At 41.7% G+C, this 57,671-nt stretch carries 53 protein-coding genes and 1 pseudogene (1 of these 54 running past the window's edge); 30 read left to right on the top strand and 24 right to left on the bottom strand.

Features of this window, described 5'->3' with window-relative positions; genetic code table 11:
- Positions 1-441, bottom strand: partial view of a DegT/DnrJ/EryC1/StrS family aminotransferase gene (locus EO132_RS02675; RefSeq protein ID WP_127136471.1) — the 5' portion only. The gene continues 714 nt to the left of window position 1, outside the view; the window shows 441 of its 1,155 coding nt (coding positions 1-441); the start codon lies at positions 439-441; its stop codon lies off the left edge, out of view.
- Positions 442-560: 119 nt separating this feature from the next.
- Here EO132_RS02675 and EO132_RS02670 point away from each other — a divergent pair, with 119 nt between their 5' ends.
- The 3 genes from EO132_RS02670 to EO132_RS19145 all read left to right on the top strand — a co-directional run bounded on the left by EO132_RS02670 (position 561) and on the right by EO132_RS19145 (position 3,444).
- The gene (locus EO132_RS02670) at positions 561-1,766 is read left to right on the top strand and encodes a 3-deoxy-D-manno-octulosonic acid transferase (RefSeq protein WP_235856362.1); all 1,206 of its coding nucleotides are present in this window, start codon (positions 561-563) and stop codon (positions 1,764-1,766) included.
- Positions 1,767-1,798: 32 nt separating this feature from the next.
- Entirely contained in the window at positions 1,799-3,190 is a 1,392-nt protein-coding gene (locus EO132_RS02665) for a sugar porter family MFS transporter (protein ID WP_127136469.1), read from the top strand.
- Between the two features lie 104 nt (positions 3,191-3,294).
- Positions 3,295-3,444 (top strand): hypothetical protein, encoded by a 150-nt coding sequence (locus EO132_RS19145; protein ID WP_164732264.1) that lies wholly within the window; start codon positions 3,295-3,297, stop codon positions 3,442-3,444.
- Here the strand turns inward: EO132_RS19145 and EO132_RS02660 are convergent.
- The 6 genes from EO132_RS02660 to EO132_RS02635 all read right to left on the bottom strand — a co-directional run bounded on the left by EO132_RS02660 (position 3,437) and on the right by EO132_RS02635 (position 10,102).
- The gene (locus EO132_RS02660; protein WP_127136468.1) at positions 3,437-4,066 is read right to left on the bottom strand and encodes a hypothetical protein; all 630 of its coding nucleotides are present in this window, start codon (positions 4,064-4,066) and stop codon (positions 3,437-3,439) included. The two genes, EO132_RS19145 and EO132_RS02660, sit on opposite strands and share 8 nt — an antisense overlap.
- 42 nt (positions 4,067-4,108) lie before the next feature.
- Positions 4,109-4,408, bottom strand: a complete 300-nt coding sequence (locus EO132_RS02655) for an HPF/RaiA family ribosome-associated protein (protein ID WP_127136467.1) — start codon at positions 4,406-4,408, stop codon at positions 4,109-4,111.
- An 80-nt stretch (positions 4,409-4,488) separates the two neighbouring features.
- The gene (locus EO132_RS02650) at positions 4,489-5,808 is read right to left on the bottom strand and encodes an ATP-dependent 6-phosphofructokinase (RefSeq protein ID WP_127136466.1); all 1,320 of its coding nucleotides are present in this window, start codon (positions 5,806-5,808) and stop codon (positions 4,489-4,491) included.
- 12 nt (positions 5,809-5,820) lie between these two features.
- A complete protein-coding gene (gene pckA / locus EO132_RS02645) occupies positions 5,821-7,437 on the bottom strand; it encodes a phosphoenolpyruvate carboxykinase (ATP) (protein WP_127136465.1) in 1,617 nt (538 codons plus the stop codon).
- A gap of 18 nt (positions 7,438-7,455) precedes the next feature.
- Entirely contained in the window at positions 7,456-9,291 is a 1,836-nt protein-coding gene (locus EO132_RS02640; RefSeq protein WP_127136464.1) for an SLC13 family permease, read from the bottom strand.
- A 19-nt stretch (positions 9,292-9,310) separates the two neighbouring features.
- Complete coding sequence (locus tag EO132_RS02635) at positions 9,311-10,102, bottom strand: universal stress protein (protein ID WP_127136463.1); 792 nt, start codon at positions 10,100-10,102, stop codon at positions 9,311-9,313.
- Between the two features lie 197 nt (positions 10,103-10,299).
- Here EO132_RS02635 and EO132_RS02630 point away from each other — a divergent pair, with 197 nt between their 5' ends.
- The 3 genes from EO132_RS02630 (at position 10,300) to EO132_RS02620 (ending at position 12,926) form a co-directional block, all read left to right on the top strand.
- The gene (locus tag EO132_RS02630) at positions 10,300-11,262 is read left to right on the top strand and encodes an ROK family protein (RefSeq protein WP_127136462.1); all 963 of its coding nucleotides are present in this window, start codon (positions 10,300-10,302) and stop codon (positions 11,260-11,262) included.
- Positions 11,263-11,372: 110 nt separating this feature from the next.
- The gene (locus tag EO132_RS02625) at positions 11,373-12,089 is read left to right on the top strand and encodes a DUF2490 domain-containing protein (protein WP_127136461.1); all 717 of its coding nucleotides are present in this window, start codon (positions 11,373-11,375) and stop codon (positions 12,087-12,089) included.
- Between the two features lie 108 nt (positions 12,090-12,197).
- Positions 12,198-12,926 (top strand): energy transducer TonB, encoded by a 729-nt coding sequence (locus tag EO132_RS02620; RefSeq protein WP_127136460.1) that lies wholly within the window; start codon positions 12,198-12,200, stop codon positions 12,924-12,926.
- Between the two features lie 53 nt (positions 12,927-12,979).
- Here the strand turns inward: EO132_RS02620 and EO132_RS02615 are convergent, their stop codons facing one another.
- Both EO132_RS02615 and EO132_RS02610 read right to left on the bottom strand, forming a co-directional pair.
- Positions 12,980-14,182 (bottom strand): succinylglutamate desuccinylase/aspartoacylase family protein, encoded by a 1,203-nt coding sequence (locus EO132_RS02615; RefSeq protein ID WP_127136459.1) that lies wholly within the window; start codon positions 14,180-14,182, stop codon positions 12,980-12,982.
- A 2-nt stretch (positions 14,183-14,184) separates the two neighbouring features.
- Positions 14,185-16,029 (bottom strand): CBS domain-containing protein, encoded by a 1,845-nt coding sequence (locus tag EO132_RS02610; RefSeq protein ID WP_127136458.1) that lies wholly within the window; start codon positions 16,027-16,029, stop codon positions 14,185-14,187.
- Between the two features lie 183 nt (positions 16,030-16,212).
- Between EO132_RS02610 and hemN the strand changes: the two genes are divergently transcribed.
- Entirely contained in the window at positions 16,213-17,571 is a 1,359-nt protein-coding gene (gene hemN, locus EO132_RS02605) for an oxygen-independent coproporphyrinogen III oxidase (RefSeq protein WP_127136457.1), read from the top strand.
- A 17-nt stretch (positions 17,572-17,588) separates the two neighbouring features.
- The gene (locus tag EO132_RS02600; RefSeq protein ID WP_127136456.1) at positions 17,589-18,413 is read left to right on the top strand and encodes a universal stress protein; all 825 of its coding nucleotides are present in this window, start codon (positions 17,589-17,591) and stop codon (positions 18,411-18,413) included.
- Between the two features lie 90 nt (positions 18,414-18,503).
- Here the strand turns inward: EO132_RS02600 and EO132_RS02595 are convergent, their stop codons facing one another.
- From EO132_RS02595 to EO132_RS02555, 9 genes are read right to left on the bottom strand one after another with little or no spacing between them, the layout of a single operon-like run.
- Entirely contained in the window at positions 18,504-19,772 is a 1,269-nt protein-coding gene (locus tag EO132_RS02595) for an acetyl-CoA hydrolase/transferase family protein (RefSeq protein WP_127136455.1), read from the bottom strand.
- 15 nt (positions 19,773-19,787) lie between these two features.
- A complete protein-coding gene (locus EO132_RS02590; protein ID WP_127136454.1) occupies positions 19,788-20,498 on the bottom strand; it encodes a sulfite exporter TauE/SafE family protein in 711 nt (236 codons plus the stop codon).
- A gap of 2 nt (positions 20,499-20,500) precedes the next feature.
- Positions 20,501-20,947 carry a FixH family protein gene (locus tag EO132_RS02585; protein WP_127136453.1) on the bottom strand — a complete coding sequence of 149 codons (447 nt, stop codon included), beginning with the start codon at positions 20,945-20,947 and terminating at the stop codon, positions 20,501-20,503.
- Between the two features lie 11 nt (positions 20,948-20,958).
- Entirely contained in the window at positions 20,959-22,368 is a 1,410-nt protein-coding gene (gene ccoG / locus EO132_RS02580) for a cytochrome c oxidase accessory protein CcoG (protein ID WP_127136452.1), read from the bottom strand.
- Positions 22,369-22,419: 51 nt separating this feature from the next.
- Entirely contained in the window at positions 22,420-23,394 is a 975-nt protein-coding gene (locus EO132_RS02575) for a cbb3-type cytochrome c oxidase N-terminal domain-containing protein (RefSeq protein ID WP_127136451.1), read from the bottom strand.
- A gap of 4 nt (positions 23,395-23,398) precedes the next feature.
- A complete protein-coding gene (locus tag EO132_RS02570; protein ID WP_119607564.1) occupies positions 23,399-23,587 on the bottom strand; it encodes a CcoQ/FixQ family Cbb3-type cytochrome c oxidase assembly chaperone in 189 nt (62 codons plus the stop codon).
- 2 nt (positions 23,588-23,589) lie between these two features.
- Entirely contained in the window at positions 23,590-25,791 is a 2,202-nt protein-coding gene (ccoN, locus tag EO132_RS02565; RefSeq protein ID WP_127136450.1) for a cytochrome-c oxidase, cbb3-type subunit I, read from the bottom strand.
- A gap of 2 nt (positions 25,792-25,793) precedes the next feature.
- The gene (gene ccoS, locus EO132_RS02560) at positions 25,794-26,003 is read right to left on the bottom strand and encodes a cbb3-type cytochrome oxidase assembly protein CcoS (protein ID WP_127136449.1); all 210 of its coding nucleotides are present in this window, start codon (positions 26,001-26,003) and stop codon (positions 25,794-25,796) included.
- A 59-nt stretch (positions 26,004-26,062) separates the two neighbouring features.
- Positions 26,063-28,447: a heavy metal translocating P-type ATPase gene (locus EO132_RS02555; protein ID WP_127136448.1), complete on the bottom strand. Its 2,385-nt coding sequence runs from the start codon at positions 28,445-28,447 to the stop codon at positions 26,063-26,065.
- Positions 28,448-28,620: 173 nt separating this feature from the next.
- Here EO132_RS02555 and EO132_RS02550 point away from each other — a divergent pair, with 173 nt between their 5' ends.
- The 3 genes from EO132_RS02550 (at position 28,621) to EO132_RS02540 (ending at position 31,241) form a co-directional block, all read left to right on the top strand.
- Positions 28,621-29,256 (top strand): Crp/Fnr family transcriptional regulator, encoded by a 636-nt coding sequence (locus EO132_RS02550; protein WP_235856361.1) that lies wholly within the window; start codon positions 28,621-28,623, stop codon positions 29,254-29,256.
- 81 nt (positions 29,257-29,337) lie between these two features.
- Entirely contained in the window at positions 29,338-30,246 is a 909-nt protein-coding gene (locus tag EO132_RS02545; RefSeq protein WP_127136446.1) for a universal stress protein, read from the top strand.
- 59 nt (positions 30,247-30,305) lie between these two features.
- Positions 30,306-31,241, top strand: coding sequence for a threonine ammonia-lyase (locus tag EO132_RS02540; RefSeq protein WP_127136445.1), 936 nt, complete (start codon positions 30,306-30,308; stop codon positions 31,239-31,241).
- 2 nt (positions 31,242-31,243) lie between these two features.
- Here EO132_RS02540 and EO132_RS02535 read toward each other — a convergent pair whose 3' ends face one another.
- Complete coding sequence (locus EO132_RS02535; RefSeq protein WP_127136444.1) at positions 31,244-32,698, bottom strand: sensor histidine kinase; 1,455 nt, start codon at positions 32,696-32,698, stop codon at positions 31,244-31,246.
- Positions 32,699-32,780: 82 nt separating this feature from the next.
- The gene (locus EO132_RS02530; protein ID WP_127136443.1) at positions 32,781-33,170 is read right to left on the bottom strand and encodes a response regulator; all 390 of its coding nucleotides are present in this window, start codon (positions 33,168-33,170) and stop codon (positions 32,781-32,783) included.
- Between the two features lie 683 nt (positions 33,171-33,853).
- Here EO132_RS02530 and EO132_RS02525 point away from each other — a divergent pair.
- The 9 genes from EO132_RS02525 to EO132_RS02485 all read left to right on the top strand — a co-directional run bounded on the left by EO132_RS02525 (position 33,854) and on the right by EO132_RS02485 (position 43,178).
- Entirely contained in the window at positions 33,854-35,068 is a 1,215-nt protein-coding gene (locus tag EO132_RS02525) for a site-specific integrase (protein ID WP_121847549.1), read from the top strand.
- A 69-nt stretch (positions 35,069-35,137) separates the two neighbouring features.
- Positions 35,138-35,626 carry an asparaginase domain-containing protein gene (locus EO132_RS02520; RefSeq protein ID WP_121847548.1) on the top strand — a complete coding sequence of 163 codons (489 nt, stop codon included), beginning with the start codon at positions 35,138-35,140 and terminating at the stop codon, positions 35,624-35,626.
- A 68-nt stretch (positions 35,627-35,694) separates the two neighbouring features.
- On the top strand, positions 35,695-36,546 hold the full coding sequence (locus tag EO132_RS02515; protein ID WP_235856360.1) for a helix-turn-helix domain-containing protein: 852 nt from the start codon (positions 35,695-35,697) through the stop codon (positions 36,544-36,546).
- A gap of 275 nt (positions 36,547-36,821) precedes the next feature.
- The gene (locus EO132_RS02510; RefSeq protein ID WP_121847546.1) at positions 36,822-37,658 is read left to right on the top strand and encodes an RteC domain-containing protein; all 837 of its coding nucleotides are present in this window, start codon (positions 36,822-36,824) and stop codon (positions 37,656-37,658) included.
- 320 nt (positions 37,659-37,978) lie between these two features.
- Positions 37,979-38,263 carry a helix-turn-helix domain-containing protein gene (locus EO132_RS02505; protein WP_121847545.1) on the top strand — a complete coding sequence of 95 codons (285 nt, stop codon included), beginning with the start codon at positions 37,979-37,981 and terminating at the stop codon, positions 38,261-38,263.
- Between the two features lie 3 nt (positions 38,264-38,266).
- A complete protein-coding gene (locus EO132_RS02500; RefSeq protein WP_121847544.1) occupies positions 38,267-39,019 on the top strand; it encodes a hypothetical protein in 753 nt (250 codons plus the stop codon).
- On the top strand, positions 39,003-39,665 hold the full coding sequence (locus EO132_RS02495; protein WP_121847543.1) for a P-loop NTPase family protein: 663 nt from the start codon (positions 39,003-39,005) through the stop codon (positions 39,663-39,665). Before EO132_RS02500 ends, EO132_RS02495 begins: the two co-directional genes overlap by 17 nt.
- Before the next feature lie 56 nt (positions 39,666-39,721).
- The gene (locus EO132_RS02490; protein WP_121847542.1) at positions 39,722-40,705 is read left to right on the top strand and encodes an AAA family ATPase; all 984 of its coding nucleotides are present in this window, start codon (positions 39,722-39,724) and stop codon (positions 40,703-40,705) included.
- A 7-nt stretch (positions 40,706-40,712) separates the two neighbouring features.
- Positions 40,713-43,178: a S8 family peptidase gene (locus tag EO132_RS02485; protein ID WP_121847541.1), complete on the top strand. Its 2,466-nt coding sequence runs from the start codon at positions 40,713-40,715 to the stop codon at positions 43,176-43,178.
- Positions 43,179-43,254: 76 nt separating this feature from the next.
- On the opposite strand, the gene EO132_RS02480 is transcribed toward EO132_RS02485, so the two are convergent.
- Positions 43,255-43,857 carry an N-acetylmuramoyl-L-alanine amidase family protein gene (locus tag EO132_RS02480; RefSeq protein ID WP_235856359.1) on the bottom strand — a complete coding sequence of 201 codons (603 nt, stop codon included), beginning with the start codon at positions 43,855-43,857 and terminating at the stop codon, positions 43,255-43,257.
- A gap of 219 nt (positions 43,858-44,076) precedes the next feature.
- Between EO132_RS02480 and EO132_RS02475 the strand changes: the two genes are divergently transcribed.
- Genes EO132_RS02475 through EO132_RS02435 form a run of 9 tightly spaced genes read left to right on the top strand, consistent with a single transcriptional unit; the run spans position 44,077 to position 51,222 of the window.
- Positions 44,077-44,364 carry a hypothetical protein gene (locus tag EO132_RS02475; RefSeq protein ID WP_121847539.1) on the top strand — a complete coding sequence of 96 codons (288 nt, stop codon included), beginning with the start codon at positions 44,077-44,079 and terminating at the stop codon, positions 44,362-44,364.
- Positions 44,364-44,642 (top strand): hypothetical protein, encoded by a 279-nt coding sequence (locus tag EO132_RS02470; protein ID WP_121847538.1) that lies wholly within the window; start codon positions 44,364-44,366, stop codon positions 44,640-44,642. Before EO132_RS02475 ends, EO132_RS02470 begins: the two co-directional genes overlap by 1 nt.
- The gene (locus EO132_RS02465; protein WP_121847537.1) at positions 44,635-47,037 is read left to right on the top strand and encodes a TraG family conjugative transposon ATPase; all 2,403 of its coding nucleotides are present in this window, start codon (positions 44,635-44,637) and stop codon (positions 47,035-47,037) included. Before EO132_RS02470 ends, EO132_RS02465 begins: the two co-directional genes overlap by 8 nt.
- Positions 47,038-47,041: 4 nt before the next feature.
- Positions 47,042-47,617, top strand: coding sequence for a conjugal transfer protein (locus EO132_RS02460; RefSeq protein WP_121847536.1), 576 nt, complete (start codon positions 47,042-47,044; stop codon positions 47,615-47,617).
- A gap of 2 nt (positions 47,618-47,619) precedes the next feature.
- Positions 47,620-48,462 (top strand): hypothetical protein, encoded by an 843-nt coding sequence (locus tag EO132_RS02455; RefSeq protein ID WP_121847535.1) that lies wholly within the window; start codon positions 47,620-47,622, stop codon positions 48,460-48,462.
- 11 nt (positions 48,463-48,473) lie between these two features.
- Entirely contained in the window at positions 48,474-49,097 is a 624-nt protein-coding gene (locus EO132_RS02450) for a conjugal transfer protein TraK (protein WP_121847534.1), read from the top strand.
- The gene (traM, locus tag EO132_RS02445) at positions 49,078-50,007 is read left to right on the top strand and encodes a conjugative transposon protein TraM (protein WP_121847533.1); all 930 of its coding nucleotides are present in this window, start codon (positions 49,078-49,080) and stop codon (positions 50,005-50,007) included. The genes EO132_RS02450 and traM overlap by 20 nt, the downstream gene beginning before the upstream one ends.
- Positions 50,004-50,843 carry a DUF4138 domain-containing protein gene (locus EO132_RS02440; RefSeq protein ID WP_121847532.1) on the top strand — a complete coding sequence of 280 codons (840 nt, stop codon included), beginning with the start codon at positions 50,004-50,006 and terminating at the stop codon, positions 50,841-50,843. The genes traM and EO132_RS02440 overlap by 4 nt, the downstream gene beginning before the upstream one ends.
- A gap of 7 nt (positions 50,844-50,850) precedes the next feature.
- Positions 50,851-51,222: a hypothetical protein gene (locus EO132_RS02435; RefSeq protein ID WP_121847531.1), complete on the top strand. Its 372-nt coding sequence runs from the start codon at positions 50,851-50,853 to the stop codon at positions 51,220-51,222.
- A gap of 9 nt (positions 51,223-51,231) precedes the next feature.
- Here EO132_RS02435 and EO132_RS02430 read toward each other — a convergent pair whose 3' ends face one another.
- Entirely contained in the window at positions 51,232-52,590 is a 1,359-nt protein-coding gene (locus EO132_RS02430; RefSeq protein ID WP_121847530.1) for an RNA-binding domain-containing protein, read from the bottom strand.
- 185 nt (positions 52,591-52,775) lie between these two features.
- On the opposite strand from EO132_RS02430, the gene EO132_RS02425 reads away from it, so the two are divergent.
- Positions 52,776-55,631, top strand: coding sequence for a TrlF family AAA-like ATPase (locus EO132_RS02425; RefSeq protein ID WP_121847529.1), 2,856 nt, complete (start codon positions 52,776-52,778; stop codon positions 55,629-55,631).
- 147 nt (positions 55,632-55,778) lie between these two features.
- Here EO132_RS02425 and EO132_RS02420 read toward each other — a convergent pair.
- Positions 55,779-56,333: pseudogene (locus tag EO132_RS02420) on the bottom strand (TraM recognition domain-containing protein); the annotation flags it as partial.
- Positions 56,334-56,346: 13 nt separating this feature from the next.
- Positions 56,347-57,612, bottom strand: a complete 1,266-nt coding sequence (locus EO132_RS02415) for an IS256 family transposase (RefSeq protein ID WP_127136011.1) — start codon at positions 57,610-57,612, stop codon at positions 56,347-56,349.
- Positions 57,613-57,671 lie beyond the last annotated feature (59 nt).

Genomic DNA, 57,671 nt, shown 5'->3' with positions numbered 1-57,671 from the left:
CAACACCATGATCTCGTCCATATTGGCACACTGTCCAAAAAGATGCACGGGAACAATGGCCTTTGTTTTTGGCGTGATCGCCTTTTCAATGGCCTTCACATCTATATTGAAAGTATCGGGTTCCACGTCCACCAAAACCGGTGTCAATTGCAAAAGACCGATAACCTCAACGGTAGCGGCAAAGGTAAAATCTGCCGTAATCACTTCATCGCCCGGTTGCAACCCAAGGCCCATCATGCATATTTGGAGCGCATCGGTCCCATTCGCACATGGAATCACATGCTTTACACCCAAATATTCCTCCAATTCACTTTGAAACGCGTGAACATGGGGCCCGTTGATAAATGCAGAGGAATCCAAGATTTCCGCAATGGCTTCGTTGACCTCGGTTTTTATGCCTTCGTATTGACCTTTCAGGTCAACCATTTGTATTTTTTTCATCGGAATAAATTAATAGGTCAAAATTAAGAAATTAAGATGCCATAATGGTCTCTGACTTAAAGAATGTATTTTAGCGAAAAATGATGCCCTTGCGTTTTCTTTATAACATTCTGATCAACATGGCTTGGCTTGTGCTGAAAGTGATCTCGCTTTTCAATGCCAAAATCAAATTGTTCGTACGGGGCAGAAAACACACCTTTCCCCTATTAGAAGAAAAAATCCGCCCTACGGACAACACTATTTGGATGCATGTAGCTTCTTTGGGCGAGTTCGAACAGGGTCTTCCTATTTTGGAACGTTTACGCTCCCAATATCCCGAACACAAATTGGTTCTCAGCTTCTTTTCGCCTTCGGGATACGAAGTAAAAAGCAATACCTCCGCTGCCGATGTAGTGGTTTATCTCCCCATGGACAGCAATCCCAAGGTGAAGCGTTTTTTAGATTTAGTAAATCCACGGCTGGCCATTTTTGTGAAGTACGAAGTCTGGCCCAATTATCTACATCATCTCAAGAAAAGAAACATTCCCACCATTTTGGTCTCCGCCATTTTCTCGGAAAGGCAGATTTATTTTAAATCCTTTGGAGGATTTATGCGGAAGGGTTTAGGGATGTTCGACCACTATTTTGTTCAGGATGAAAAGTCCCAAGAACTTTTGGGGTCTATCGGTCTAAACAATTCAACTATAGGCGGTGATACTCGATTGGACCGAGTTTCAGAAATTTTGAACAGGAACAATCAGTTGGATTTCATGGATCGCTTCAAAAACAACCAGTTGTGCTTGGTAGCGGGAAGCACATGGCCCGAAGATGAAAAAATCCTGTTCAGCTACATCAATAGCAGCAACGAAAAACTAAAGTTTGTCATCGCTCCACACGAAATAAAACCTAACCATATTGATAAAATCACTTCATCCCTTGAAAAAACCGTTGTACGCTATTCTGAGTTGGACCACCAAAACCTAAAGGAAATCGATGTCCTCATTATTGATACCATCGGTTTGTTGACCAAAATTTACAGCTATGCCAATATTGCTTACGTTGGTGGTGGATTTGCCACTGGGCTGCACAACACCATGGAACCAGCGGTCTTTGGCATCCCCATCATCATTGGGCCACAATTTCAGGGTTTCAAAGAGGCGGAGGACCTGGTCAACGAAGGGGGAATCATCCCGATTTCCAGTCAAGATAGCTTTGACAATTTGATGGGCGACCTGCTCAACAAGCCTATTTCCATCAAAAACATAGGCAATATCAACGCCAACTACATCAACACCAATCGAGGGGCCGCTGACCTGATCATGAAATACATTTCCAAGATTTTGTAAAATTTGGTTAGCTTTAGCAAAATTCATCCTGCATGGACAAGCGTATTTTCAGAATTTCATTGACGGCGGCCTTAGCGGGCTTTTTATTTGGATTTGACACAGTGGTCATCTCAGGCGCCAATCAACCCATTAAAGAAATTTGGGACACCAACTGGTTTTTGGGCGATTCCATTTTTACGTTTCATGGTATCTTTATCATGTCCATGGCCCTTTGGGGAACCGTTCTCGGTTCACTGTTTGGAGGTATTCCCACGGACCGTTTGGGCAGAAAAAAGACCTTGTTTTGGATAGGTGTACTTTACTTTGCCTCGGCAATGGGTTCCGCCTTTGCTCCCGAAGCGTATAGCTTTTCATTTTTCAGGTTTATCGGCGGGGTCGGTGTGGGGGCTTCATCGGTAGCGGCCCCGGTATACATTTCTGAAATTTCCACGGCCCGGACACGAGGAAGACTGACGGCCATGTACCAGTTCAATATCGTTTTTGGAATTCTATTGGCTTTTATTTCCAACTACCTCATCGGGATACTATTTGACGAAAGCATAGCTTGGCGGTGGATGTTGGGTATTGAGGGACTTCCGGCCCTGATCTATACCTTTATGGTATTTAAGATACCGAACAGTCCTAGATGGCTCTTGATGAAGGATAGAGCGGATGCCGTGGTCATGGAGTCCATCACGCTATTGGGCATTGCCAAGGACAAAGCCGCTGTTCATCTGGAGCAAATCAAAATCGCCATAGTGGAAACAAAGGAGAAGAAAAGTGAAAGCCTGTTCTCTGGAAGGTATAACAAACCCCTGTTATTGGCATTTTTGATCGCATTTTTCAATCAGCTATCGGGCATTAACTTTGTCCTGTACTATGCCCCTGAAATTTTGGAGCGGGCAGGATTGGCCTCTGGCGAATCGCTCTTCAGTTCCATCTCCATCGGGGTCATCAACTTGATCTTCACCTTTGTGGGCATATCCCTGATTGACAAATTGGGCAGAAAGCAACTCATGTACATTGGTTCCATTGGCTATATTGTGAGTTTGGCCATGGTGGGTTGGTGTTTCTATTCGAGTGCCAGTTCCGTACTGTTGCTTACCTTTATTTTGATATTTATAGCCTCCCATGCCGTTGGTCAAGGGGCAGTGATATGGGTTTTCATCTCTGAAATATTCCCGAACAACGTTCGCTCTTACGGACAGTCTTGGGGCACGGGGACACATTGGGTATTTGCCGCTTTGATCACCCTGCTCACCCCTACTTTTTTAGATGCTGAAATCGGTATCTTCAAGGACAATCCTTGGCCTATTTTTATCTTTTTTGCCGTTATGATGGTATTGCAATTGCTCTGGGTAATGTTCATGATGCCGGAAACCAAGGGAATCACTTTGGAAGAGCTTGGAAAACTGCTCAGTGGAAAGCGCGACAAATCAAAATGAGGGTTTACAGCACATGCTGAAAAAACATCAGTTAATCGATTAGTGGCCATTACCTTAGGGGAAATACGCTAATAATTTCTTAAATTGATGGAAATTACACTATTATGGCAGATGAAATTAGCATTGGAAACAAACTCATGGTCGGTTTTTTGCGAATCATGGTTTTTGTATTGATCGTGATTTTGATCGCAATCCCCGTTTTGATTGTTTTGGACTTTTTGGGCGTATTGGAAGCCATCGGACTTTCTAATTAAATATCACGTCCTGTTCCCCCATTGATTTGGTCACCAGCTTGATATAGGAGTCAATGGTCCTATTGACGTTTTCAGGTTCCGTGACATCCACTTCCCCCCGCCAAATCAATTCAATTTCCTTTCCGATACATATACAATAGAGGGAAGTCTCTGAATGGTATATGTTGAAGGTATCGTAATATTCGGGATTATAGTAGATTTCTTGATGCTCCAAGTAATCCGTACTGAACCGAACAAGCATTTGATCCACTTGATTGATGTGCTCCCTGAACGTTCTACGGTTCTCGGTACCCACGACCTTGGTAAACAAAATGGCATCAAACCCTTTGTCCAACAATTGTTGTTCGACTTCTTCAAGTTCTTCTTCAGACCTTTCCGATGAGGTAAATTCCACATCAAATAGATCTATGCTGCGCATGGCATCCACACCCTGTTCTTTCAAAGCGTCCACAAAACTGGTCTCGAACTCCATTCTGGCATTGTCATCCCGCACCATACCCACTACAAGTACTTGGTATGCATCAAAAAGTACGATATCCGGATTCTTCCAGGTACCAACCAATCTGGTTGAAGAGCATCCCATAAGGAGCAGTAAACTTATGCCTATCAATTTGAGTTTCATTACCTCGGTTTTAAAGATTCATGCGCAGCAAGGATCTTGTTTCTATTTATGGGCAAATGTCGCTTGCCTTTTTTCAAGTTGTCTTCTCAAATCCTCGATGGTTTTGGACATGGATTTTTCAAAATCATCGGTATCGGACTTGGCAAATATCCTTGGACCCGGGGCACTCAGTTCAATTTCGCAAATCTTGCCTTCCCCGGTCTTATCGTTCTCTGTTTTGAAAAGCACATTGGCCTTGATCAACCAGTTGTATTTATTTTCCAAACCTTCCAGTTTTTTCATTAACAATTCGGTTAATGATTCACTGGTCATCATCTTTTGATATTGAACTTGTACTTCCATGATTATTGTTTTGATTATATTCAAATCTATGACTAGTAAAGATAAGATTTAATGACAATTGTCAGTTTGATTCCCTATTCCTATCCTAGAAAAAAGGGCTGACCTGTACTCTGAAGCACAGAGAACCAAAACTCGCCTTCCAGATCGATTTTCTTGCGTTTTTTGGTCACTTCAGAAATAGGTATGTACACATACCTGTTGTTGACCCTACTGGCCACAAATTTGGTCTTGCCGGCCATAGCTCCGTGCACCGCGTGATATGCCAGTCCACTGCAATACACACTATCGCTCGAATTGGCAGGTGCACAACGTACAATATAGCTTGGGTCGATATATTTGATGGTCACAGGGCTCCTTCCTTTGAAGTATTCCGATATTTTTTCCTTTAGGAAAACCCCAATGTCCTCGTGCTGTACATTCCCTGATGCATCAGTCACAATCTGCCTGTCTTTGAACAGTTGTTGACCTGCTCCTTCGGCCACCACGATCACGGCGTGTTTTTTCTGTTTCAGCCGTTTTTCCAGGGTTTTCAAAAAACCATCTTCACCATCAAGGGCAAAATCCATTTCGGGGATCAATACAAAGTTGACCACGGGCATGGCCAAAGCGGCCGATGCGGCGATAAAACCGCTGTCCCTTCCCATCAATTTGATAATGGAAATACCATTGTAGGCACCAGTAGCCTCGTTATGGGCATCACGTAAAATGGGACTTGCTACATCAAAAGCTGTTTCGAACCCAAAGGATTCATCAATCAAGTCAATATCGTTGTCTATGGTCTTTGGAATCCCAACAACGCTGATTTTCGCTCCTCTTTTGGAAATTTCCTCTCCTATGGCATTTACGCCTTTCAAGGTTCCATCCCCCCCAATGGCAAAAAGCATGTCCACTTTGTTATCTTCAAGGGTATCCACCATGACAGACACATCCTGTCCACCTCGGGAAGAGCCCAAAAATGTCCCTCCGAATTGATGGATATCCTTGACCTTATCTGGAGTCAATTCCACTAACTCATGCCCCTTCTCTGGGTTTAAACCTTCATAGCCATAAGGTATTCCGATGATTTTTTTGACCCCATAGAAATAATGCAGAGCCATGACCAGCCCCCTAATTACATTGTTGATTCCAGGACAAAGTCCACCACAGGTAACTATGGCTGCAGTGGCATTCCCACAATCAAAAAATATATCCTGTCTGGGGCCTGCCTTTTCCATGCAAATAGGTGTCACCCCATCAGTCAAACATTGATTGTAATGGTCCATGGAAAGATCGAACAACAGTCGGTCCGATTCACTCACAAAGTTGAAAATACGGTCTCCCTTTACGGTACTAAGTTCAAGGGGCGACTTATATTCAGACGCCCCTAAACTTTCTATATCAAATCTATTTATATCACTCACTTTTATTTGTTCTTAAAAATGTTCTGTCAAGCTGTGGTGCGAATCAATGAGGGGTCCGCCGTTCATGATCTCATCCGATGCCTGACTTGCAAATTTATCAAAGTTGATGTGGAACGAGTGCGCCAATTGAATGGCCTTGCTCACATACGCTCCTTTTTGCAACCAAGTGTTCATGGGATCCAAGATCTCAGTTGGAACACCCGGGCAATATTTCGGCATGTATAGACCAAAAATCGGGTGTGTATCAAAGTCCACATCGTCCAATTTACCTTCCAGAATGGCAGAAATCATGGCTCTGGTATATTTAAGCTTGATTCTGGACCCCACGCCGTAAGGTCCTCCACTCCATCCAGTGTTCACCAACCAGACATTGACTCCGGAGGTTTTCATTTTTTCGCTCAGCATTTCTGCATAAACCGCTGGGTGCAATGGCATAAAGGGTTCCCCGAAACATGCGGAGAACGATGGAACGGGCTCTGTAATACCAGCTTCTGTCCCAGCCACTTTAGCCGTATAACCAGAAATAAAATGGTAAGCCGCCTGACCAGGAGTCAGTTTGGATACCGGAGGCAATACCCCAAAGGCATCACAAGTTAAGAAAAAGATATTTTTGGGATTGGATGCATAGGAAGGTTCTTGAATGTTATCAATATGGAAAATAGGATAGCTTACCCTTGTGTTCTGGGTAATGGTGCTGTCAAAATAGTCCACCTCTTTGGTTCCTTCTTTGAACATGATGTTCTCCAATAATGCACCAGGTCTAATGGCCCTAAAAATATCTGGCTCCTTTTCCTCGGTAAGATCGATTACCTTGGCGTAACATCCGCCTTCAAAATTGAAGATGGTGTCCTCCTTGGTCCAGCCATGCTCATCGTCCCCGATAAGTTTGCGGTCGGGGTCGGCGGACAATGTGGTTTTCCCTGTACCGGACAATCCAAAGAAAATTGCGGTATCCCCGGCCTCACCAACGTTGGCGGAGCAGTGCATGGGAAGCACTTCTTTTTCCGTGGGAAGGATCAGGTTCAGTGCACTGAAAATACCTTTTTTCATCTCTCCGGTATATGCGGAACCGGCTACCAGTGCAATTTTTTTAGTAAAATTGAGGATGGAGAAATTACCGCTCAAAATTCCATATTCCGATGGATTCTGCGCTTCATACCCTGGAGCGCACAATACCAGCCATTCTTCTTCAAAGTTTTCAAGCTCGCTCTCATCCAATCGTAAGAACATGTTTTTGATGAAGTAATTGGACCATGGATATTCCGTGATGGTTCTTACATTCATTCTATATTTTGGGTCCGCGCACACATAGGCATCCCTTACAAAAACTTCTTTGCCATCGAGATAATCGGTTACCTCATCATACAATTTATCGAAATTTTCAGGAGAAACAGGCTTGTTGATCCTACCCCACCAAACCTTGTCCTTGGTGTAATCGTCCTTTACCAAAAATCGGTCTTTGGGCGATCTACCGGTAAACTTGCCCGTGTTCACGCAGAGGGTACCGTTTTCGGTTTCTACCCCCATACCTTTTTCAACGGTCAGTTTTTGTAACGTTTCGGCATCAAGATTCCATTGTGCTTGGACATTTTTCAATCCATACTTACTTAGGTCTTTGGTTGTGCTCATATTTTTTTGTTTTAATGGTTAGAAGCTCCATATCCATGGAACCAATACTAATGTTGCTATAAAGAAAAGTAGCAGCAGAGGCCCACCTACTTTTACATAATCAATGAATTTATATCCACCTGCGCCCATTACCATGGCATTTGTCGTGGTTCCCACAGGGGTCAAGAATGCGGTGGAAGCACTTACGGCAACGGCGATCATAAAAGGCTTGGGTGAAACTCCCAAGGTCATGGATGCCATTATTGCTATCGGTGCCATTAATACCGCTGTTGCGGAATTGTTTATGGTTTGACTAAAGGCAGCTGTCAACAAGAAAACACCTGCCAACAAGGCCACGGGATGTATGCTTCCCAAGGTATCCACCAAGCTGTTGGCCGCCAATTGTGCCACGCCTGTTTTTTGCAAGGCCAATCCCATGGGAATCATGGCCGCGATCATGACCACACTTGTCCAACTGATACCTTTGTAAGCTTTGCTTATGGGCACACAGCCGGTCAACATCATGATTCCTGCACAAACCAATGCAGCAATGGCTCCTGGCAATATTTTGAAAACCAAAAGAAGGATCATCAAAACCAAGGTCCCCAGAGCGATATAACTCCTCGTGGTGAGCTGATCCACATTTTTGGACAAGGCCTCGGGGCTGCCTGAAATCACAAGATTTTCGTACATGGATTTCAATGCGATGATATTTTCCCACTGGCCACGGATGACAAACGCATCACCTGCCTTGATCTTTATTTTACCTGTCAGTGGAGCATTGTCCCGCGATACGGCCAATAATTGTACTCCAGCCTGGCGAAGGTAATGTCCCAAGTTAATGGTCTTGCCCACAAATACCGACTTTGGGGTAATGATCATCTCCGCCATGCCCACCTCTTGATTGATCAGCTCTTTTTTGAGCATATCTTTTTCAGGTTTCAGTGGAATTACCCCCAAATGGAATTTCAGCACCAATTTATCCACATCCTCAGGTTCCCCCTTCACGGTTATGATATCGTGATAGCGCATCTCCGTATCCAAACTGGGCATTTCCACAAATTGTGGAATTCTATGTAGCTTGTTGGGGTGTCTGCGTTTAAGACGCATGACGGATACCTTGTGCTCGCTCTCAAAATTCCAATCCCCTATCTTGGTATTGATCAGTTGTGACATGGAACGGATACGCAATCGGTAAAGGTTATCTCCGATACTGTAATTCTCTATCCATTTGTGCATTTCCTGATCAATGGCCATAGGCTTATTGTTGGTCCTGTGGCTTGGAAGCAACCTATAACCTACATATCTAAAATAGAGTACGGAAATAATCAGTAGCGGAAGTCCTATCAAACCAAATTCAAAGAACGAAAAACCAGTAAAACCATTCTCCACCAACGCATTGCTGACAATAATATTAGGTGGTGTACCCGTCAAAGTCAACAGTCCACCTGTATTGGACCCAAAGGCTACGGGAATCAACAATTTTGATGGCAAGGTACCTGCGTTCCATGCAGCGGTTACCGTTACTGGAAGCAATGCCGCTACCGTACCTGTATTGCTCACAAATCCTGACAACAAACTGGATCCCAAAGTAACAATGACCAATAAACGTGATATGTTCCTTCGAGCCCATTTCACAAAGAATTGACCTGCCATTGCGGTCCAACCCGTCCTGGAGAGCCCTTCGCCGATAATGAAAAGAGCGGCAATCATGATCACTGTTGGGTTACTGAAACCCGCCAAGGTCTCGCTCAAGTCCAAAATCCCAGTAAGAAAGAGCGATAACATCGCCATAAGGGCTACGACATCGGGAGGGAATTTTCCCCAAACAAACAATAAAATCGTAATACCTAAAATAATAAGCAGTGGCAGCATGCTTTAAGAGGTCAAAAGGTTAGTCCAGAGCCAATACCGGTATCTCGGAGTGCAGAGTCAACAGTTTTGTCAATCTGCCTTCTGAAGGAGTACTTTTTTCGGTATGGTTACGGGGCAATATGGTTAACAGGTCTATGCTCTTTTCTTTGATGTAATCCAGGATGCCTTGCTCCACATCTTCATTTTTACTGAAGGTATGGTCGGCATAAAAATGCTCCAAATAGTATTCCAACAGATTCTCGTTGGATTCCTTAATGGCTTGTTCATCATACACCGAATCCTTATAAATGGTCAGCACATGGACACGGGCATCAAAAGTTCTGGCTACGTCCAATAGGGTTCCCAAAACCTCTTTGTCGTCAATCTTTTCGCCACCCATTACCAAGGCAATGTTCTTGGGATTTTTTGTGCTTGTTCCATAAGGAATGGATATTACGGGGCAATTGGCCTCCAACACCAATTGTGAGGTGTTCGTAATGGCCTCATCGGTAACTTTATCGCCCATGGTTCCCATCATGATCAAATCGGCCTTGCTTTTTTCCTGTGCGGCAAGTATGGTACTGATCACTTCCCCGGTTTCTGTCTTGAATTCGGGAGCAACCTTCAATCTCACACCAAAGGAATCCATTAGTTTGGAGAAATCCTTCCCTAACTTTTCATTATCAGAGTCACTGATGGGCATCTTACTTACATAAAGACCCAAAATACCAATGGATTTATCTGTGCCCACGAAATTGACCACATACTCCAAAGCATTGACTGATGCTTCGGAAAAATCGAAAGGAATTAATATTTTATTTAAACTGCTCATACCTATAATATTTATTGATTTCAATTCTCATTTCAAAAGTAGAATCGACCCATGACCTAAAACATGACAGAAATCAGGGTTTTCAACTTTTCTCCTTGATATTACCAAAAAATCAGCCACCATAAAAGTCTGAACGGTTATTTTATTGCTGCCATAATGGTTATATTTAAAAACCCTAAAACAACGCGACTTTAAATATGGATTTAGTAATAGGAATTGACATAGGAGGAACCAAAACCAAGATCGGTTTGGTGGATGAACATGGCGAATGCTACGAAAAAACCTTTTTCAGGACCAAGGAATATCCCAACCTGGATAATTATCTGGATAAAATAAAATCCACTGTTGATGAGCTTTTGGAAAATTTTGGAGAGGGAGCCAACGTAATCGGATGTGGTATTGGCGCCCCAAATGCCTCCAGTAAAAACGGCACCATTGAAAGCGCCAGTAATTTGGCATGGAAAGGGAGTGTTCCCTTGGTAAAATTGCTCAAACAACGATTGGACATGCCCATAAGAATAATGAACGATGCCAGTGCTGCGGCATTGGGTGAAATGCTCTTTGGTGGGGCAAAGGACATGACCGATTTTATCGTAATAACCTTGGGAACCGGTTTTGGCGCAGGAATCGTGGCCAATGGCCAACTTATAGATGGATATGATGGCTTTGCGGGAGAGCTCGGCCATGTGGACATGACCATTGGTGATGGCCGGTTGACAGGACTCGGTGTAAAGGGCGGTTTGGAAGCCTATGTTTCCGCCACTGGGTTAAAGCGAACCGTAATGTACATGCAAAGCAAATATCTTGTTGATAGTAGGTTTAGGGATATTGCCTATAACGACCTCCATGGTGAGGACATTACCCAAGCGGCCGAAGAAGGAGACGAAATTGCACTGAAAGCCTTCGACTACACGGCCCGTATAATGGCTCAAGCCTTGGCCAATTTTACCGCATTTACCCAACCCGAAGCATTTATTTTAATGGGTGGGCTTACCAATAGCGGTAAATGGATCATGACACCTTTGGAAAAATACTTCAACGGTTTTCTATTGGATGTGTACAAGGGCAAGGTAAAACTACTACATTCCAGTATGGAGGGAAAAACAGCCGCCATTTGTGGGGCTGCCGCCCTTATTTGGGAGACCAAAAAGAAAAAATAGCCCAAAACAGCATATTTTTCATCAAAAAAACGTCATCTATGACAACTGTCATACTATGCCATTGATTTTAATGGAAACCTTTGTACTCCAACAATCAAAAACCATAGATTATGGAGTTTACAAAGTATTGTTCAGGACTGCTTTGTTCCATAGTACTCACTGCCCTTTTAGCCCAACCCCTTCATGCCCAAAATTCAGAGGAAAATGACTATGGGTCTTGGTTGGTGCTTTGTGGTACCGCAAAAATACATGAAGACTGGAGTATCCCCGCCGTAGGAATCATTCGCCATCACCACATGCTGGACAAATATGGTTTTTTCTTTTTCAGGACGGGGGCCTCGTACAACATAAGCAAAGCTTCCACTTTTACAGGAGGGTTTGCCCTGCTCAACTCCAACTCTTATCTGGAGCCTAATGATGTGGTCAACACCAATCAACTTTGGCTATATGGGGAGTACTCCTTAAAATCCAAGTTCAACGACAACTCTTTGGCACATCGGGTTCGTTTTGAAAACAGACGGCTCATCCATACAGAAGACCCCAAAGTGAACAACAGGATCAGATACCGACTCCAATATGTCCGGCCTATATATAAGGACATCTATTTTAAGGCCTTTGATGAACTCTTCCTTAATTTGGAAGGCAAGGCATATAGTCAAAATAGAATCTTCGTGGGTGTTGGCCGTCAAATCACACCAAACTTTAAAGCGGATATCGGATATTTCAACCGAATGTTCAAAAATTACAGGGAAGACATGGTCAGATTGAGTTTATCCTTCACTATTGACCTTACCAAAAACGACTTGGCGCTTCAAACCAACAAATAGCTAAGCCTCTCAAAACAAGGATATTCCGTTCTTCTCAAAAACCTGATTATTATCATATTTTCTGATATGGAAGAGGACTACCTTTAACATAGTTAAATAGTAGAAGTCATGAAACCAAAAAAGAACCCAAACGCAGAAATTGGACGCAACAGCAGTCTTTATTTCATGATAGGATTAACTTCCGTTTTGTTCATTACATGGCAATCCTTTGAAGTTAAGTTCTATGAGGAGGACACCAAAGTTTCAGAAGTTGTACAAGTAACGGATGAGCTTAAGGAAGATGTACCCATTACAGAAATGATCAGAACCACTCCACCCCCACCCCCACCATCCGCACCTAATGTGATAGAGATTGTGGAAGATGTGGAAGATGTGAAAGAGACCATCATTGAAAGTACCGAGAGTAGCCAAGAGACCTTTATCGAAGATGCCGTGGTACGTATCGAGGATGTGGATGTGGAAGAAGTGGAAGAGGATATTGTAGTGCCCTTTGCCATAATCGAATATGTACCTGTTTTCCCAGGATGTGAAAGTTTAGAGACCCAAGCAGAACGCAAAGCTTGCTTTAACGAAAAAGTACAAGAGCACATTAAAGCCAATTTCAATTATCCCGCATCTGCCTTGGAAATGGGAATTACCGGACGAGTTTATGTTCAATTTGTGATTGATTCAAACGGTCGCGTTACAGGAATACAAAAAAGAGGTCCTGACAAACTTTTGGAAAAAGAAGCTGAACGAATCATCGCTTCCTTGCCCAAAGTAAAACCCGGCCAGCAACGTGGTAAAGCCGTAAGTGTGAAATACAGCATACCGATAAACTTTATCATGCAGAACTAAAAACACTGAACATAACCAAAAAAAGGTCCAAGTAAATTCAACTTGGACCTTTTTTATTGATTGAACCAAAGGGCATTGGTATACTCATTGGATTTTGATGCCCGCTCCCTGTTCTTGGCCATTAAATGGGTTTTATCAGATCTTCTGGCACGATACCCCAACAAGTGAAGAAAGGATTTGGCAAAAAAGCGAGCAATCCGTTGATCTACGACCAAGATGTCTTTTTTACCATCGGCCCATTCCACACCAGGTAATTTTACGAGAATATGGTCGACCTTGAACCTTCTCAATTCTTTGGACAACCATAACCAAATTTTAGGTATAGGCCTGATAAAGTAGAACCCCTCATTACCTTGCTTTTGGTACAAAGGCATAAATATTTGCCGTCTCTTGGTCGTTTTCAATTCCACTCCATCCACAAGGGCTAAACTTACCCCCTTTGGTACTTTTTGAAAATTGGAAAAGCCCGGAAACATTTCAAAATCATTTTCAGGACCTATATCATGCTGATGATAGATTTCATAGAACCTATGTGAGTCATTCGACGTATTGGAAATTTTCTCCCTAAGCAATTCCTTTTCCTTTTCAGTAACATCCAGGGATTGTGTCAAGGCCAAAGAATACCGTATAAAATCAACACTGTTCCTTATGGCCTTTTCATCATCATGCTGGCCACTTTCAAAACCAAGTGAAACATATCCAAGCTCGTTGATATAGCTCAACAATGCCCCCTTCAGGTACTCCTCTATCCCTAAAATTATGGGCAATGGATAGTTGGAACCGTATTTGCGGTTCAGTAGACTATCATTCAAGATCATAAAGGGTGTGGTATCGCTTGATGTGGTATGTAGGTCCAAAAAATAAAAAGGGGGATTGCTGTTTTCAAGGATATCCTGTATCAAAAGGTAAAGCTGACTCAGTTCATTTTCCTCTTCATGATGGATTTTCTGCTTTTCAATAATGTCCTCAATACGGTCGGGGAACCAAATCCTGTTCAAATCCTCCTGCTGAAAACGTTGATGGGTTTCCAAAGCTCCCAAATTCCCCGAAATGGCATAAATCTCGCCTTTTATATTCAGTTTTTTGGACCTTATTTCATCAAACACCTGTCTTAGGGCGAACACCCCTGCCGGTTCATTACCATGAATACCTCCAAAGAACACCATTGTTGGTCCTTCTTCAGTTCCGACGATATGGTCTATGACTCTATCGATCTTTACGGTTTCTTCCAATGCAATACTATGAACTAGGGACATGGTTATAGATCTTTTTTACTGATGATTCCCACAATATGGGTATCCACACAGACCGGCAAACACCCTATTTGGTTTTCTTCCATCATTTTTTTTGCTGCTTCTATTTCTGTTCTGGGCGTTACACTTATCACTTTCTTTACCATGATATCTGACACTCTGGCCTCTTTTTTGTCAAGTTGCTCAAACTTTTCGATATGGCTCCATGTAAGCAGTCCTGCCAGTTCCCCCTTTCCATTTTCCACGGGCAGATGGTGTATATTGTTCCATTTCATGATGGCCAATGCCAAGTTTGCATAATCATCCCCATATAATTTCAAAAGCTTTGTGGACATGATTTGACCGACCCTATGAAAGGACTCCTTTGTCTCCGTCATCTTATCGATAGGTTTCCATTGGTGCACAGGTTTCTTGGTCTGTTGGTTTTTGTACATGGATCTTGTCAATTGCACAATGGCACTGTCCAACTTCATTTGTTTTCTCAACTCCCTGAAATTATGGATTTGCCATTCCGCACCTGTGCCTCCTTTTGTACGCTCCTCGATAACCCCCAGTAATCTTGTGATATCCTTCTCGTCAATATTGAATTTGCGGAGTCCTTCGTATGCAATGGGCAAGAGTTCTTCCCTCACTATTTTTTTGGCTGTCATGGCCTTTCCCATCCACGAGAACATGGCATGCCTACCACTGGTTGCCGCTCTTAAAAAATTGAGTTTGGCCGTTCTGAAATCCATCAAGCTGGGGATATCATCATACTTTTTGGGTCTCCCTGCCATAAGCCCGACCCAAAAGGCAAAGTTGGCCATTTCATCCAGTATGGTGGGACCTGCTGGAATATATCTGTTCTCAATACGCAGGTGCGGCTTTCCATTGCCGACCCCGTAACAAGGACGGTTCCAGCGGTACACCGTGCTGTTGAACAAGCTCAGGGCCTCCAGTTTTGGTATCTTACCCTGTTGGAGCAAGTCCAACGAATTTTGTTGAATGGGCTTGGTCAATAGAATACGATGTGTGGAAATATCCTGTTTAAAAATTTCGGTCACGGAATTTTTATGCCATCGTTGCCCAAACCCGACCCTGGCCACTTCTTCCCTCAAGGCCTTGGTCCAAATACGGGTATCCAAACTTTGCTGGAACAGGGCGATCCGTGTTTCCCTCCAAAGTTCTTTGCCCAAAAGCAAGGGGGAATTGCAACAGACTCCCAAAACAGGCCCGGAAATCGCCTGGGCCCAATTGTAGCTCTTCATGAAATCTTCGGGAGGTATTTGCAGATGCAACTGAAAACTGGTATTGCAGGCTTCAAAAAGCACGGAATCGTGATGGAGGGACAATTCATCGGCCCCCTTGATCCTTACGGTAAAATCATTGCCCCGCCAAGCTTTCAACACTTCATTGATTCTGTAATATCTAGGAATCGGGGTCATATAGTCCATTCCCAGTTCGTCCTTGCTGATGGTGGGGAGGATACCTGTCAAAAGCACCTTGGTGTTGTGTTTGGACGCTGTCTTTTTCACCTTGTCCACCAATCCCGTCAACTGTCCTTCGACCATACTGAAACAATCCTTCTCCAATTTGAAAGGGTCCAGGTTGGCCTCGATATTGTAGGTTGCGAATTCGGTGGTATAATGGCCATCGTCCAAATCTTTTATGATATCCAACGAATTGGAGGATGGCCTATAGTCGTTTTTTATCAAGCACATTTCCTGTTCAGCGCCAATACGTACGACATCGTCCTCGATCAATCCATTTTGGATCATGTTCTCCAAAGCTTGGATATCGTCAATCAACTGCTGTACGAATACTTTTCGTTCCTCTTCGTCAAACGCACTTTTTTTGATATGCTCTCCCATTGGAATTAAATTAACGGTCAACCTTAATCCTTAAAGATACGGTCTTATGAAGGTGAAAAACATGATACCTATCAGGCAAAAACCTTCATTTTTCGATATTGCACATACACGGACTGACAATTATCATGTTTTTTGCAAACCATCAAAAGTAATTTTGAACTATAATGTAATGGTATGCAGCTTATGTGCGAATTAGTTCAAAAATACAATGTTCCAGGCCCTCGATACACGAGTTACCCTACGGTGCCTTATTGGGAGATTGAAAGTTTTTCAGGAAAAAAATGGAAATCCAGTGTGCTCAAAGCATTCGGCGAAAGCCCCGATGAGGGAGTCAGCGTGTACATACACCTGCCCTTTTGCGAGAGCATGTGCACCTTTTGTGGATGCCACAAACGCATCACAAAACGGCACGAAGTGGAAGGACCTTATATTTCAGCGGTTTTAAAGGAGTGGGAATTGTACGTCGACCTAATGGAATCTAAACCCGTTATAAAAGAACTCCATCTGGGCGGCGGAACCCCAACCTTCTTTTCTCCAGAAAACCTGAAAATGCTGATCAACGGTATCGTACGTCTCAGCAAAAAGACGGATGATATAGAGTTTAGTTTTGAAGGACACCCCAACAACACCACAAAAGAGCATTTACAAGCGCTCTATGATGTTGGTTTTAGAAGGGTGTGTTTTGGGGTACAGGATTACAACTTGACCGTACAGCGGGCCATAAACAGAATCCAGCCCTTTGAAAATGTAAAAAACGTTACGGAATGGGCCAGGGAAATCGGATACACTTCGATAGGGCACGATATCATTTATGGTTTGCCGTTCCAAAACCTTGACAACGTAAAGGAAACCGTCAACAAGACCAATGCCATAAAACCGGACAGAATAGCTTTTTACAGTTACGCCCACGTCCCATGGCTGAAGGGAAATGGTCAAAGGGGCTATAAAGATGGGGATCTCCCTTCCTCCGAAGAGAAGAAAGCACAGTACGAAACAGGCAAGAAAATGCTCACGGAATTCGGCTATAAGGATGTTGGCATGGACCACTTTGCCTTACCGACCGATAGTTTGTACAAAGCTTTGGAAAATGGTACCCTACACCGAAATTTTATGGGCTACACCCCCTCCAAGACAAAGTTGATGGTTGGTCTGGGGGCCTCCAGTATCAGTGATAGTTGGTATGGATTTGCCCAAAACGTGAAGAATGTGGAAGAATATCAAAATTTGGTTTCACATGGAGTTATCCCTATTTTTAGGGGGCATATTTTAAATGAGGAAGATGAAATATTGAGAAGTCACATCCTTAATATCATGTGCCAGTTCGAGACCACATGGAATGTTGATGAAGAAGAGGTCGTCGATTTTGACACTATTATGGCCAACCTATCCGAACTGGAAGTGGATGGACTGGTCGAAATCAACAACAAAAATCTTAAGGTCACTGACAAAGGAAGGCCTTTTGTAAGAAACATCAGTATGGCCTTTGACCTTAAAATGCACAGAAAGAAACCAAATACCCGAATATTTTCCATGACCGTTTAACCTAAAAAAGCAATAAAATGAAAAGTATAATCGTACCGGTTGATTTTTCCAATCAATCTGAAAAAGCCCTAAAAGTGGCCGCTTCCTTAGCCAAGCAACAAAAAGCTGAGCTATATGTGCTCCATATGTTGGAGTTGTCCCCTGCCATTATGGGGGAATCAGGATATATTTCCCAAGAACAGGTGGTTCACCTCATCAAATTGGGCGAACAACGTTTTTCCGACTTTTTGGACAAACCCTATTTAAAGGAAATCAAGGTTACGCCCGTGATCAAACACTATAAGGTGTTCAGTGAGGTGGCCGAAGTCGCCGAAAAGCACAAGGCAGACCTGATCGTTATGGGATCCAATGGTGCCGATGGCCTTCAGGAAATCTTTATCGGATCCAACACCGAAAGAGTGGTTAGAACTTCCGATGTTCCCGTTTTGGTCATCAAAGGCAATGAAGCTGAGGATTTTGTGCCAAAAGAATTCGTGTTTGCCTGTGATTTTGAAAAGGAAAGTGTGCCTGTACTTAAGAAGGCCAAAGAAATGGCCGGATTATTGGGTTCCACACTGCACTTGGTCTACATCAACACCCCAGGAGATGAATTCATGAGCACTGATGATGCCAACGCCAAAATATCCGCGTTTTTGAACGAGGCCAAAGAAGGTATGGAGGTTGAGATCTATAACGACTATACCGTTGAAAAAGGTGTCATCAACTACAGCAACAATATAGGTGCGGACCTTATCGGTATTCCTACGCATGGCAGAAGAGGTTTATCACACTTCTTTATGGGAAGTATTGGCGAGGATATCGCCAATCATTCCGAAGCTCCGGTAATTACCTTTAAAATTTAATGGATTGCATTTTTGATTGGTTTCATGTAATTCAAATAAAAGGGGACAATTTTAAAATTGCCCCCTTTTTTATTGCTTTTCTCTTCAGACTTAACCATGGAATCGTTCGTAAGCCGCTTTTTCCAATTCTTCCCTGTGATCGGGATGCGCAATGGAAATAAGTGCTTTGGCACGTTGTTGAAGATTCTTTCCAAAAAGATTTACCACACCAAATTCAGTGGCCACGTAGTGCATGTGTGCACGGGTCGTGGTAACACCTGCCCCTTGTTTCAAAAACGGCGTTATCTTGGACACCCCTTTTTTGGTAGTGGCGGACATGGCAATAATGGGCTTCCCTCCTTTGGAAAGTGAAGCTCCCCGCATAAAGTCCATTTGGCCTCCTACCCCGGAAAATTGGTATCCCCCAATGGTATCGGCACATACTTGCCCGGTAAGATCAATCTCTATGGCACTATTGATTGCAGTTGCTTTGGGGTTTCTTCGGATTCTTGCCGTATCGTTGGTATAACCGGAGTCCCTGAAATCACAAATGGGGTTGTCGTCAATGAAATCATATAGTTTTTGGGAGCCTACTGCAAAGCAGCTCACGATTTTACCTCGCTTCACCTCCTTTTCCTTACCGTTGATCACACCGCTTTCCAAAAGGGGCAATACCCCATCGGAAAACATCTCTGTATGGATTCCAAGGTTTTTATGGTTTCCTAGATTGGACAATACCGCGTTGGGTATGTTTCCGATTCCCATCTGCAACGTAGCTCCATCATCGATAAGGGATGCCACGTGCCTGCCTATCTCATGTTCCACTTCCGATGGTTCGGTAGGAAGATGTGCATGAATCGGCCTATCCACTTCGGTAGCGAATACGATCTCATCTACATGAACAATGCCCGTACCGTGGGTTCTGGGCACCTGTGGGTTGATCTGTGCCACAATTTTCTTGGCCGTTCTGATTGCTGGCAATGCCACATCCACCGAAACCCCAAGGGAACAATAACCATGTTTGTCCGGTGGTGACACCTGTACAAAGGCCACATCCAATGGAAGGTACTCATCTGCGAACAGCCATGGTATCTCACTTAAAAAAACAGGGATATAGTCTCCCATATACGTGTTTACAAAGGTTCTTACGTTGCCCCCCACAAAACATGCATTCAGGGTAAAGGCATCACAATAAGGAGCCCTTGTATATTTTGCATCCCCTTCGGTGTGGATGGAAATTATCTCAACATCCTTCAACTCATTGTGACGCTCACAGAGGGCATCGATCAATTCATTGGGGGTCATTGCGGCTCCTTGGAAAAAGACCCGGTCTCCTGATTTTACAATTCCTACCGCTTCTTCCGCTGACGTTATTTTCATTATGGATTAGATTTTTTAGGGTTGATGGCACTCTATGGTCGCCGATACTGTATCTGTTGGGGCTGCTTTTGGGGAAACATACGGTATTCCCAGTCCAAGCCCACGTACAATAAACAAAATACCTATGATGACCACAAATACCGGTATCATTTTTTGTATTCTAGATTTTATGGGAGCACTGAACATCCCCTTGGAATATACCACCAAGGACATTAGCGGGACTGTTCCCAGACCAAAGATCATCATATATAGACCTCCTTCCAAAGGACTTCCCATGGCCAAGGCTCCCAAAAGGGCCATATAAACCAATCCACAGGGCAGAAAGCCGTTCAAAAAACCAATGGTCAAAAAGGTATCGGGTGTCTTTTTCTTGAGTTCGGCCCCGAGTTTTGATTTTACCTTCCCGATAATGGAGTAAACGGGCGACAACAACTTGTGTCCGTTCAGGTATTTACCTGGAATCAGTACCAATATGATCATGAGCGCACCTATGCCGATGGAAAGCTTCTGTTGGATACCGAACAAGGACAATCCCTTTCCCAAAAGCCCAAAAAGAACCCCTATGACGCCATAGGCCAACAGCCTGCCAAAGTGGTAAATGGACAACTGCGCGGTCTTCTTAACTTTATTGGTCTGGTCCAAAGGCAGCATAAAGGCTATTGGCCCGCACATGCCCAAGCAGTGCAAGCTTCCCAAAAGCCCCAAAACCAACGCCGAGGTCAACATGATCAGTACACCAATTTTTCTTTATGCAAAAAGGAGTTACCTTCGTATTCCCAGTTTATGGAAATGTCCCAGCGACCGTCCACCAAGCGATTGTCAGGTATGAGCAAATGTGTATTGGACAAACTTATAGGAAAGTTGGTATCCAAGTGCTTGTTAGACGGTCTGTATAGGGACACTGTTCCACTTATTTTTTTGGGGTCGAAACGCTCTGGAAAATAGATCATCAATCCCTCATCCGTTTTTTCAACGGTAAGGTTGGCATTCATTTCCGTAGCGGTTTTGGAGGCATCTATCTCCTGTTGATAGGATAATTCCTTTTTATAATATTCCTCCGTTACCAAATCGTGATTGGCACTATCGTCGGTGCTCATCCTAATCACAAAGTATAGGATAAAGCCTATAAATCCTATGAACGCCAACACGATTCCCGTTCCCCAATTAATTTTCATCTCTGTCTTTTTTAATTATAGCTCCTCGGCGCCAAAAACTGGGTCACCGTGGTTTCTATGAGTTTATCCCCACTATAAACCCCTATCTCCAATTTGTCTTTGTCCCCGTTCAATGCCGAAGCATTTATTTCGATAAACAAAGTTCCTTCTGCAAGCTCCTCTGCGGGGACCGTGAAGGTATCCTGTGACACCATCTTGATTTCGCCTTTGTGCGACATCAGTTCAAAAGATACATTTTCGATATCCTTTGTGGTCTTGTTCACCAATTTATAGGTGTACACATTACTGATGATATTGTTCTCCTTGCGCTCGTACAACTGCCCTGGTAAGCGCAATACGTTCGCCTCGACCTCGTTCCTCATGAACAACATTCCGACCAACACACCAATCAGAACAACAAGTACTGCGGTGTACCCCTTCATCCGGGCGGTAAACTTGAACTTGTTCTTATTGGTTATCTCATCTTCACTGGCATATCGAATCAAACCTTTAGGTTTGTCGATACTCTCCATTATGTGATCGCACTCATCAATGCAAGCGGTACAGTTCACACATTCCAATTGTGTTCCGTTACGGATGTCTATTCCCGTGGGACATACGTTCACACATTGCAGACAATCAATACAGTCACCGTGTCCGAGCGCTTCCCGGTCTTCATTCTTTCGGAACTTTTTACGTCCATTTTCTCCTTCACCACGTTCATGGTCGTAGGCCACAACTATGGATTTATCATCCAAAAGCACCCCTTGCAATCGTCCATAAGGGCATGCAATGATACATACCTGCTCCCTGAACCATGCAAAGATGAAATAGAACACCCCGGTAAAAATCAACAACGGAATCATGGTGCTCAAGTGCTCCATTGGGCCATCGGTGATGTAAGCGATCAATTGATCACTACCAATTAGGTACGCCAAGAAAACATTGGCAATGAAAAAGGAAATAATGAAGAAAACAAACCACTTCAATACTCTTTTTCGAATCTTTTTACCCGTCCATGGTGCTTTGGCCAATCGCATTTGAGCCCCCCGATCACCATCGATCCAATATTCGATGCGGCGGAAGACCATTTCCAAAAAAATGGTCTGGGGACACATCCATCCACAGAAAATACGACCATAAGCGACCGTAAACAGTGCGATGAAAATCACTCCGATAATCATGGACACTACCACCAAGTGAAAATCCTGAGGCCAAAAGGGAAGTCCAAAAATATTGAACCGCCGATCGAGCACGTTGAACATTAAGAATTGGTGTCCGTTGATTTTAACAAAGGGGGCTGCTATCAAAAAAATCAGTAGAAAGTAACTTACGTACTTCCGGTAATCGTAATAACGCCCACTGGGTTTCTTCGGGAAAATAAAATTCCTTTTCCCTTCTTGTGTGATTGTGCCTATGGAATCTCTAAAATTTTCTTCCATCGCATGTGTGGTTTATGGATAAATATATTGCTGCCAAATGTCCCAACGGGACTAATTCATGGCAACTTCTGTTGAATCTGCGGCCTGCTCCATTTCTTCTGGGGCAGTTTCTTCCGCTTCAGATTCGGTTCCATTGGTATCTTCGGGAGCATCTGGATCAACCCAGATTTCGCCTTCAGGTTCCTTTGGATTGGCAGGAGTGGTTCCGCCCAATGAGATTACATAACTGGCCACCTGAGCTATTTCTGCAGGCTTCAGGCTTTGCTTCCATGCAATCATCCCTTTACCATCACGACCTCCTTCAGAGATTGTTGTAAAGACATTTTTGATGCCCCCACCCAATATCCAATATTTATCGGTCAGGTTTGGACCAATCGACCCACCTCCATCTTGTGTATGGCAAGCAACACAGTTGGTTTGGAAGATTTTCTCCCCTGCGGCCAAATCGGATTCATCTGAAAGGAACTCGACCGTACTGGCATCCACCAAATCCTTGGCCGTTCTTTTATATTCCTCGATTGCCAATTGTGCGGCGGCAACTTCCTGTTCGTACTCCAGCTCTTGGTCATAATCCCCAATGATATGGAATCGCACCAGGTACACTACTGCAAAAACAATGGTTCCATAGAACAGGTATACCCACCAAGGAGGCAATACGTTGTCCAGCTCTCGGATACCATCATAATTATGGTCCAGGACAATTTCGCCCTCACGCTCAATGGAGCGACTCTTGGTCAATTTCTTCATAAGGTTCTTGGCCCATGTCCATTCAAACTTCTTGCTTTTGGCCTCCAAGTAACGTTCCTTGCCTTCTTCGGAAAGGGTCTGGAACATAATGTTCTCTATGGACGCCAATATCAATTCTATGGCGATAAGAATCATCAGCACCAACAGCATAAAAAACTGCGTGATGGGATATTCGATAATTGCGGGTTTGTCTCCAGAGTCTATAAAGAATTCCATCAATCCGAAGATCAAAAAGAATAAAACTGGGACTCGTATCCACCAAGGTGTTCTTGTACTCATAATGTTATAGTTTGTTTTGTTGATCTTCGTTATCCAGTGGCAGTTCGGACATCTCCCTTATGTGTTCCTTGGTAGCGGTAAACACCCACCAGAACAATAGCACGAAAAACACAAAGAAGATAAGCAGGGAAACCATGGGATAGTTGGCTATCCCATCGATGGTTTCCATATGTTCTTTTACAAATTTCAACATGGTTATTTGTTTTGAGATATGGTTTCTTCTGTTCCTTCAATTTTGATATCGGTGCCCAATCGCTGTAGATAAGCAATCAAGGCCACGATTTCACGATCTCGCATTTCCACAAAATCCAATCCGTTTTCCTCGGCGTATTTTTTATCCGCTTCGTACGTTTTTTCGAATTCTGGGTCTGCGTACAGGCTCTTCTCTATTCCAGCCGCTTGCTCTGCCATGGATTGCGGAGCATTGGCAATGTCCTCTTCCGTATAGGGAACTCCAAGTTTCACCATGGTTTCCATTTTGGCCTGAACATCGCTGCGATCGTGCTCATCGGTAACCAGCCATTCGTAGGATGGCATGATGGAACCTGCCGAGGTACTTTGTGGATCGTACATATGGTTCAAGTGCCAGCTATCGGAGTATTTGCCCCCGACTCGCAAGAGGTCGGGACCTGTACGCTTACTACCCCATAGGAATGGGTGGTCGTAAACAAACTCCCCTGCTTTGGCATACTCACCATAACGTTCCACCTCACTACGAAACGGACGTATCATTTGCGAGTGACAACTCACACAGCCTTCCCTTATGTAAAGGTCACGACCTTCCAGCTCCAAAGGTGTATATGGTTTAACACTTGTTATGGTAGGAATGTTCGATTTTACCAGTATTGTTGGTACAATTTGTACAATACCACCAATCAAAATGGCTACAGTAGCCAAGATGGTCAACTGAACAGGTTTTCTTTCCAACCAGTTATGGAAGGTTTCTCCAGCGACTCTTCTTTTGGCAACGCGTTCCAAAGCTGGAGCTTCCGCCGCTTCATCTTCAACCTTACTGCCCGATCTAATGGTTCTTACCACGTTGTACAGCAGTACGAACATACCCAAGATGTACAACGAACCTCCAATGGCCCTCATCCAGTACATTGGGATAATTTGGGTAACGGTTTCCAAGAAGTTACCGTATACCAAGGTTCCATCTGGGTTGAATTCTTTCCACATCAAGGCTTGGGTAAATCCAGCTACGTACATCGGAAGGGCATAAAGTACAATACCCAAGGTTCCGATCCAGAAGTGGAAATTGGCCAATCCTTTGGAGTGGAGTTCCGTTTTGAACATACGGGGAACCAACCAATAGATCATACCAAAGGTCAAGAACCCGTTCCAAGCCAAGGCCCCAACGTGAACGTGGGCAATGATCCAGTCACTGAAGTGCGCAATGGCGTTTACGTTTTTCAAAGAAAGCATTGGACCTTCAAAGGTGGCCATACCATAACCGGTAATCGCAACCACCATAAACTTTAATGTGGCATCACTTCTTACTTTGTCCCAAACTCCACGAAGGGTCAACAGACCATTGATCATACCACCCCAAGATGGTGCGATCAGCATTACGGAGAATACCACCCCAAGGTTCTGTGCCCAATCAGGCAAAGCAGAGTACAACAAGTGGTGAGGACCCGCCCAGATATAAATGAATATCAACGACCAGAAGTGGACGATGGACAGCCTATAGGAATAAATGGGACGGTTGGCCGCTTTTGGAACAAAGTAGTACATCAACCCCAAGAAAGGCGTGGTCAAGAAGAATGCTACCGCATTGTGACCATACCACCATTGTACCAAGGCATCTTGAACACCCGCGTAAACCGAATAACTCTTCAAGGCAGTAACCGGCAACTCCAAGCTGTTGAAAATATGCAGCACGGCTACCGTTACAAATGTGGCCAAGTAGAACCAAATCGCAACATAAAGGTGCCTTTGTCTTCTTTTTAAAATGGTACCGATCATGTTCCAACCAAAAACTACCCAAACAGCTGCAATGGCCAAATCTATAGGCCACTCCAATTCGGCATATTCCTTGGATGTAGTGTATCCCAAAGGCAAGGTCAAGGCTGCGGCGACAATGATCAATTGCCAACCCCAGAAGTTGATATTGCTCAGGACATCACTGAACATTCTTGCTTTTAGCAAACGTTGCAGCGAGTAATACACCCCTGCAAAAATGGCGTTCCCCACAAATGCGAAGATCACTGCATTGGTGTGCAATGGACGCAAACGCCCAAAACTCAACCAAGAGATACCTTCTGTAACATTAGGGAACAAAAACATAAAGGCCAACAAGAGACCTACTGCCATACCTACCACGCCCCATAGAATGGTAGCGTATAAGAACTTTTGTACGATTTTGTTATCGTAACGGAACTGTTGTATTTCCATATTTATTGGTTTGTACTTTTAGTTTGTTTGATTTCCTTTTTATTTAGGTTTGATTTATCCTTGTCCTTGACCACCTCATCTTCAAACAACATTCTTACCGATGGGGTATAGGTATCATCGTACTGTCCGCTTTTTACCGAAAAAACAAAGGCTACAAAAAAGACTATGGCCACCGTTATGCTTATGGCCAGCAACACATAAATAACACTCATACCTGCCTGAATTTAGGTGTAAAACTACTCTGATGGTATTCCTCAAAAAATGACATATATCAGCTTTCTAAAGTTTTTAATTCTTTACCGAAATAATTTGTTGCCAAGGTGGTAAACACCACGATACTGATGGAGCTCAAAGGCATCAAAATGGCTGCGATTACAGGCTGCAACTGGCCTGTGACGGCAAAATACAATCCTGCCACATTGTAGCAGAGCGACAACAAAAAACTCATTTTAATGATGCGCATGGACTGCTTGGACAGTTTTATGAACTTTGGCAGCATTTTCAACTTACTGGCGTCCAAAATTCCATCACAAGCAGGCGAAAACACATTGATGTTCTCCGAAACCGCCAATCCAACATCGCTTTGGGCCAAGGCACCTGCATCGTTCAATCCGTCGCCCACCATAAGAACCTTGTGTTTTTCTTGCAAACTTTTGATGTACTCCAATTTGTCCCCTGGTTTTTGGTCAAATAGCATCTTTGTCTTTTCTGGAAGCATTTTTTGCAGTTGCGCTTTTTCCCCATCATTATCTCCCGACAGAATACCGAGTTCCAAATCATCTGACAGCTCCTCAAAAATTAGGCTCATCCCGTCCCGATAGGTGTTCTTGAACACAAACCTTCCTTTCACATCTTCATCTGCACTGACGTACACTGCCGTGTTGGTAATGGAATGGGACTTGTTTTCCCCTACGTAGGATGCGGACCCCACTTTTATGGAATGTTGGTTGTATCTGCCCTCAATTCCTTTGCCTGTATGTTCCTGAAATTCTTCCAGGGTCATGATGGAATTGGACTTTAAAATATCGTAAAGCGATCGACTCAACGGGTGGTTGGATGCCCTCAAGGTTGTTTTCAAAAGTGCGGTCTCTTCCGCTGTAAGCTCCATCCCTTCATAGTGGATGGTATCTTTTTGATTGGTGGTAAGTGTTCCCGTTTTATCAAAAATGGCAGTATCAATTTTAGACAAGCGCTCAATCACATTGGTATTTTTAAGGTAGAACTTATACTTTCCAAAAATGCGGAGCATGTTTCCCAATGTGAATGGAGCTGCCAAGGCAATGGCACAGGGGCAGGCAATGATCAATACCGATGTAAACACGTTGAGTGCCAAGCGCGGGTCAAAAATCAGCCAGTAAACAGTAGCCAAAGTAGCTATGCTCAACACCGCAATGGTAAATCTTTTGCCTATGCTATCGGTAAGGGTTTGGAATTGGCTCGCTTTATCTTTTGAAAATACGGAGTTACCCCAAAGCTGGGTCAAATAACTTTGGGAGACGGACTTCAACACCTCAACTTCCAAAACTCCTGATAGCTGTTTGCCGCCAGCAAATAATTTTTCCCCGGATTCCTTTACAACGGGGTCGGATTCACCGGTCACGAAACTATAATCGATTTCGGCATTTCCTTTAATCAGGATGCAATCCACAGGAATGATCTCATGGCTGCGGATCAATACCCTGTCCCCTACCTCAATGTTATAGATTTGAATGTTTTCCTCTTCCCCGCTTTTCTTCAACCGGGTAACGGCAATGGGAAAATAGGATTTGTAATCCCGCTCAAAGGATAGATAGGCGTAGGTCTTTTGCTGAAAGAATTTGCCGAGCAGCAGAAAGAAGACCAAGCCCGTAAGACTATCAAAGAATCCGGAACCCAAATCAAATATGATATCGACGGAGCTTCTTAAAAAGAGAACCAATATCCCCAATGCAATGGGCACATCAATATTCAATAGTTTGGAGCGGATGCCTTTATAGGCCGAGACGAAATAATCTTGGGCCGCATAGAACACAACTGGCAGAGAGAAGGCAAACATTAACCAACGAAAAACGTGTTTGTACTGGTCCAACCAAAATTCCTCGACTTCGAAGTATTCCGGAAACGAGAACAACATCACATTGCCAAAGGCAAAGCCTGCCACGCCCAATTTGTATATTAAGGAGCGGTCGACCTTTTTTCCTTTCTTGTTGTATTCTTCCAAAGAGATATAGGGTTCATACCCGATACTTCCCAACAAAAGCACCAAGGCTTTAAGGGAAAAATCTTCTGTTTTGTAGGTAACCCGGATGGTCTTTTTCGGAAAGTCGACTTGTGAAACGGTAATAGCCGAATGCAGTTTGTTCAAGTTTTCCAAAACCCAGATACAAGAACTGCAGTGGATGGTGGGAATACTCAGGCTGACCACCTGCACACCGTCTTCATTGAATTCCAAGAGCTGTTGCGCGATTTCCTGGTTGTCCAAAAAATCGTATTTCTGACGGATTTCGTTCGGCGTGGTTCCTGCCTTGCCCTCGATTTCGTAGAACGTGGACAAACCGTTCGATGTAAAAATCTCGTACACGGTCTTGCAACCATTGCAACAAAAATCCTTATCATCAAACCGAACGCTGCCTTTCCCGCACTCGTCTCCACAATGATAACAGGTTGAATCTGCCATTTCACATTTGCTTTACCTGACGCAAAATTGTAATACTCTTCTTCTTAAAAATATGATATTTATCAGTTAATTGTGAATGTTTATCCACTAAATTTGTCCAATCAGGTAAACTAATCATTATGGAAAGCAGGTGTGAAAATTGTATAATCAGGCAGTTCAACTCCCTTCGCGCGATGAGCAAAGAGGAACTCAAACAGGTTTCTGACTCCAAAATCACGCGAACCGTAAAAAAAGGAGAGCCTTTATTTGAAGAAGGCGACAAATTAAATGGTGTTTATTGTGTGAGAAACGGCATTTCAAAGCTTTCCAAACTGAGTGCCAACGGTAAAGACCAAATCGTAAAATTGGCCAGTAAGGGCGAAGTCCTTGGCCAACGCTCCGTGATTTCGCAAGAAAGCACCAACCTTTCTGCCATAGCCGTTGATGATATGGAAGTTTGCTTTATCCCTAAGGAGAGCATCAACAATACCCTTCAAAAAAATCCAAACTTTACTTTGGAAGTACTCCGCCATATGGCCCATGACCTTAAAGAGGCCGATGATGTCATCGTGAATATTTCCCAAAAAACAGTGAAGCAACGAATGGCAGAGGCCTTCCTATACCTGAAAAACAATTTTGGGGAAGACCCTGAAGGATTTTTGGCGCTTACCCTTTCCAGGGAGGATATTTCCAATGTGGTGGGAACCGCTACGGAATCCGCCATCAGGATTATTTCCGAGTTTAAAAAGAAAGGATTGATTCATACTTCGGGCAAAAAAATCGGCATCAAAGACGAGCGCAAACTTCTCGAAATGGTTGAAGGCTTTTAGACCATTTTCCAAAACCTGACAATTGTCATAGTATCCCCTACCCCTTAGGTCTAATTTTATCGCATCGTAAATCTTAGTCCGATGCAAAAGATACTAATACCTACGGATTTTTCGGAAAATGCATGGAATGCCATTGATTATGCCATGCAATTGTTCCGCAACAAGCGTTGTACATTTTACCTGTTAAATACGTACACCCCGGTAATACCGAGCAGCCGCTTTATGGCCAAAATGATTGATGGGGTCCGGATAGTCGATGCCGTCAGGGAAAATTCCGAACGGGGATTGAACAAAACGGTGGACCAGATCAAAACCAAATATGGCAATCCAAACCATAGTTTTGAGACCATTTCCTCCTTTAATCTATTGGTGGAAGAGGTAAAGGACATTGTGGAAACCTTTGGTATCCATTTGGTGGTCACGGGCACCAAGGGAGCTTCGGGCGTGGATGAAGTATTTATGGGAAGCAATACGGTACGTATCATTAAAAGCACCAAAAAATGTCCCGTTCTCGCCATCCCCTATCATTTTGAGTATGTGACTCCTTCGGAAATTGCCTTTGCAACGGATTTCAATCGCTTCTATACCACATCGGAACTGTCCCCATTATTGGAAATGGCCAAGATGTTCCATGCCACTATTCGCATTGTCCATGTACAATATGGCATTAAGGCTTTGACAGAGCTCCAACAATTCAACCTGAACATGCTACGTCGCTACCTGAAAGATGTAGAGCACTATGTACACACGGTTTCAGAGCTCAATTCGGTTTCCCATACTTTGGAGACCTTCTCCAAGGAATTGGGCATTCATCTATTGGCCATGCTCAATTATCAGCACAGCTACATGGAAAAAATGACCCGTGAGCCCATCATAAAAAGGACAGCGTTCCACACCCAAATACCGCTGTTGGTCATACCAGAATTGGGCATGGAGGGTGTTTCCGCAGAAGCCAAAGAAGAAGAGGAAGAAGTGGAGTCCCATAATTAATGCTTCATGGCTATCTTTATACCGGATTTGCCATTTTGCAGACCCTGTTAAAGTAACCTATGGACAAACAACGATTAATTGACTGCCACGAGCGGATACAACCCTATATCCATAACACACCTGTTCTCACTTCCCGGCTTTTAAATGAAATGACGGAAGCCCAATTGTATTTTAAATGCGAAAACTTCCAGCGGATGGGCGCCTTTAAAATGCGCGGGGCCGCCAATGCCATAATGCAGCTTACCGATGAGCAGAAACAAGGTGGAGTGGTAACGCATTCTTCCGGAAATTTTGCCCAGGCCCTATCCCTTTCTGCGCAGAGTTTGGGGGTAAAGGCCTATATCGTGATGCCCAGTTCTGCACCCTTGGTAAAAAAACAAGCGGTAAAAGGTTACGGTGGGATTTTAATTGAATGTGAGCCCAACCTAACCGCCAGGGAAGCCACATCCCAAGAAATTGTGCAAGAGCATGGGGCCACCTTCATCCATCCATCGAATGATGACCAGGTAATTTTAGGGCAAGGGACCGCCTGTAAGGAATTGCTGGAAGCCTACCCAGACCTGGATTATTTATTCACTCCCGTTGGTGGTGGCGGTTTGATTGCCGGCACCGCATTGGCCGCTCACTTCTTTGGTGCAAACTGCAAGGTTATCGGGGGCGAACCTTTTGAGGTGGACGATGCCTATCGATCCCTAAAAAGTGGAAAAATTGAGACCAATACCTCCACAAACACCCTTGCTGATGGACTGAAGACCCAATTGGGCGACAGGAATTTCCCCATCATACAAAAACATGTGGATGAAATCGTCAGGGTAACGGAAGAAGATATCGTTGCTGCCATGAGATTGATATGGGAACGCCTCAAGATTGTTTGCGAACCGTCCAGCGCAGTTGCATTGGCTGCTGTTTTTAAAAAACAAGAGAAACTATCAAACCAAAAGGTCGGTATCATCATCTCTGGGGGAAATGTGGACCTGAGCAGTTTGCCTTTTTAAGGCTAGGCTTTGGGAAGTGTGATCTTAAATGTCGTACCGATGTCCTTTTCGCTTTCCACCTCAATTTTACCATCCATGGCCTCTACTTGGGTCTTGACCAAATAAAGCCCAAATCCCTTGCCTTCGGTAGCACCGCTCAACCTACCGTACATATCGAATATTTTACGTTCTTTTTCGGGGGTCAGTTCCATTCCGATGCCATTATCCATAAACTTCAGCAACACCTTTTCTTCCGTTGTCTCTGTTGTGATTTTCACTATGGCAGGAACACCACCCTTAGCGTAATTGATGGCATTGAGAATGAGGTTGTAAAAAACATTGACCACATAGCTTTTTGCACCAAAAACAGTATCCGTTTTAGAAAAATCGGTCTCTAAAACAGCTTTGTTTCGTGCAATTTCCTCAGAAAGAAGTCCTTCTATATCCTTCATCACATCTTTTAGAGAGACCTCCCTGAATTTCTTTTTGTCCGCGGATTTCAAGGATAAGGAAAGGTGCAGGTCTTTGATGGTTTGGTCAAGAGCTTCTGTGGTAAGCTCTATTTTCTTGACAATGTCGTCGTTCAATTCATCTTTACCCCATTCATAAATCTTGGAGAGCATCAAGAGATTTGATATCGGTCCCCGAAGATTATGTGATATGATTCGAACAAAATTTTGAAGTTCGTGGTTTTGCTCCACAATTTGGTGGTGGCTCTGCACATCCTTGGTAACATCCTGAGTGGTACCGCTCATACGGTATGGCACATCATTTTCATCATAAAACGCCCTCCCCTTTTGGTGCACATACCTAATCTCTCCATCCCCAACCACAATTCTGTGCACTATGTCGTGCAACTCTTTGTCTTCAATACATTTGGTCACATCCTCATTAAAAGCCTCCCTGTCTTCCGGATGGATAATATCAATCAAGGATTCGTAGTTGGCCGTAAAGGTTTCAGGATCTTGGTCAAAAATTCTGTACAATTGGTCGGACCACGTAATTTCGTTCTGGACCATATCCCAGTTCCAATGGCCAACATCGGCCACTGCTTGGGCTTCCCTGTACTTTGTCTCGCTTTCTCGCAAGCGATAGTTATTGTTGACTTCTTGGGTAACATCCCTTTGCCAAATACAACAACCGACAACTTCTCCTGAACTGTTCATGAAAGGCTGAAAGGAAAACTCGTGGACCACCGTACCCCCATTTTCCACAAAAGTGTGCTTGGAGGTAGTTGCATAACGATTGAGTGCTCGATCGCATCCCTGCTTGCATGAATTGAAGAAACTACTGGACTCGTAGACCTTTTTCAGGTCCATGCCTCTTTCCGCGTTCTCCAGACCATCCAGTTTAAGGCGAGCTTTAAAGGATGTATTGAAAGCGGTCAGCTTATAATTTTCATCCATAGCCCATACAATATCATTCCTATCTTCAACGATTTCAATCTTATTATGAATAAGTTCCTGTTTCTTTTTCAAGGATTAAAATTTATTCAGAATGAATTATTAAACGTTTGCGTAGGGTGATAGATTTGGGCTATATCAGCTTTAATATAAAACTCTATTTGTTGGCGCTCTGTAAATAATCTTCCAGATGCTCTATTCGTAAGGGTTTGGTAATGAATTCCTTTACGTATTTTTCATACTTTTCGGCTTCTTCTTTATCTGTCTCCGCTTCGGAGGAAGTTACCAAAAGTACCTCATTGGATTCTGGAAAATCCTCGAGCATCATAAACTCCAAGAATTCAAACCCGCTCATTTCGGGCATGTTGATATCCAATAATATCAATGTTTTTACTTTTGGGTCGTCTCTATATCTGAGATCATCTAGGGCCAATTCTGGATTAGTAAAGCTCTTAACCCTATCTTCCATACCCATTCTTCTGAAGTGAATAGCGTTCACCGTATTCACGAGGTCTTCGTCATCGACCAAGTATATTTCCTTGTACATAGCTTAGTTGTTGGCCTATTAATAATTTAGTTTCAGTTTGGTTTCACAATCGAATAATTGATAAATATCAATATTGTGCGTTATTAACAACTGCAAATACGAGTATTTTATTGTAAAAAAATAATTTCTGACAATAAAAATCCCTACGTCAAAAAAATGATATTACACTTTAAGCAGGGAAAACTTTTTCAATTATCTGATTGACATAAATTTATAATTATTCTTTTATTTTAACAAATAATCAATAATTAAAAATCTTTTTTGATTATCACTGATCATTTTAATTATTTATTATCAATCAGGTAAATTGATTGGTCTCAAATCCCTATTTGTTGATGTATTGGCCATATCACACAAGCTAGAAGACGCCCAAAAGGCAGGAAATAAAAAAAGCCCCTCAGTTCCTGAAGAGCTTTTTGTGCGGGTGAAGGGAGTCGAACCCCCACGCCTTGCGGCACTAGATCCTAAGTCTGGTATATATTGCACCAATAAAGCATAAATAAACTCATTTTCAATTGTTTATGTTTTTCATCATTTTATTTAAAGTCAATTAATATCAGTTAATATCAACATTTGTTGTACCTATGTTGTACCCAAAATTCGTAGTAAAGACGTATCTTTAGAGTGAATTTTTGACAAAATGTTGTACCTGATTTGGCTTTCGTATCTAAAACAGGTTCAAAATGTCAACGAGTGCAAAAATAATACTTCGCAAAAAGCCTAACGCAAAAGGGCTTTTTCCGCTTGCGATAAGGATAACCAAAGACCGTCGTTCAACTTACAAACATATAGGTCATTATATTGAATTAGAGGATTGGGACTCTAAAAACCTAAAGGTAAAAAAATCGCATTCTGAAGCTGAAAGTCTAAACAATTTGATAGCTTCCAAACTATCCGAAGCCAGAAAAGGGCTTATTGCACTACAGACGGATAATAAAGCTGCTTCTGCTCGACAAATCAAAAAAGAAATATACAAGCCAACTTCGAGCTTAACATTTTTTGATTTTGCTGACGAGCATCTTGAAGCCTTAGAGGCCGAAAAGAAAATCAATCGCCATTCTACAGATTCAGCTTGGGTAAGCTATATAGAAAAATATTGCTCTGGCCGACATTTGACTTTTCAAGAAATCGATGAGCGCTTTCTCAAAAAATTTAAGATTCATTTAAAAGGTTCTTGCTCATTAACTGAAACTACTGCAATGAATGTAATGGTCTTGATACGATTACTATTTAATAGAGCTATTCGAGATAAGGTTGTTAGCAAGGAAATATATCCCTTTGGAAAGGATAAGTTTAAAATCAAATTTCCCGAAACCACAAAAACAGGGCTTTCAAGTAAAGAAATAAAAGCCCTTGAAAGTGTTACTGAACTAACTGATATGGAAAGACACTCATTAAATGTTTGGTTGTTCAGTTTCTATTTTGCTGGAATGCGTGTTTCAGATGTGTTGTTTATAAGATGGTCCGAGATTTATGATGGGCGATTGAATTATAGAATGGGAAAAAATTCAAAGTTACTGTCGCTTAAAATTCCAGCTAAAGTTGAAAAAATCTTATTACAGTATGTTGAGGAAAGAGTAAATGATGATGACTTTGTTTTCTCCGAAATGAAAAAAGCCGACTTATCTGATGCGAAAGACATATATCGAAAGAAAAAAGTAGCGAACAAAAAATTCAATGACCACCTTAAAAAGATTGCGAAAAGAGCAGGCATCCAGAAAAAAGTTACGATGCACATTGCTCGACACTCTTTTGGCAATATTGCAGGCGACAACATTCACCCGCTTATGCTTCAAAAATTATATCGCCATACGGATTTGAAAACCACCATTAACTATCAAGCTAATTTCATTCATAAAGATGCAGATGATGCTTTGGAAAATGTAATTAACTTCTGAGAAGGTAATACTTCAAATTACAGTATCTCAAATTCCATTATCTTTATAGGTCACAACAAGTCCTATTTTATGATACATATTCTTACAACCGGCGGCACCATAGAAGGACTGGATTATGTAGATGGTAAAGGAATCACCCAATCAAATGTCACGATTCAAAGTTTTCTTGAGAGTGCCAATATTGATTTTGATTACACCATCAAAAGTGTGTTCAAAAAGGATAGCAGGGCCATCACAGATGAGGACAGAGCGCAGTTGGTTTGCAAGATAAATGAATCTGCTGCGACAAAAATTTTGATAACTCACGGTACTTTCACAATGGAAGATACCGCAAAATATATCGGAAAACTCAACCTGAATAAAACCATCGTACTGGTTGGGTCTTTCATTTTAGGTTCATCTGCAGAGACAGATGCACCATTTAATTTAGGCTATGCACTGAGCTCATTACAGCTTCTAAAACCGGATGTTTATATTGCTATGAACGGACAGATTTTCAATTGGAACAATGTTTCAAAAAATTTAGAAACCAACAAATTTGAGCGCAATGACCAGTAAAGTAAATGTTTGGCACGTCAATACATTGGACAACTTTCTTTTATCTTTTAATAGATACGGTCATTGTATTGCTCACATTTTACTTTTCGAGAAGAAATGCACGAAGTAGCCTTCGACGGTTTTTATATCTCGGCATCCTTTTCATAACGTACAATGCTACGGGCGGATTTTTACCCATAGAGAACTTTCCAGGGCCATTCATCCTTCAATATATCATTACGTATGGCGTGGCCATTGCGTTATGCGTATATATCGTTTACTACCTCTATAAAGAATATGACATCGTCGTATTGAAATTCAACTCATCCATTAAAAATCTCGCATTTTTAGCGAGTGGCAGCTATGTTGTCCTTTTTTTGATGCCTTATTTTTTGACAGACTCTTTGGATGCGGCTCGCTTTCTTTTTACTATTCCCATATCCTTAATAGCGTTTATATTTCTCATCATTTTCTATAGACGTATTTCAAATCCGAGCAATCCGAATGCGTTTATTTTAAGGCGAAACAAATTGTCTATGGTGAGCGTAGCGAGTATAGCTCTGTTGCCAATTTGCACCGTGATAGGCGATTATCAATGGATAACTTTTACCGTAATGAACTTGGCCTTCTTTGCCATTACAGCCATTGAGGTAGATAGGTATCTATACTTTTTGGAAAACAATACCCGAATGTATGAAGTGTTTGCCCTGAAGAAAAAACAACGCGAAGAATCTGTAGAGCGCAAGATAATCTATGAGGATTTAACGAGAAGGGAAATTGAAGTTGCGTTATCCATTCTTAGCAATCTTAGTTATAAGAAAATTGCCGAGGAACTTTTCATTGCCGAAAGCACCGTATCAAAACACGCCTCAAATATCTTCAAGAAAACCGGTGTGAAGAACCGTCGTGAATTTTTAAAGCGGTTTCGCAAAAAAAGATAATTAAATTACCTCTCTTAAGACCTAAGCATATTCATTGTCTCTCAGAGTTTCCGTAGAAAAATACGGCTCGTTCCGTAATTAAATACGGCAAGTTTTCCTTGTACGTTTATGAAGTAAAATTATTTTAGTGAGAGTTCCATAAAATACACCAATGAGCCACAAATTTAATGACCTGTGGCGTTCATTTATATCATTTTGCAGGACTATGATATCATCTAACCAACCGCATCAACTAAATCCCATTTCTATGGTTTCATATCAAAATACACCTGCTTATGGACTTTCAATTATTAACACAGCGACTAAAAAAAGAACTTGATGATATAAAACTTCAAAACGAGAGCATCCTTGAAAGGGCACACCGTTCCATTGGGCTCTGCCGTGATTCATTAAGCTTGCTTAAAAAAGAGGTTCTGTCGCAAGGCTTCAAATCCATTCAAGACGAAATCCATTTTTTTAAAGTAACCAAACAAGTCCCTCTCGTTGAGTTAATCTACTATTCCGAAATCCATTCGTTTGAAATTCAGTTCCCGAAAATCGACTTAAAAAGGCAGCTCAAATCCGTCAAAAAGAAAAGCAACAAACTCAATCGATTCTTTCTCTATAATCTGGACTTCGGAAGATACATCGAATCAGGGCAGACGCATTTTGATAAAGAGTATTACACTCGTGATTATCTCAATGGGTATCATATCACACTTTCAAAATTCTATTTTCAAGACCCAGAATTCTGTACAGCAAGAGATATGTTGCTCGGCAAATACAATGCCTACAAGTCCCTAACCAAATATTTAGTGGACAAGCAAAATAAATTGAAGAATGGGTTGAATGGAAATGAGATTTCATTATCTCACACCGAAAAAATGCATTGGCCGTTCAGCAATACAGACTATGTGGAACTCATTTATGCGCTTCACGCTAAAGGGCTTGGCGCTAAAAACAATCTGAGTATTGTTAAAATTTCAGATTACTTAAGCCAGATTTTTGATGTTGAGCCGAAAGACATCTACAAAACTTATCAAGACATCAAATACAGGAAAAAAAGCCGAACCCTTTTCCTCGATGAGCTATCCACTTCCCTTCTTTCCGAAATGGATAAAAGCGAGAAATAATATCATTTTCCAGCTGTTTTCTTATCAAATCTAAATGTTAAAAAATTACCGTACTACGGTTGAACTACGGTGTTTTGGTTTTCAGCGAATGTCCATAAAATTCAGTTCGATTTAAGTATAAATTTCGGCATCAACTATATCAAACCGCACCAAAGCATACCAAATTTCAAGATGTTAAATTTTGACCGTAGTACGGTCGTACTGGGGAAGAAAATCCAATAATCCATATCAAATTTGTAGAACGAAAGTCAAATTGGGTCAGGGCCTGTCAAATTAGTTGAAAGCAAAGCGGCAGTCCCTTTCTTTTAAACCGTTCTATTATGCCAACAAGTATTATAACCACAGACGACCTTCGGGAGTTCAAAATGGAATTGCTCGATGACATCAAAAACCTGCTTGCCAAACAATCGAAGGGCAGGCTCAAGAAATACCTTAAATCATCCGAGGTTATGGACTTACTTCAAGTCAGTCCGGGAACACTTCAAAACCTACGCATCAATGGCACATTGCCCTATACAAAGGTTGGTGGAATAATCTACTACGATGCCGAGGAAATTCAAAAGGTTATGGATGCTAACCGTGTGCACCACGGTCTAAATCCGTAAACGATGAACTACATAAAGCTACTCAATGCGGCTTTTGAAAAGTTCTATTTTGATGACCGCCTAAACCCGACCCATATCAGCCTGTATATGGCCCTGTTCCAGGAATGGAACAGCAACCGTTTTGCCGAAGAGTTCTACGTGAACCGCCGAGAGCTGATGCGTGTGGCCAAGATTGGCTCAAAATCTACCTACCACAGATGCATCGTCGATTTGGACGGTTGGCAATACCTCTCCTATTTTCCTTCAAACAATCCGTACAAGGGCAGCAAAGTGAAGATGTCCATTATCGGGACAAGTGATGAACCGGATGCGGGACAGTACAATCCCATTTTAGAACAGCTTGCGGAACAGTACTATCCCAGAGGTGTACCGCTTGGAGGACACAACCATCCCAAAAACGGACAGGTAGTGAACCCGCACCGTCCCACCAGCGGACAAGCATTGGTATCTAATACAAACAATACCAAAGAGGAAAACTATATAAAACAGCCAAAGGACTGTCAGGCCGTCACTGATTTTTTTGAGGAAAAGAATTTTGATGCCGATGAAGCGGAAAAATTCTATCAGCACTATACTGATCGAAATTGGCAAACAGGCGATGGGGAACCGATTCGTGACTGGCGTGCGGTGGCCATCAACTGGATGGACCGTACCGAACTGTTCGACACCGAAAACAAACCAAACAAAAAACAAGCATCCCAAATCAAGGACAACCTGCGTACCACTAAAACAAAAGACTATGGACAACCCCTCTAAAATCACAGAAGGTAGCGTGGAATATTCGATCGGAACATTCGACGGGAAAAGCATAGTGTACGATTTTCCTAAAATCATAATTTACCTGAATGCCAAAGGAAAGCTGTTGTTCGGCAAAAAGTTTAGGATTTATGATGAGGACAGAGATATTCTCTTGAAGCTCTGTTCCTACTTTATCAAAGACAAGGAATATTGCAACGCAAATGGCATTGATATTGACAAGGGCATACTGCTTTCCGGCCCTGTGGGATGCGGAAAAACAAGCCTGATGAAATTATTACGGCATATCGTACCCTTACAACGTCCGTATGAAGTGATTCCCTGCCGAAACGTAACCTTTGGGTTTAACCATTTGGGCTTTAAAACGGTCGAGGAATATGGCAATACCAAATTCTATTGTTTTGACGATTTGGGAGTTGAACCTGCTGGCCGATTTTATGGCAAGGACTTGAACGTAATGGGCGAAGTACTTTTATCACGCTACGAGCTTTACCTTTCCACCAAGCGAAAAATCAAGACCCACGCCACCACTAACCTTAACGCCGAAGAACTGGAAGAACGCTACGGCAATCGTGTCCGAAGCCGGATGCGTGAACTCTTTAATTTGATTGCTTTTGATAAGGCGGCTGGGGATAAGAGAAAATAAATATGCAATTGCTAGAGAATTAAAATTTTCATTTTACTATTTTTGTTAAAAATAATTTGGCAGCGGCAGAAAAAATAAAGGCATTATTACAAAGTTTTGGTGACGAAGACGATAATCGTTTTTACACCACCGCAATGCAAATTGCCGCTTCTGAAGCCAAAAAAGGGCATACAAAACTTGCTGAGGAATTGAAGGTCTTGATTGAAAAAATCAAGTCAAAGCGAAAAGTCGATTCAGTTTCAAAAACAAGAATTCTTCCTGTAAATGAAGCCCAAAGAGAGTTAAAGGATTTACTAGAAGTTTATAGACCACATATCAAAACCAAGGATATGGTTTTGACCGAACAAGTTTCGGAAGCTATTGAACGTATTCTCTCAGAACAACTGAAATTTGATCAGCTCTTACAGCATAATTTAGAACCAAGGCGAAAATTAATGCTAGTTGGCCCTCCTGGTTGTGGAAAAACAATGACGGCCAAAGCAATTGCTGGCGACTTGGAAATTCCATTGTTCATTATCCGTTTGGATGGATTGATTAGTCGCTATATGGGTGAGTCTATAGCAAAGCTTAAATTGATATTTGATTCGATGTACCAACATAGAGCGGTTTACCTGTTTGATGAATTTGATTCCATAGGTTCAAATCGCAGCTATGGTAACGATGTCGGGGAAATCAAGCGTGTTCTAAACAGTTTTTTAATGAATATTGAGAAAGACCAATCGAATAGTTTGTTGATTGCCGCTACCAATATTCCTGAATCTCTTGATAAGGCGTTATTCAGGAGATTCGATGACATTATACAATATCCTTTACCAAGCAGCAAGGAAATTGCCGAACTCATCAAAGTTCAGTTAAAGGGGTACTCGCTTGCCAAAGGCAAAACCGTGAATGCACTTGCCAAAGAGGCTGTAGGACTTAGTTTTGCGGACGTTTCCAATGCTTGTAAGGATGCAATTAAGGAGATGATTGTACAAAACACAGAAAAAGTGTCTTCCGCTACTCTTTTTAAATTTATCCAAAATAAAAAGACCAAGTTTTAATTTATAAATGCCTAGAAACTTAGAACACATAATTCTTTCTGGGTATGCATCTACCGAGTCTTATACAAGCCCAAGCACAGGACGGGATAGAGTAACTCCAATTGGGAGAAATAGAAACACTCACGGAAATGCGTTGCGCAACCAGCTTCAAATGGCTGAAATGGCCTTTAGGCAAAATACAGATATGGATTTTGTATATCTGGAGTTTATTTCTGAAAAGGATTGCCTTTTGGCCTTTGATAGTTTTGAAGATGGTAGAAGTGGCGACCATCGTTTTGTATCGTCAAAATTGGAAAAAGTCATAATTGACGGTCAGGAACACGAACGCTACAGGGCTTGTGTGTTTTTAAACACCAATGGAATATCCAAATTCCTGAGAAAAATCGAAGCTTATCTAGATCCCGAGAAGGACAGTGATTCCGGTAACCCTAGAAACACTAAGCTGCTCAATAATATTGCTAATATACAGCAGGCTACTTTGGCAAGTTTTTGGCAAGAGGATGAAATCGATTTTCCTGGTCTCGATGAAGAAGTTTGGTGGGAAGTTTGGTTACGACGAGACAACTCACAAAACGACATCCGTGAAGATGAGGAGATGATAAATATGCTCTTAGATAATGTAATTGTGGTTGCTGAACGGAGATTGTTGTTCCCAGAGCACATTGTTCGAATGATTCGAGGTACAGCAAGAGAACTATCAACTACTCTGTTATATACTGATAAACTAGCAGAATTAAGAAAACCCAAAGAAGCTGCTGATTTTTTCACAGGATTAAATAACGATGATGCCAACGATTGGGTTGAGGACCTAAGAAATAGAACGATTGATAGAACCACTGATGATTCCGTTATAATCTGCTTATTGGACACAGGTGTAAACCGAGGTCATTCCTTGCTACAGGGTTTTATCCCAGAAGACAATATGGATTCCGTAAACCCTGAATGGGGAAATGCCGACACACATCCCCACGGCCACGGAACACCAATGGCAGGAATTGCACTTTATGGAGACCTTACCGATTTATTGCAGGACAACTCAAATATTGAAATATTCCATCGGCTTGAATCTATCAAATTAATTCATCCCAACAACCCGCATCAACCTGAATTATATGGTGCAGTAACGGAAGAAGCCATTGCCAGGGCAATAATTCTAAACCCTACCAACAAGCGAGTATTAGCAATGGCGGTAACTGCTACTGATGGACGTGACAAAGGTAAACCATCATCGTGGTCAAGCTCCGTAGATAAAATTGCTTTTGGAGAGGAAGGTACAACTGATGACAAATCACTGTTCTGTGTCTCAAGCGGAAATACCGTGATATTTAATATTTCGGAATATCCACAAAAGAATTTTGAAGAATCTATACACGACCCTGCACAGGCCTTCAATGCACTTACCATTGGTTCATTTACCCAAAAAACCGTCATAGACCAAGGTCAATTTAATGGAGCAACACCTTTAGTACCTGCAGGTGGTATGTCACCAAGCAATAGCACTTCAGTAATGTGGGAAAACAATTGGGCTCTAAAGCCAGAACTGGTTATGGAAGGTGGCAATTATGGTATTCATAACGGAGGTATAATCGACCCAGATTCACTAAGAGTACTTTCCGTTGGAAAAAATTTTAGAACCGAACCTCTTTCCAGCTTTGGTGATACCAGTGGAGCTACAGCTTTGGCCTCTAGGTATGCAGCAATGCTAACTTCGCAATATCCCACATTATGGCCAGAAACCATAAAGGGCCTTCTTGTTCATTCGGCCGATTGGACAAATGAAATGCTTGGTAACAGGGCTATACAGGAATTGAACAACACAGAACAAATCAGGCTTCTAAGAACTTTTGGGTACGGCGTTCCCGATTTTCAAAAAGCTGTAAGAAGCGCAAACAATTCACTTACCTTTATTGCGCAAGAATCTTTGAGTCCTTTTATACTTGATGATGGTACGGTTAAAACAAATCAAATGCATTTACACAGTTTACCTTGGCCTACCGATGTTCTAACGGGATTATTTGATAGCGAAGTAACCCTTACGGCCACATTATGTTATTTTATAGAACCAAACCCCGGCAACAAGCAATACAGTAAATCATATTACTATCAATCTCACGGTCTGCGGTTTAAAATGATTGATTCGGGTGAAACTATTGAACATTTTCGGGAAAGAGTAAATCGCGAAGCTAGATTAGAAGACCAAAATGGTTCGTATTCCGGAGAAAGTTGGATTATCGGAAATAAAGTTCGGGATAAGGGCTCTGTGCATAAAGATATTTGGAAAGGCACCGCTGCCGACTTAGCTACCAGAAATAAAGTTGCCATTTATCCTGTCAATGGTTGGTGGCGTACCAGAAAAAAATTGTTGCGTTACAATAGTCAAGTCAGGTACAGTTTAATTCTATCTATTGAATCACCAGACAATACGGTTGACCTATATAATCCCGTTCTCAATCAAATAGACATTTTGATATAAGAAATTATTACTTCTATGTCGTTTTTGAAATTGCTTTAAGACTATGTAAAATTTTTTGAGATAGTTCTTTCATTGATTAATTGTTTATTGATTTTAATATGATGTTCGCCAAGAGTGTAATATTCTTTGTGACTACAAGATATTTTTCCTCTTTAGGATGACTTAAAAACCCCAATTCCAATAGAACGGATGGCATAAAGTCCTTCGTTTCCCGAAGCACCTGAAAATTGGAAAACTTTACGCCTCTACTTTCAAATCCCAACTTGTCATTCAAATCAGCTTGTAATTGAAACGCCAACCAAGTTGCTTCATCCAAAAACTTCGACCTTTGATTGAACACATAGATTTCTACACCACGAGCATTAGGATTATCCGAATGATTGCAATGCAAGGACAGGAACAAATCTGCATTTAGAACTTTGGCCAGCTTGCCCCTATCACTTAAAGAAATTAAGGTATCGCTATAACGTGTTTGATAAATTTCCACAGTTTTATTGTGGTTTTTCTCGGCCAATTCTGAAATCAACCTTGCTATTTCCAAGGTTATACTCTTTTCCTTTAAGTTATTTACCCCAATTGCACCGGAATCATTTCCGCCGTGGCCAGGGTCAATTACGATGATTTTTTTCTCATCCAAATCCTGACCCAAAAAGATGCAACTTTTGAGAAGCAAAATCATAAAACTGACGTTTTTGAGCCACTTTTTCATTTTCAATTTTTCTCTTATTAACAGTTCCACTTCAAAATTTCATAGAATTTGATGTCAAATAATAACATCGAAAACTAAATAATATCAAATAATATTTTATTCACAAATATTTGATTTTCAGTTATTTATATTCAAATATATGTAAATTTCACATAACGAAAATGAACCAAAAATTTAAACCCATTCGTTATGAAAAAAACATATTATTTGGCGGGCTTTCTTTCGCTCTTATCCACATCGCTTTTTGCACAGATTGGTGGTATTGAAGATTCGGTCAACGATGTTTCCGATACCATCAGAGCCATTTTCCCAATCATCTTAGGGGTCATATTCCTTATTGGATTCCTTTTTAATGCAGGTCATTTCTTTGGTGAAAACGCAGACCTCAAAAAAGGAATCACGCGAGTCTTGGTATTTGTTTTAATCGCAGGCGCGGTAGTTGGAATCTTCACCTATCTCATAGGCATCGTAGTGTAGTGAAGAAGTTTGAAGTCTATAGAAATATGCGGAAACGGGCGGTCATATTTGGCCTGCCCATTTCGCTATTTGCCTTGATGATGGTATCTATTTTGGCATCACTGCTCATCATCATTTTTTCCTTCAGCTTTGGCATCATCATCGGGCTAATGGTCTTTAATGGTGGACTTTATATTGCCTTGACTCGAATAGCCAACAATCCGCAGCTTTTCCAAATGGGTAATCCTTTTCCAAAAATCATCAGCAACAAGCGTAACTCAGGTTTTGAATATGAATAAGATGAACCTCTCAGCATATCAACCCATTGCAGATATTCAGGATAATATCGTCTTTGCCAATAATGGCAATGTGGTGTTGTGCTATAAAGGGAATCTGCCAGAAATCTATTCGCTTTCTGAAAAGGACTTTGAGGATATACACGGTGCGTGGTTCCAAGCCTTGAAGTCACTACCTGTTGGAACGGTGGTTCATAAACAGGATATCTATTTAAAGAAGTCCTACTCTTCAGAACAATTGCCCAACACATCTTTTCTTGAAAAGGCCACCCACAACCATTTTAAGGGACTTGGTTATATAGAGCACCAATGCTATCTGTTCTTTATCCTGACTAAAAACAAGGCACTCAACAATTCTAAATATGTCAATCCGTTCCGGAAGGTTTCTAAGGGGATTGTCCAGCAAATGGATGACAACATTAAGGTATTTGCCAATGCGGTCAGCGATTCGGTGTCCTTCATCAACAATAGTAGAAAGATGCGTTTTATTCCGCTTCAAGCGAAAGAAATAGAAGACTTGACCAGCTCATACTTCAATGGATTTAGTGAAGGATTTGATACCGACATCCTACTGGAAAAGAAAAACGTCACCATCGGTGACAATCATTTTGATGCCCTGGCCGTCAACAGCGAACTGTGCTTTGGCGAAAGTGTACAAAGTAGCAAGACCAATGAGAAATTCACTTCTGACGATTTTGTATTTCATCAAGGGTTTATTGATGGCTTAGGGCTTACGTTGAACGAGAACCATATCGTAAACCAAATTTTGTATTTGGATGATAAACAGAAATGGCGAAAGCTGCTCGACAAGAAAATAGAAGAGCTTAACAAAAGTTCCAATTTCGGTTCGCAGAATAAGGTGGTTCTTGGTAAAATCCAGCACATCCTTGACCAAATCAATGCCGATGACAATGCACGGATTATCCGAGGTCATTTGAATGTGGTCTATTGGGCAAAGGACAAAAAAAGTCTGGATTCCATTACTTCAAAAATCAAGACCGAGTTCAAGGAACTGGATATCATCCCATATTATCCAAGAGGTGAAGAACGCAAGAATTACATCCTGAACAGCTATTGCTGTTTTTCATCCAACTTCTCGAACAATGATTTGTATGTAACAGATTTGAAACAAGCACTTTGCCTGTCCATTAACAATACCAACTACAAATCTGACGATACCGGAATCATCTTTAATGACCGAGAGCATAACATTCCAGTTCTTAAAGATGTTTGGGATGAACGAAAGAAGCGTATCAAAGCACGAAACTTTGCCATTTTCGCCCCAACGGGCGAAGGCAAATCGTTCCTTGCCAATAACATACTGCGCCAGTATTTTGAAAAAGGTGTCCGCTTGGTCATTATTGACTTGGGTGGATCCTACACCAAATTTGCCAAGCTCTATCCCGAAAAGTACACCGTGCTTCGCTATGAGAGCGGAAAGAACCTTGGTATTAACCCATTCTTTATTAGCGATAAAAATGACCTAACACCGGAACGGCTTGAAGATTTATCGGTGTTCCTTTTTGAATTGTTTGCTTCTGATTTAAAAGTGACGAAAGCACAATCCGTTTCGATCAAAAAAATACTGCGTCATTATTACGATAGCACTTCTGAAAACCATTCTCTGGAAGGCTTCTACAATTTTATAGAAAGGCATCAAAAAGATATTCTGAGCGACCTAAAAATCCATCCCGACTACTTTAATGTAACGAGCTTTCTGCACGTGATATCCGAGTATGTCGGCGATGGTCTATATAGTTTTCTCTTTGAAGTTAGCGAGGACCAAACCTATAAAATTGAGGACAAACGATTGATTGTTTTTGAACTGGATGAAGTGAAGGACAATAAGGAAATCTTGTCCGTAATGCTCAAGCTCATCAAGTCGGCCATCCAAAGAACCATCTGGCGCAATCGTGCCGAAAAGGGCATCATCCTGTTCGATGAGTTTGCGAAGCAACTGAAGTTTGATAATGTACTGGAAAGTGTGGAATTCTACTACCAAGCCATCAGAAAGCAAAACGGTGCTATCGGTATTATTTTACAATCCATCAATCAGTTACCCAACAATTCTACATCGGCCAGTATTCTTGAAAATACACAGGTCATTTACAGCTTAAACAATGAAAAGGGTTATGATGAACTGGTCAAACGCCTTAATCTTTCCAGCCACGACCTGAATCAGTTAAAGTCCATCAAGAACAATCTTTCCGGACCACGGAAGTACACCGAAATGTTCATCAAAATCGGGAAGGAAAGCAACATCTTCCGGTTGGAAGTTCCAAAGGAAGTTTATGCCGCCTACTTAACGGATGGAAAGGAAAATGAGGAAATAATGAAGCTCTACAATGAGCATCAGGATATGGAAAAAGCAATAATTCAATTCACATCTAAAACATAATGTTATGAAAACAAAAATCTTGATTATCGCAACGGCATTCATCTTTTTATTGCCTGCACGCGCTGCGTGCCAGGGAATGCCAGTCTATGACAATACCAACTTCATCAGTTTGGTTAAACAGCTATTGGAATCGGGTAAACAGACCGCAGAAATGATTAAGTCCGTAAAATTTCTCAAGGATGCCAAAGAAGCTATTGAAAAAGTTTCAAGCGTTGTCCAACAGCTTAGGGCAGTTGAGGAAATCGCACAGAACAATCAGCGCCTTATTGATGTAATGCAAAATGACCTTCAGGATATTCTCAATTCCCCCTACATCAAACCCGAGGAAATTGACAAGGTTATGGGTTCTTTCGAAACCATTGTACAAAATTCCTTGGACACGGTGGATTTTATAGACGAAGTTCTCTCAAGTGATTATCTAAAAATGAGTGATGCCGAACGCGCCGAAGTCCTGAAAACCAAGGAACTGGAATCGAAGCAGATGGTTTCCAGCATCACTATGAAAACAAAACGCTATCGTGATATTATTTCATTCAGAAAGATGCAGGATAAAGTCAATAATCGAGAAATAGGATATTAACAATGACTGCGACCATCATTTTAGGAATTGGCTTGGAATACATCGATACGGTGTTCCAGACCATACAGGCCAGCGACTTTTCGCAATACACTATTGCCGGAATGAAAACACTTGCTGTCCTATTTTTCTTGGTCAACATCCTTAAAAAATACAACGAAGGTATTGCTGACAAGGACGGTTACACTTGGGGGTTGAGTCCGGGCGAATTGGCAAAGAATTTTGCCATTGTCCTATTGGTCATATTTTCAACGCAGGTGTTAGGATTCTTTGATGGGATATTGGTAGCCATCGAGGAACAATATAGGGGCACGGCACCTGCGTTACTTCCATTGCAAATGCAGGATATACCATTAGAGGAAGATGTCAGCCTTTTTGATGCCGCAAGCTCGGCAATGACGCTTTTGTATGAGGCATTGGTAACACCATTATATGGGTTCAAGATATTGGCCTTTATCCTAAGCACCATACTTTGGATATTGGATTTGTTTATCTATCCGCTGTTTTTAGCAGAACGCTTTTTCCTCTTGGGAATAATGCAGGCGTTTTTTCCATTGGTCATTAGTTTGGCAGTTTTTGAAAAATTCCGTTCGCTCGCCTATACCTTCTTTAAACTGTACGCTGCCGTTTATATGCTCGTACCAGCATTCTTTCTGGTCAATGTGTTTATCAATGCCATTTACACGGAAATAAATACCAATTTCTGGGTTAACCTGTTCGGAACCGATACAGGTCAGGGCTTTTTTGCGCCTGTAGTTCAACTGGGCTCAGTTGGCTTTATCGTTTTTCTAAAATTCAAATTGTATAGACGTGCAACCTCGTTTACCCTCAGATTATTTACCAACTAATTCCATTCAGAATGAAAACACCTTACAAGAACATATACAAAATATTGAAACTGAATCGGCTTATTGTTTTGGCAGTAGTCATCTGTGCGTTGCTATCCAGCAGCTTTTCGCTTTTAATGGTTTATAATATGAACAAAACTGCTCTCAATAGTGCCTTTGCTATCAATACCGATGGCAGTATCATTCCGTTAAAGCTCGTAACTCAAAAGGAAAATTTCAGGGTCGAAGCTCTGGCTCACTTAGAACTGTTCCATAACTACTTCTATAACATCGATGCCAGCAACTACGAACGCAATCTGGAAAAGGCTCTTTGGCTGGCCAACAGCTCGGTGGATAATCTCTACCGTCAGAAAAAGGCTGATGGTGTCTATAATCGATTGCTTCAGTATTCCCTTGTTCAAAGAGTGCTGAGCATCGATTCGCAAGTAGAGCAGCAAAACGGAAGCTACGTCTTCAGGACAGTAACCATTTTTGAAATCAATAGAGGTTCAGTCATTGACACTTACGAATTGGTATCTACAGGAAACTTGATTATGGTAGACCGAAACTTTCCCAACAATCCACACGGATTGTTGATTACCAATTATTTCGAAAACACTTTAAGAAAAATAGATTATGAAAGTAGAAAAGAATAAAATCATTTTTGCTGGTGTACTCGCCATCATTTTCCTCTTCCTTATCTCGTATTCAGTAATGCTTATGGAAGATGAGGACAATGATGAAGACACCTTGCAACAGACGCTTGTTCCTGAACTGGAAGATGACCAAAAGGAATACGATTCCAAACTCGATGCCATAAACGACCTCAAGGAAGTGCGTGAAAGCACCGCACCGAGCATCTACGATGAAAAGCTCTTGGATTCTACGGGACTGTACAATCCTGATTTGCCAGAACAAAAAAAGCAACGCATTGTGGATAGTATTTACAAGGCTGGCAAGATTAAGTATTCCGAAAAACGCTATCAAAATTTGGGACAAAAGCGAGTTGTTCAACAAACAACACCAAAGGTGGATTCTGCTGAAGTTAAAAGAGAACAAAAAATTGAAGCCGAAGAATTGGGCCTGGAACATCAACTGTTCTTTGCGGCCTCGCCCAAGCCCAATGAAGTTTCAATTATCGGCAATACTGATGAAACGATTTACGTAGTCGTAGATGGTGACCAGGTTGTTCAAGCAAATACCCGATTACGGATGCGCCTAACCAAATCGGCTACTATCAATGGTAAACTTATGCCAAAGAACACGCCTGTTTTTGGCTTTATCAGTTTCCAGCCCAATCGTGCTTTAATTGAAATTGAGAATATTAAACACCATCCCACTAAACTAAAAGCCTTCGATTTGCAAGACGGTAGTGAGGGTATCTATGTCGAAAACAACTTTAGGGAAGAGGTAACCAGAGAGGTATTTGATGATGTTATTGGCGATATTAATATTCCCAGCGTACCGCAAGTTGGCGGACTTACACAAGTATTTAGGCGTTCTAACCGCAGGGTAAAAGTAACCGTCCTGAACAATTACAGATTAATCCTAAAACCAAAACTATGAGACGATATAATTATATATTCATAATGGTATTTGTTTTCGCTTTCGCGAAAGCGAACGCACAAACCACCCACTTACTTGATACCATTTATGCAAATGACACTAAAAATGTGGCACTATTCTTCCCAGAACCTATTCGGCAAGGTATAACCGGTTCAGATAATTTTGTCTTTACCTACAATCGTGAAAAAGAACAATATTTTGGACTGTTGCAAGCCAAGCCTGGAAAGGAAAGTAATTTGCTGGTAATCAACCGAAATGGCTCGATTTTTTCGTATATTGTAAGGTATAAAAAACAGCTTTCTAAGCTCAATTATTTTATTCCGATATCAAGTAGTATCGGAAATGAAAAACCGATTGTAACCGATTCAATTCTTGCTGAATCTTCTGAAGAGCGTGTAGATAACAGAACGTACCATTACCAAAAATTCTGCGCATACCTTCTCAATAGGAAACAGCGCATTGGTCGAATCAAAAAGCGAAATGAAGGTATTGTTTTACGTGTTGAGAATATCGTTTTCGATAAAGAAGAACTGTACTTCGTCATCCAGATTGAGAATAATTCTACCTTGGATTACGATTTGAATTTCTTGAACCTTTCGATTGAAACACGACAAAAAGGAAAAAGGAAATCATTACAACGTTTGTATCAAGAGCCGATTTACAAACATAATCTGCCTTCAAAAATTGCAGAAGGTGAAACGGTACGGTTCGTTTATGTATTGCCAAAATTTTCATTATCCAATGACCGTAGGGCAATTTTAGAACTGAATGAAAAGGATGGTGAACGAAATATTGAAATGAAACTATCGTACAGATATATCAATAACCCAAATTAAAGTCATTATGAAAAATAGTATCGTTTTCACGCTCGTATTGCTGTTCCTTTCGTGTGCAGATTCCACAACTAAAGTTTCAGGACCAAGTGCTACAGCCCAAGTTGTTATCGAAAGCTTTTATGAAAAGGATGAAGAAACCTTAAAAGCCAACTCAACACCACAGGCTTATTCTAACTATATGAATACCATAAATATGTTCAACGCTACACCAAAAGATGATTCCAATTTTAGTGTTTTGCAGGACACGATTATGGGTGATGTGGCTTGGGTAAAATATACAACAGCTTACGATAAAACACCCGGCCTTTTCAAACTGGTTAAGCAAAACGGTAAGTGGCTGGCAGATGCCAGAGGTTCAAAAGATAAATCGCCTTTTTGAAAAACGTATTTATTTATTTTTATCGAGATTGATTTCCCAATAGCCTCTTGTTCCGCCCACACGCTCTATATATCCAGCATCCTTTAAATTATTGAGGTGTTTTTGAATTGCAGATTCATTGATATGTAATACTTCTGCAATACCGGAACGACTTATTCGATTATCTTGAGCAATTAACTTCAGAACTTCTTTTTGTCTATGTGTTAATTCAGAAATGGCACCAATATCCTTTTCGATTTGACCACCTATTTGACCACCTTTTAGACCACCTTTTGCACCACCTTCATCAACAGTAGTTTCTTTAGCCTCAAATGTCATTCTAAGAAAGTTATCAGAAAAACTAAAACTCTCTTTGCCATAGTGTTCCAAAATACGAGGGATGCCAGAACCTAATTGTTCCACCAGTTCTAAATCCTTAAAAATTCGCATCAGTTCTTTATTCCGTGGGACTGAAAAGCCCTCAAAAAATTCCTTTTTGCTCAAACCTTCGGGCAGACCACCAGCTGATGTAATTTCTATCCTGTCCGAAAAGATTTCAAACTTTGGGGTAATCTCGTTGGTATAGTCGTAATGCACAAATGCATTGATAATAGCTTCCCGTAAGGCGATGGGATTCCAAAGATTGGCCTGTTGTCGTTCCTTTGCGGTAATTTTTGTGGCTGTTCTGTTCTCGACGGCAATCTTATCAATGACCTGCTTGGTCGCTTTTACCAAGCATTCGTGACCATATTCGTTACTTTCAATGAGATCTGTTCGGGTCTTGCCTGAATACTTGGCCACTTTAATAGAGGTATTGTTCTTGTCAGCTAAAAGATAGCCTGCGTAATTGAATGCGCCATCTTCGGTAAGCAATTCCAGGTTCTTTGTAAAGGCTTTCCCCAAATTATAGCCAGCTTCTTCGTAATAGATTTTCAACTGTCCAAAGCTCAGGTCCTGTCGTCCAGATTTAATTTTGCTGATGGAATTTCGTGTGCGCTTAGCAAAGAGCTCGTCTATCATCTTTTGGGACATTGGCTCTGCAGATGAACCCATACGGATAAAACACCCCTTTTCGCTCATCCCATACTTTCTAAGATGATACAGTTTTTCAGGACCGCTGGCGACAATAATTTTAAGGATGTCTTTACCATCCCGTTCCTCGCTCACGATGTCAAACAGACCCAATGCGAAAGGTCGGATGTTGTTCTTTAGCCTATCCTTAATCTTAAGTTGGTCGCCATCCGAATCCGCCAAACCGTAAACATTCTCGTTTTTGTCAATACCGATATAGAGAATACCACCCTCGCGATAGTTCAAAAAAGCAATGACCTCTTTTTCAAGCCCATCGGACAGTTCTCGTTTGTATTCTATACGGTTTGTTTCTGGCATTCATCAAGGTAAATTAGGGGATAAAGATAGTGATATTAAATTGTGGGTTTTAGCAAAAAACAGATATAATAAGATTACGATGATTCAATCTGCAAGAAAACATTTGTTAAAACTAAACTGTTGTGAAATGTTAAAATCCATAAAATGTTAATTAACTTTATCGATTTTAATATCACTATTTTTTCATGAATAAAGGCGCAAAATTTTATCGATGTGATTTTCAGGTACACAGCCCTCGCGATATTGCTTGGACAGGTGCACGTTATGGTGTAAATCCAGAGCAAGTAGAAGGTTTAACTCAAGAGGACAAACAGCAAATTGATGATAACCGAAATCAATTTTGTAAGGAATATTTAGACAAAATAAGCAGTGCAGGAATTAACGCCATCGCTATGACAGACCATCACGATGTGGTTTTTGTCCAACACTTACGAAGGGTCGCCATAGAGCAGAATGAGATACACGACATAATGGGCGAGCCAGAGAAAAAAGTTACGGTTTTCCCAGGCATTGAACTCAGCCTTTCCAATCCTGCAAGCCAGACTATTATTATTTTTGATGCAGATTTCGAGGATACCCATCTCAACTCTGTCCTTAATTTTCTTGGCATACAACCTACAGACCCCTATGACAGACAAACGGTACAAACCCAGAGAATTTCCCAAGAGGTAATCAACAACCTTCCCCAGCTTCATAAAATTTTAGATGAAGTTAGCTATTGTAAAGGTAGGTACATTGTACTTCCTAATGTTGGGAAAGGTGGCCAACATTCCATAATACGTCAAGGCTTCCAAGAGCACTACATTAAAATGCCTTGCGTTGGCGGTTATGTTGATAAGGACATATCACAGGAATCCGGTTATCAAAATAAAATTAACGGTGGGGATGTCAACTACGGAAACAAGAGCATAGGTCTTGTATCTACTTCAGATAATAGGTACGAGGACGGTCGTGAGTTTGGAAAATATTCTACTTGGGTTAAATGGGCAGAACCAACTGCAGAAGCTATTCGGCAGGCCTGTTTGGCCAAAGAATCCAGAATTTCTCAGAATGAGCCAGAAATGCCTCAAATATTTATTGAATCGCTGGATGTTACAAACTCTAAATTTCTGGGTGGTTTCAATATCAACTTCAATCAGCAATATAACGCCTTGATTGGTGGAAGAGGAACTGGCAAGTCAACTATTTTAGAATACATAAGATGGGGACTGTGTGACCAAACGGTTAAAATAGGCAACTATCAAGAATTGGATATTATTCAGAACCGAAGAGATACGCTAATAAGGAAAACGTTGACAGCCGTTGATGGTGAAGTGAGAATTACAATGGTGAAAAATGATGTTCGCCACATCGTTAAAAGAAATTCTGCCAGCAGGGAAATACTTTTGAAAATTGGTGATGGTGAATTTCAAAAAGTTAGTGAAGAAGATATTCGAAAAGTACTGCCAATACAATCCTATAGCCAAAAACAACTTAGTGATGTTGGTGTAAAGACAGAAGAACTAAAGCGGTTTATAGAACAACCTATTAAGAGCAGCTTAGAGCGTACTTCTTACAATTTAGACGAAACAAATCTAAAACTCAAAAATGCGTACAATCAATTAGTACGCAAAAAGAAAGTGCAGAATGAGATAGCAAATTTCAATATTGAAGGTAGTTCTATAAAGGGGCAAGTTAAAGGTATTAGAGAGTCTTTAAAAGGGATTTCGGAAGCTGACCAAAAAACAATTAACAAAAAATCAAAATTTGAGTTAGAGAAGACAATTATAGAAAATACTGAATCTGAACTATCGCTTTTTGAGTCTAAAGCTGATGAGCTTCTTGAGCTTTTGAAATTATACCCAGAACCTATTGAGCCTCACATTGACAACATAGAGAACAAGGATTTGATAGAAAATCTTAATACAGAGGTCAAAACAAAATTCAAAAATATCAACGAAGCTGTTCAAAATCTGAAGGATATTTTTAATGAGAGCGGATTAAAGCAGTACACCGAAATTGTAGAAGAATGGGGGAAAAAGCAAGCGCAGTTCGATAGTGAATATGAGGCTGCCAAGGGGAAGTCCATAGCAAGTCAAGAACAACTAACGAATATTAAAAAACTTGAAGACCGTCTGGCAGAGATTAATAGTTTAGTTGCCGATAGGAAATCAGTATTAAAAGAGCTTGGAAATCCAGAAAACGACTATAACGCCTATAAAGAAGAATGGAAGGAACTGCACTTGGAAAAAGTTCAGGTATTAAATGACCAAGCAACAAATTTCACCGATTTATCAAATAACCTTATTAAAGCAGTAGTTACCAAAAATATCAATCTTGCTAATTTCAAGGAAAAATTACGTTCTATTCTTGAAGGAACGAGAATCAGAGAAGAGCGAATAGATGCATTAATAGCACATATCCGCAGCAAAGATGACCCAATTTCTGAATTTATAGCGATCTCTGAAGAATTAAGATTATTGGCAGAATTTAAACTTGATGAAGAGAATCCAGAAGAATTGCCATCTACACCAATCTTGGACTCAACCGGATTCAGCGAAGACCACAAATTAAAGATGCAATCCAAAATCACAACCGATGACTGGTTACAATTGACAGCAACAGAATTAGAATTTGACCCTGAATTCTTTTATACAACAAATAATGAACTTGGCGATGAAATTCCCTTTCGAGATGCATCTGCTGGGCAGCAGGCTACGGCACTACTTACAGTATTACTCAACCAGCCCGGAATACCTTTACTAATCGACCAACCCGAAGATGACATTGACAATAGAGCTATTGATGCAATAATCCAAAATATCTGGAATGCCAAAAAGAAAAGGCAATTGGTTTTTACGAGCCATAATGCCAATTTGGTAGTTAACGGCGATGCCGAATTAGTGATTTGCTGCGACTATAAAGATGCCAGCTCACAAACAAGAGGGATTATCAAAGCAGAAGGTGCTATTGACACCAAAGAGATTAAAAACGAAATTACATCTGTAATGGAAGGTGGCGAAAAGGCGTTCAGGCTTAGAAAAGATAAATATGGCTTTTAATGGATAACTATAAAAAAATGACCTCAGAATGTGGTGGTTTCATAAAAAGTACGGAAAACTAATTGTTAGAACTTTTCTAATTTTTACTTTTCATCAGTGCTATACTTAAATATTTTGGGGTAATCGATTGAGAAACTTGCTTAGTTGTTATCCTCTAAAAATCGACCTCGCCTCATCATAAATCCTTTCAAAATTCGCTCTCAAATCTGCTTCCGAATATCGCTTGGTATCCTGTGGAAGTTGTCTTTCGATTTTTGATAATTTGAACCGTACTTTCTTATCCTTCCCGTCTGCAAAGGTGACGAACTCACCTTGTTTGAGCCTAAAGAAAATATCTGCTCTTCTTTTGGAAACCTCTCTTTCGCCTTTTGTTATTCGGGTGTCGGTTTTAAAGATGTTGGCGGCCTTACTTATGCTTTTTGTTGGGTTTTTGATAATTTCAAAAAAACGTTCGTAATACTTTGCCGTGTCTGGGTCATTGACCTTGCCAAAGAATTGATAGGATAGGTTACTCAAAATAGCTTTGCTGGCCTTATCGCCATACATCATATCGTTTTGGATTTTGTCCTGCATTACATAAATGGTGGCGATATCATAGCTTCGCAGTGTCGCTGGAATGCGGTGCATATTGAGTAAGCGAATGGTCGGTGCTTCTTCCATTAATAGAAATGAAGGTTTGGAATTACGCACACTCATCTGTTTGGGGGTCTGTAAATTAAACTCTGTCCGATCCATCAATCCCTCTGGGGCTAGCCCCAGAGGGATTGGGATTTAATTCCAAGGGAATCCTCTCCCCAAATTTAATATAAAGTTGCTGGACCACCAGGCTCCAATTCTGCAGGGGCGATGTCCATTTCTTCTCGATGTTCCTGGTGGCCAGGTAGACCAGCTTGAGCAGGGCCATATCGTTTGTAAAGGCCCCTTTGGTCTTGGTGACCTTGCGTACCTGGCGGTGGAAGCCCTCCACGGCATTGGTGGTATAGATCAGTTTGCGGATGGGCGGGGTGTATTGGAAGTACTGGGAGAGCTCTTCCCAGTTGTTCTGCCAGGATTCAATGACCACGGGATATTTGCCTCCCCATTTTTCGCCCAGGGCCAGGAGTCCGTCCTCGGCCACCTCCTTACTGGTGGCCCGGTATACCTCTTTGAGGTCCCGCATGAACTCCTTTTGGTCCTTTGAGGCAATATACCTGAGGGAATTGCGTATCTGGTGTACAATGCACTTCTGTACCTGGGTCTTTGGGAATATGCTGAGTATGGCCTCGGTAAAGCCCTTCAGGTTATCGGTACAGGCAATAAGGATGTCCTGCAGTCCACGGTTGTTCAGGTCGGTCAGCACCTGGAGCCAGAAGTTGGCACCCTCGCTCTCGGAGATGTACATGCCCAAAACTTCCTTATATCCCTCCTTGTTGATGCCAAGTATGTTATAAAGGGCCTTGTGCTCGATCTTCCCATCGACCTTTACCTTGTAGTGCATGGCATCCAGCCACACGATGCAATAGAGGGGCTCCAGGGGACGGTTCTGCCACGCCTTTACATCGGGGACGATCCGATCGGTGATCTGGCTTAAGACCGTATGGGAGATCTCCGTATCGTACATCTCCTTGATATGGGACGAGATGTCGCGGTAACTCATCCCAAGGCCGTAGAGCCCGATGATCTTCTCCGAGAGATTGTCCGCCAGGATGGTCTGGCGTTTCTTCACAAGTTCCGGCTCAAAGCTGCTCTGGCGGTCCTGCGGGGTATCGATGTCGAAGGTCCCAAAACCACTTTTCAGCGTCTTTTTTCCCTTGCCATTGCGTTTGTTGCCCTTGGTGCGCTCACCCTCGTCCAGATGGCCGTCCATCTCCGCCTCAAGGGCCTTCTCGATCACATTCTTCAGCATGGGGGCAAAGGCGCCTCCCTCACCGAAAAGGTTCTTGCCCGACATGAACTGCTCGAGCACCTTCTTTTCAAATTCTGTCTGTTCTTTCTTTGTCATGGTACTGTCTGAATAAAATTAATACTTCTAATCTTTTTCAGACAGAGTTCAGTTTACAG

Origin of the sequence: Flagellimonas oceanensis, from assembly GCF_003992595.1 — a bacterium.
GTDB lineage: Bacteria > Bacteroidota > Bacteroidia > Flavobacteriales > Flavobacteriaceae > Flagellimonas > Flagellimonas oceanensis.
Note: the sequence above shows the minus strand (reverse complement) of the source record. Positions and strands in the feature narration are given on the sequence as shown.

Bases quoted from the DNA above. Each gene is read 5' to 3' on its own strand.
- EO132_RS02640 (WP_127136464.1), bottom strand. From the start codon at position 9,291: ATGCTGCCACTGCTTATTATTTTAGGTATTACGATTTTATTGTTTGTT.
- EO132_RS02665 (WP_127136469.1), top strand. From the start codon at position 1,799: ATGGACAAGCGTATTTTCAGAATTTCATTGACGGCGGCCTTAGCGGGC.
- EO132_RS02440 (WP_121847532.1), top strand. From the start codon at position 50,004: ATGAGACGATATAATTATATATTCATAATGGTATTTGTTTTCGCTTTC.
- EO132_RS02620 (WP_127136460.1), top strand. From the start codon at position 12,198: ATGAAACCAAAAAAGAACCCAAACGCAGAAATTGGACGCAACAGCAGT.
- EO132_RS19145 (WP_164732264.1), top strand. From the start codon at position 3,295: ATGGCAGATGAAATTAGCATTGGAAACAAACTCATGGTCGGTTTTTTG.
- EO132_RS02575 (WP_127136451.1), bottom strand. From the start codon at position 23,394: ATGAGTACAAGAACACCTTGGTGGATACGAGTCCCAGTTTTATTCTTT.
- EO132_RS02655 (WP_127136467.1), bottom strand. From the start codon at position 4,408: ATGGAAGTACAAGTTCAATATCAAAAGATGATGACCAGTGAATCATTA.
- EO132_RS02415 (WP_127136011.1), bottom strand. From the start codon at position 57,612: ATGACAAAGAAAGAACAGACAGAATTTGAAAAGAAGGTGCTCGAGCAG.
- EO132_RS02615 (WP_127136459.1), bottom strand. From the start codon at position 14,182: ATGTCCCTAGTTCATAGTATTGCATTGGAAGAAACCGTAAAGATCGAT.
- EO132_RS02610 (WP_127136458.1), bottom strand. From the start codon at position 16,029: ATGGGAGAGCATATCAAAAAAAGTGCGTTTGACGAAGAGGAACGAAAA.
- EO132_RS02540 (WP_127136445.1), top strand. From the start codon at position 30,306: ATGGACAAACAACGATTAATTGACTGCCACGAGCGGATACAACCCTAT.
- ccoS (WP_127136449.1), bottom strand. From the start codon at position 26,003: ATGAGTGTTATTTATGTGTTGCTGGCCATAAGCATAACGGTGGCCATA.
- EO132_RS02555 (WP_127136448.1), bottom strand. From the start codon at position 28,447: ATGGCAGATTCAACCTGTTATCATTGTGGAGACGAGTGCGGGAAAGGC.
- EO132_RS02550 (WP_235856361.1), top strand. From the start codon at position 28,621: ATGAGCAAAGAGGAACTCAAACAGGTTTCTGACTCCAAAATCACGCGA.
- EO132_RS02505 (WP_121847545.1), top strand. From the start codon at position 37,979: ATGCCAACAAGTATTATAACCACAGACGACCTTCGGGAGTTCAAAATG.
- EO132_RS02480 (WP_235856359.1), bottom strand. From the start codon at position 43,857: ATGATTTTGCTTCTCAAAAGTTGCATCTTTTTGGGTCAGGATTTGGAT.
- EO132_RS02455 (WP_121847535.1), top strand. From the start codon at position 47,620: ATGACTGCGACCATCATTTTAGGAATTGGCTTGGAATACATCGATACG.
- EO132_RS02510 (WP_121847546.1), top strand. From the start codon at position 36,822: ATGGACTTTCAATTATTAACACAGCGACTAAAAAAAGAACTTGATGAT.
- EO132_RS02590 (WP_127136454.1), bottom strand. From the start codon at position 20,498: ATGTTGACCTCGGCGTTGGTTTTGGGGCTTTTGGGAAGCTTGCACTGC.
- EO132_RS02495 (WP_121847543.1), top strand. From the start codon at position 39,003: ATGGACAACCCCTCTAAAATCACAGAAGGTAGCGTGGAATATTCGATC.
- EO132_RS02500 (WP_121847544.1), top strand. From the start codon at position 38,267: ATGAACTACATAAAGCTACTCAATGCGGCTTTTGAAAAGTTCTATTTT.
- EO132_RS02600 (WP_127136456.1), top strand. From the start codon at position 17,589: ATGAAAAGTATAATCGTACCGGTTGATTTTTCCAATCAATCTGAAAAA.
- pckA (WP_127136465.1), bottom strand. From the start codon at position 7,437: ATGAGCACAACCAAAGACCTAAGTAAGTATGGATTGAAAAATGTCCAA.
- EO132_RS02660 (WP_127136468.1), bottom strand. From the start codon at position 4,066: ATGAAACTCAAATTGATAGGCATAAGTTTACTGCTCCTTATGGGATGC.
- EO132_RS02430 (WP_121847530.1), bottom strand. From the start codon at position 52,590: ATGCCAGAAACAAACCGTATAGAATACAAACGAGAACTGTCCGATGGG.
- EO132_RS02475 (WP_121847539.1), top strand. From the start codon at position 44,077: ATGAAAAAAACATATTATTTGGCGGGCTTTCTTTCGCTCTTATCCACA.
- EO132_RS02465 (WP_121847537.1), top strand. From the start codon at position 44,635: ATGAATAAGATGAACCTCTCAGCATATCAACCCATTGCAGATATTCAG.
- EO132_RS02520 (WP_121847548.1), top strand. From the start codon at position 35,138: ATGATACATATTCTTACAACCGGCGGCACCATAGAAGGACTGGATTAT.
- EO132_RS02630 (WP_127136462.1), top strand. From the start codon at position 10,300: ATGGATTTAGTAATAGGAATTGACATAGGAGGAACCAAAACCAAGATC.
- traM (WP_121847533.1), top strand. From the start codon at position 49,078: ATGAAAGTAGAAAAGAATAAAATCATTTTTGCTGGTGTACTCGCCATC.
- EO132_RS02435 (WP_121847531.1), top strand. From the start codon at position 50,851: ATGAAAAATAGTATCGTTTTCACGCTCGTATTGCTGTTCCTTTCGTGT.
- EO132_RS02530 (WP_127136443.1), bottom strand. From the start codon at position 33,170: ATGTACAAGGAAATATACTTGGTCGATGACGAAGACCTCGTGAATACG.
- EO132_RS02460 (WP_121847536.1), top strand. From the start codon at position 47,042: ATGAAAACAAAAATCTTGATTATCGCAACGGCATTCATCTTTTTATTG.
- EO132_RS02450 (WP_121847534.1), top strand. From the start codon at position 48,474: ATGAAAACACCTTACAAGAACATATACAAAATATTGAAACTGAATCGG.
- EO132_RS02525 (WP_121847549.1), top strand. From the start codon at position 33,854: ATGTCAACGAGTGCAAAAATAATACTTCGCAAAAAGCCTAACGCAAAA.
- EO132_RS02485 (WP_121847541.1), top strand. From the start codon at position 40,713: ATGCCTAGAAACTTAGAACACATAATTCTTTCTGGGTATGCATCTACC.
- EO132_RS02545 (WP_127136446.1), top strand. From the start codon at position 29,338: ATGCAAAAGATACTAATACCTACGGATTTTTCGGAAAATGCATGGAAT.
- EO132_RS02595 (WP_127136455.1), bottom strand. From the start codon at position 19,772: ATGAAAATAACGTCAGCGGAAGAAGCGGTAGGAATTGTAAAATCAGGA.
- EO132_RS02585 (WP_127136453.1), bottom strand. From the start codon at position 20,947: ATGAAAATTAATTGGGGAACGGGAATCGTGTTGGCGTTCATAGGATTT.
- ccoG (WP_127136452.1), bottom strand. From the start codon at position 22,368: ATGGAAGAAAATTTTAGAGATTCCATAGGCACAATCACACAAGAAGGG.
- hemN (WP_127136457.1), top strand. From the start codon at position 16,213: ATGTGCGAATTAGTTCAAAAATACAATGTTCCAGGCCCTCGATACACG.
- EO132_RS02570 (WP_119607564.1), bottom strand. From the start codon at position 23,587: ATGTTGAAATTTGTAAAAGAACATATGGAAACCATCGATGGGATAGCC.
- EO132_RS02625 (WP_127136461.1), top strand. From the start codon at position 11,373: ATGGAGTTTACAAAGTATTGTTCAGGACTGCTTTGTTCCATAGTACTC.
- EO132_RS02635 (WP_127136463.1), bottom strand. From the start codon at position 10,102: ATGAGCAGTTTAAATAAAATATTAATTCCTTTCGATTTTTCCGAAGCA.
- ccoN (WP_127136450.1), bottom strand. From the start codon at position 25,791: ATGGAAATACAACAGTTCCGTTACGATAACAAAATCGTACAAAAGTTC.
- EO132_RS02670 (WP_235856362.1), top strand. From the start codon at position 561: ATGGCTTGGCTTGTGCTGAAAGTGATCTCGCTTTTCAATGCCAAAATC.
- EO132_RS02425 (WP_121847529.1), top strand. From the start codon at position 52,776: ATGAATAAAGGCGCAAAATTTTATCGATGTGATTTTCAGGTACACAGC.